The organism is Ensifer oleiphilus (genome assembly GCF_013371465.1).
Classification (GTDB): domain Bacteria; phylum Pseudomonadota; class Alphaproteobacteria; order Rhizobiales; family Rhizobiaceae; genus Ensifer; species Ensifer oleiphilus.
In genome coordinates, this window is record NZ_JABWDU010000001.1 from 622,479 (window position 1) to 673,694 (window position 51,216).

Annotated in this window: 40 protein-coding genes and 1 tRNA gene (1 of these 41 cut by a window edge); 24 read left to right on the forward strand and 17 right to left on the reverse strand. The window is 61.9% G+C overall.

Going from position 1 to position 51,216, the window contains the following annotated elements:
• The 3 genes in view from HT585_RS03030 to HT585_RS03040 are tightly spaced (each overlapping or abutting the next) and all read left to right on the forward strand, a layout consistent with a single transcriptional unit that may run on beyond the window.
• Window positions 1-396, forward strand: the 3' end of a protein-coding gene (locus tag HT585_RS03030) for a glycosyltransferase (protein ID WP_176351541.1). The gene continues 840 nt to the left of window position 1, outside the view; the window shows 396 of its 1,236 coding nt (coding positions 841-1,236); the start codon falls outside the window, past its left edge; its stop codon occupies window positions 394-396.
• Window positions 393-1,208 carry a WecB/TagA/CpsF family glycosyltransferase gene (locus HT585_RS03035; protein ID WP_176351542.1) on the forward strand — a complete coding sequence of 272 codons (816 nt, stop codon included), beginning with the start codon at window positions 393-395 and terminating at the stop codon, window positions 1,206-1,208. The genes HT585_RS03030 and HT585_RS03035 overlap by 4 nt, the downstream gene beginning before the upstream one ends.
• Entirely contained in the window at window positions 1,202-2,098 is an 897-nt protein-coding gene (locus HT585_RS03040; protein WP_246707559.1) for a DUF6492 family protein, read from the forward strand. Before HT585_RS03035 ends, HT585_RS03040 begins: the two co-directional genes overlap by 7 nt.
• A 12-nt stretch (window positions 2,099-2,110) precedes the next feature.
• On the opposite strand, the gene HT585_RS03045 is transcribed toward HT585_RS03040, so the two are convergent.
• Entirely contained in the window at window positions 2,111-3,406 is a 1,296-nt protein-coding gene (locus tag HT585_RS03045; protein WP_210270302.1) for a lipopolysaccharide biosynthesis protein, read from the reverse strand.
• A 140-nt stretch (window positions 3,407-3,546) separates the two neighbouring features.
• Here HT585_RS03045 and HT585_RS03050 point away from each other — a divergent pair, with 140 nt between their 5' ends.
• Window positions 3,547-5,592, forward strand: coding sequence for a GumC family protein (locus tag HT585_RS03050; protein ID WP_176351544.1), 2,046 nt, complete (start codon window positions 3,547-3,549; stop codon window positions 5,590-5,592).
• Between the two features lie 197 nt (window positions 5,593-5,789).
• Entirely contained in the window at window positions 5,790-6,689 is a 900-nt protein-coding gene (gene folD / locus HT585_RS03055; protein WP_176351545.1) for a bifunctional methylenetetrahydrofolate dehydrogenase/methenyltetrahydrofolate cyclohydrolase FolD, read from the forward strand.
• A gap of 48 nt (window positions 6,690-6,737) precedes the next feature.
• On the opposite strand, the gene HT585_RS03060 is transcribed toward folD, so the two are convergent.
• Together HT585_RS03060 and HT585_RS03065 are read right to left on the reverse strand one after the other, a co-directional pair.
• Entirely contained in the window at window positions 6,738-7,769 is a 1,032-nt protein-coding gene (locus HT585_RS03060; RefSeq protein WP_176351546.1) for a LacI family DNA-binding transcriptional regulator, read from the reverse strand.
• A 2-nt stretch (window positions 7,770-7,771) separates the two neighbouring features.
• Entirely contained in the window at window positions 7,772-8,011 is a 240-nt protein-coding gene (locus tag HT585_RS03065; RefSeq protein WP_176351547.1) for a hypothetical protein, read from the reverse strand.
• Between the two features lie 48 nt (window positions 8,012-8,059).
• Between HT585_RS03065 and HT585_RS03070 the strand changes: the two genes are divergently transcribed.
• The 7 genes from HT585_RS03070 to HT585_RS03100 all read left to right on the forward strand — a co-directional run bounded on the left by HT585_RS03070 (window position 8,060) and on the right by HT585_RS03100 (window position 15,595).
• Entirely contained in the window at window positions 8,060-9,418 is a 1,359-nt protein-coding gene (locus HT585_RS03070) for an extracellular solute-binding protein (protein ID WP_176351548.1), read from the forward strand.
• A 139-nt stretch (window positions 9,419-9,557) separates the two neighbouring features.
• The gene (locus HT585_RS03075; protein ID WP_176351549.1) at window positions 9,558-10,568 is read left to right on the forward strand and encodes a carbohydrate ABC transporter permease; all 1,011 of its coding nucleotides are present in this window, start codon (window positions 9,558-9,560) and stop codon (window positions 10,566-10,568) included.
• A gap of 1 nt (window position 10,569) precedes the next feature.
• The gene (locus HT585_RS03080; protein WP_176351550.1) at window positions 10,570-11,718 is read left to right on the forward strand and encodes a carbohydrate ABC transporter permease; all 1,149 of its coding nucleotides are present in this window, start codon (window positions 10,570-10,572) and stop codon (window positions 11,716-11,718) included.
• A gap of 23 nt (window positions 11,719-11,741) precedes the next feature.
• On the forward strand, window positions 11,742-13,400 hold the full coding sequence (gene bglA / locus HT585_RS03085) for a beta-galactosidase BglA (protein WP_176351551.1): 1,659 nt from the start codon (window positions 11,742-11,744) through the stop codon (window positions 13,398-13,400).
• A gap of 31 nt (window positions 13,401-13,431) precedes the next feature.
• Window positions 13,432-14,520, forward strand: coding sequence for an ABC transporter ATP-binding protein (locus tag HT585_RS03090; protein ID WP_176351552.1), 1,089 nt, complete (start codon window positions 13,432-13,434; stop codon window positions 14,518-14,520).
• A 135-nt stretch (window positions 14,521-14,655) separates the two neighbouring features.
• Window positions 14,656-15,066, forward strand: coding sequence for a hypothetical protein (locus HT585_RS03095; protein ID WP_176351553.1), 411 nt, complete (start codon window positions 14,656-14,658; stop codon window positions 15,064-15,066).
• Window positions 15,067-15,229: 163 nt separating this feature from the next.
• The gene (locus tag HT585_RS03100; RefSeq protein WP_176351554.1) at window positions 15,230-15,595 is read left to right on the forward strand and encodes a GFA family protein; all 366 of its coding nucleotides are present in this window, start codon (window positions 15,230-15,232) and stop codon (window positions 15,593-15,595) included.
• A 96-nt stretch (window positions 15,596-15,691) separates the two neighbouring features.
• On the opposite strand, the gene edd is transcribed toward HT585_RS03100, so the two are convergent.
• The 5 genes from edd to HT585_RS03125 all read right to left on the reverse strand — a co-directional run bounded on the left by edd (window position 15,692) and on the right by HT585_RS03125 (window position 22,811).
• Complete coding sequence (edd, locus tag HT585_RS03105) at window positions 15,692-17,512, reverse strand: phosphogluconate dehydratase (protein ID WP_176351555.1); 1,821 nt, start codon at window positions 17,510-17,512, stop codon at window positions 15,692-15,694.
• Between the two features lie 176 nt (window positions 17,513-17,688).
• Window positions 17,689-18,387, reverse strand: a complete 699-nt coding sequence (pgl, locus tag HT585_RS03110) for a 6-phosphogluconolactonase (RefSeq protein WP_176351556.1) — start codon at window positions 18,385-18,387, stop codon at window positions 17,689-17,691.
• Window positions 18,388-18,394: 7 nt separating this feature from the next.
• A complete protein-coding gene (zwf, locus tag HT585_RS03115) occupies window positions 18,395-19,870 on the reverse strand; it encodes a glucose-6-phosphate dehydrogenase (protein ID WP_173419034.1) in 1,476 nt (491 codons plus the stop codon).
• Window positions 19,871-20,071: 201 nt separating this feature from the next.
• Window positions 20,072-21,358, reverse strand: coding sequence for an NAD(P)/FAD-dependent oxidoreductase (locus HT585_RS03120; RefSeq protein ID WP_176351557.1), 1,287 nt, complete (start codon window positions 21,356-21,358; stop codon window positions 20,072-20,074).
• Window positions 21,359-21,374: 16 nt separating this feature from the next.
• Window positions 21,375-22,811 (reverse strand): glutamine synthetase family protein, encoded by a 1,437-nt coding sequence (locus HT585_RS03125; protein ID WP_176351558.1) that lies wholly within the window; start codon window positions 22,809-22,811, stop codon window positions 21,375-21,377.
• Between the two features lie 124 nt (window positions 22,812-22,935).
• Between HT585_RS03125 and HT585_RS03130 the strand changes: the two genes are divergently transcribed.
• The 3 genes from HT585_RS03130 to HT585_RS03140 all read left to right on the forward strand — a co-directional run bounded on the left by HT585_RS03130 (window position 22,936) and on the right by HT585_RS03140 (window position 27,376).
• Complete coding sequence (locus HT585_RS03130; protein WP_176351559.1) at window positions 22,936-24,120, forward strand: aminoacetone oxidase family FAD-binding enzyme; 1,185 nt, start codon at window positions 22,936-22,938, stop codon at window positions 24,118-24,120.
• Window positions 24,121-24,351: 231 nt separating this feature from the next.
• The gene (locus HT585_RS03135; protein ID WP_173419037.1) at window positions 24,352-24,498 is read left to right on the forward strand and encodes a hypothetical protein; all 147 of its coding nucleotides are present in this window, start codon (window positions 24,352-24,354) and stop codon (window positions 24,496-24,498) included.
• A 352-nt stretch (window positions 24,499-24,850) separates the two neighbouring features.
• Complete coding sequence (locus HT585_RS03140; RefSeq protein ID WP_176351560.1) at window positions 24,851-27,376, forward strand: methyl-accepting chemotaxis protein; 2,526 nt, start codon at window positions 24,851-24,853, stop codon at window positions 27,374-27,376.
• Between the two features lie 29 nt (window positions 27,377-27,405).
• Here the strand turns inward: HT585_RS03140 and HT585_RS03145 are convergent, their stop codons facing one another.
• Complete coding sequence (locus HT585_RS03145) at window positions 27,406-27,618, reverse strand: hypothetical protein (RefSeq protein ID WP_246707560.1); 213 nt, start codon at window positions 27,616-27,618, stop codon at window positions 27,406-27,408.
• An 88-nt stretch (window positions 27,619-27,706) separates the two neighbouring features.
• Between HT585_RS03145 and HT585_RS03150 the strand changes: the two genes are divergently transcribed.
• Entirely contained in the window at window positions 27,707-28,576 is an 870-nt protein-coding gene (locus tag HT585_RS03150) for a LysR family transcriptional regulator (protein ID WP_176351561.1), read from the forward strand.
• Window positions 28,577-28,581: 5 nt separating this feature from the next.
• Here the strand turns inward: HT585_RS03150 and HT585_RS03155 are convergent, their stop codons facing one another.
• From HT585_RS03155 to aceA, 3 genes are all read right to left on the reverse strand, one after another.
• Window positions 28,582-29,688: a helix-turn-helix transcriptional regulator gene (locus tag HT585_RS03155; RefSeq protein ID WP_176351562.1), complete on the reverse strand. Its 1,107-nt coding sequence runs from the start codon at window positions 29,686-29,688 to the stop codon at window positions 28,582-28,584.
• 237 nt (window positions 29,689-29,925) lie between these two features.
• Window positions 29,926-30,165: an SMc00767 family acetate metabolism repressor gene (locus HT585_RS03160; protein ID WP_025425977.1), complete on the reverse strand. Its 240-nt coding sequence runs from the start codon at window positions 30,163-30,165 to the stop codon at window positions 29,926-29,928.
• An 82-nt stretch (window positions 30,166-30,247) separates the two neighbouring features.
• Window positions 30,248-31,537: an isocitrate lyase gene (aceA, locus tag HT585_RS03165; protein ID WP_025425978.1), complete on the reverse strand. Its 1,290-nt coding sequence runs from the start codon at window positions 31,535-31,537 to the stop codon at window positions 30,248-30,250.
• A 228-nt stretch (window positions 31,538-31,765) separates the two neighbouring features.
• On the opposite strand from aceA, the gene HT585_RS03170 reads away from it, so the two are divergent.
• On the forward strand, window positions 31,766-33,175 hold the full coding sequence (locus HT585_RS03170; RefSeq protein WP_176351563.1) for a helix-turn-helix domain-containing protein: 1,410 nt from the start codon (window positions 31,766-31,768) through the stop codon (window positions 33,173-33,175).
• A gap of 12 nt (window positions 33,176-33,187) precedes the next feature.
• On the opposite strand, the gene HT585_RS03175 is transcribed toward HT585_RS03170, so the two are convergent.
• Entirely contained in the window at window positions 33,188-34,141 is a 954-nt protein-coding gene (locus HT585_RS03175) for a fatty acid desaturase family protein (protein ID WP_176351564.1), read from the reverse strand.
• 336 nt (window positions 34,142-34,477) lie between these two features.
• On the opposite strand from HT585_RS03175, the gene HT585_RS03180 reads away from it, so the two are divergent.
• The 4 genes from HT585_RS03180 (at window position 34,478) to HT585_RS03195 (ending at window position 38,553) form a co-directional block, all read left to right on the forward strand.
• Window positions 34,478-35,572, forward strand: coding sequence for a polyamine ABC transporter substrate-binding protein (locus tag HT585_RS03180; RefSeq protein ID WP_176351565.1), 1,095 nt, complete (start codon window positions 34,478-34,480; stop codon window positions 35,570-35,572).
• Window positions 35,573-35,675: 103 nt separating this feature from the next.
• A complete protein-coding gene (locus HT585_RS03185) occupies window positions 35,676-36,818 on the forward strand; it encodes an ABC transporter ATP-binding protein (RefSeq protein WP_176351566.1) in 1,143 nt (380 codons plus the stop codon).
• A gap of 4 nt (window positions 36,819-36,822) precedes the next feature.
• Window positions 36,823-37,734 carry an ABC transporter permease subunit gene (locus HT585_RS03190; RefSeq protein WP_176351567.1) on the forward strand — a complete coding sequence of 304 codons (912 nt, stop codon included), beginning with the start codon at window positions 36,823-36,825 and terminating at the stop codon, window positions 37,732-37,734.
• Window positions 37,735-37,737: 3 nt separating this feature from the next.
• A complete protein-coding gene (locus HT585_RS03195; protein WP_176351568.1) occupies window positions 37,738-38,553 on the forward strand; it encodes an ABC transporter permease subunit in 816 nt (271 codons plus the stop codon).
• A gap of 51 nt (window positions 38,554-38,604) precedes the next feature.
• Here the strand turns inward: HT585_RS03195 and HT585_RS03200 are convergent, their stop codons facing one another.
• A complete protein-coding gene (locus HT585_RS03200) occupies window positions 38,605-40,428 on the reverse strand; it encodes an AsmA family protein (RefSeq protein WP_176351569.1) in 1,824 nt (607 codons plus the stop codon).
• Window positions 40,429-40,604: 176 nt separating this feature from the next.
• On the opposite strand from HT585_RS03200, the gene HT585_RS03205 reads away from it, so the two are divergent.
• Window positions 40,605-42,557, forward strand: a complete 1,953-nt coding sequence (locus tag HT585_RS03205) for an acetoacetate--CoA ligase (RefSeq protein ID WP_176351570.1) — start codon at window positions 40,605-40,607, stop codon at window positions 42,555-42,557.
• A 323-nt stretch (window positions 42,558-42,880) separates the two neighbouring features.
• Here the strand turns inward: HT585_RS03205 and HT585_RS03210 are convergent, their stop codons facing one another.
• Window positions 42,881-44,563: an ABC transporter permease gene (locus HT585_RS03210; RefSeq protein ID WP_176351571.1), complete on the reverse strand. Its 1,683-nt coding sequence runs from the start codon at window positions 44,561-44,563 to the stop codon at window positions 42,881-42,883.
• A 188-nt stretch (window positions 44,564-44,751) separates the two neighbouring features.
• On the reverse strand, window positions 44,752-48,384 hold the full coding sequence (locus tag HT585_RS03215; RefSeq protein WP_176351572.1) for a PAS domain S-box protein: 3,633 nt from the start codon (window positions 48,382-48,384) through the stop codon (window positions 44,752-44,754).
• A 230-nt stretch (window positions 48,385-48,614) separates the two neighbouring features.
• Between HT585_RS03215 and HT585_RS03220 the strand changes: the two genes are divergently transcribed.
• Together HT585_RS03220 and HT585_RS03225 are read left to right on the forward strand one after the other, a co-directional pair.
• Entirely contained in the window at window positions 48,615-49,064 is a 450-nt protein-coding gene (locus HT585_RS03220) for a phasin (protein ID WP_077504281.1), read from the forward strand.
• Window positions 49,065-49,212: 148 nt separating this feature from the next.
• Window positions 49,213-49,289: transfer RNA gene (locus tag HT585_RS03225), tRNA-His, on the forward strand.
• 98 nt (window positions 49,290-49,387) lie between these two features.
• Here HT585_RS03225 and HT585_RS03230 read toward each other — a convergent pair.
• Window positions 49,388-50,722, reverse strand: a complete 1,335-nt coding sequence (locus tag HT585_RS03230) for a reverse transcriptase/maturase family protein (RefSeq protein ID WP_176351573.1) — start codon at window positions 50,720-50,722, stop codon at window positions 49,388-49,390.
• Window positions 50,723-51,216: the final 494 nt, after the last annotated feature.

Here is a 51,216-nt window from a genome sequence, read left to right on the forward strand (position 1 = left end):
GTCGGGCGTGTTCCCGACGCCCGCGCGTTCGTTGCAGCCGGTGCCGTCGTGCCACTGATCAGCCGTGGCGGGACGGGGGTGCAGCTGAAAAGTATCGAGACTTTCGAGCTCGGCATGCCGGCGGTTGCCACGCAGGCTTCTTTGCGCGGCATCGAGACCGTCCCGGCAAATTGTGCGCCGACTGACGATCCTCGCGAGTTTGCCCGTCTGCTGACTGAAAAAGTCGACCGCGCGCGCGACGGCCTCTCGCAGCGCCTGGACGGAGCAGTGTTTCACGAGGCCCAGAAGGCCCGGATGCTGCAGGTGATGCGGGCGGTGTTGCCCCGTTTTTCCGCAAGTGGCTCAACCGCGAAGGAGCGGCCACGATTGACGCTTCGCGACGGAGGTCGGTCATGACCAGATCTGCCGTCGCTGCGAACGCCTCGGTATCGCAGCGCATGATATTGGACATGCCGGTCGTCGATCTCGGCTGGGCGAATGCCTTTGCCTTTGCCAGCGAGGCGGTTTCTCATGGCAATGGTCAGGTCAGCCTTGCCTTCCTCAACGCGAACAATGCCAACCTGATGATGAAGGACGCGGAGTATCGCGATGTGCTGCGCCGTCAGGTTGTGTTCCCCGATGGGCACGGCGTCGATATCGCCTCTTACCTGTTCCATGGCAGCATGTTTCCGGCCAATCTCAACGGCACCGACTTCGTTCCAGCCCTGTTGACCTATATCGAGCGGCCGATGCGGGTCGCAATGATCGGCGCTCGGTCGGACGTGCTGGCGCGCGCGGCCGAGAACTTCCGCAGACACGCCCCTTGGCATGAATTCCTGCCGATTTCGGACGGTTTCTTCGACCGCAGCCGGTCGCGAGACGTACTCGCCGAGGTGCGGGCTTGCAATGCCGATATTCTGCTCGTGGCGATGGGGAGCCCGATGCAGGAGAAATGGGTCGATGCCCATGTCGGCCCACAGGACGCGCGGCTGGTCATCACCGTTGGCGCACTGTTCGATTTCGTGGCCCAGGCGTTTCCACGTGCGCCGAAGCTCTTGCGCAGGCTCCGTCTTGAGTGGCTGTATCGGCTGGCCATCGAGCCGAAACGCATGTGGCGCCGGTATATCCTGGGCAACCCTTTGTTCCTGTTGCATGTATTCCTGCACAAACTAACCGGGCGCGCTCGAAGAAGCGACGGAAACGAGAGCCTCGGAGCGCGAAAATGCTGACCGCACCCTCCATGCGAACCGCCATTGTCACGGCGTCCTACGCCAATGATTTCGAGCGCTGCCGACTGATGTGCGAAAGCATGGATCGTCGCCTGCAGGGTGACTGGATCCACTATCTGCTCGTCGCCGATTTCGACGTGGCGCTCTTCCGGCAGCTCGAAGGATCACGGCGGCAAGTGATCAGCGAGCGCGACCTTCTGCCCTGGTGGCTGCGACCCGTCACCGACCCGCTTTCTGCCGGGCGCCGCAAGATCTGGCTCAGCCCTTTTGGCCTGCCGCTTCGCGGCTGGCATGTGCAGCAGCTTCGGCGTCTCGCGCTAGCTCGCCACATCGAAGAACCGGCGATGTTCGCAGTCGATTCCGACGTCGTCTTCCTGCGCGATTTCGACCCCGCCACGCTCTGGCAGGGGGATCGGTTGACGCTTTATCGCAAGGATGCGGCAATTGATGCGAACATGCGTTCCAACCATCTGGCGTGGCTTGCGCATTCGGATCGGCTCCTGGGCATCGGCCCTTACGCGCTGCCGGCCAACGATTACATCAACACCTTGATCGCCTGGCGCAGCGACATATGCCGCAAGCTGGTCGACCATGTGGAAGCGCTGCACGGCCGCAACTGGGTTCGTGCGGTGACGAGGATGCGTGCCTTTTCCGAATGCACGATTTATGGCCGCTTCGTCGACGAGGTGCTGGGCGGGCAGGGACACAAGCCGTCGCCGGATGCGCTCTGCCATGTGCTCTGGTTCGACGACAGCTATCGGCAGGGCATCGCCGGCCTCAGGGATTTTCTGAGCGATCTGGCGCCGCATCAGATCGGCATCGGCGTACAGTCGTTCGTCGGTCACGATCTGGACGATATCCGCAAAGCGATCGTCGAGCTCGCGGCCTGAAAGGTGCGCGCGTCAGATGACCCGGCTCGCCGGCTTGCTCAGGGCCGTGTAGGTCAGGCCGAAGGATAGCAGATACAAAGCCAGGAAGATCAGGTTGAGCGATGGCGCCCACGCGGCGACATCGGTGGTCGTTCTTAGTAGCAGCGCAAGCAACCCCACTTTCACCACGCCTGCGACCAGCAGGTTCGCCATGCGCCGCACAGTGCGCCCGGTCGCATAAAGCAGTTCCGAGTGATACTCGATCAGATTGCGGAACGACGACACCAGCAGGATCATCGCCACGATCGGTGCTGCTGCCGAGACGTTACGTCCAAGGCCGTTCGGGAAAAGATGGAGATAGCCCGCCATTGCGGCGATGCCGACAAACGAGGCGGCAGCAACGGCAAACTCGATCGACAGGCGAACGGGCCAGCGGGCGATCGCATCGGGCGTGCGCATGATCCGCTGAACGAGCAAAGTGTTGAACGAGCGTACCGGCAGCGCGGTCAGATCGGCAAGCCGCATCAGGATCGCGTAGATACCGGAAACAGCCGGGCCGCCGATCGCCAGTACGGCGATCTTGTCGAACTCCGACTGGATGTAGAAGAGGATTTCGGCACCGGCGACCGAGACCGAATCGGCCCAGCGACGGAAATAGAGCCGGGGTTGCCAGCGGAGACGCACCCTTGGGTAAAAGACCGCGAGCGCAACGACGAGGCTGATGGCGTTGGCCGCCAGATAGAAGTGTGACCAGGCGCCAAGCGACTTGAATTGCAGCAGCGCAAACAGCAGCGCCGCCGCCGTGCGGATTGCCGTGGCGATGACGACAAGCAAGGCGCCGCGGCCGAACCGGCCGAGGCCGTTGAGGACGATGACCGCTGTCTCGAGCCCGCGCCAACAGACGATCTCCGCGGCCATGAAGGCCGCAAAGGTGCCCGCCGACATGTCGCGTGAGAAAAGCGCAAGGAAAGTGCCAATGCAGATCAACGCGATCATCGGCAGGGAAAGCAGCGCGCCGACGAGAAAACCGGCGCTGTAGGTGCCGACCAGCAGCGGCTTGACCGTCGCCACCCGATAGAGCGGGGACATGAAGCCGAAGGCGAGTGCCCGTGAGATCATGATGCCGGCGGCCGACGCCGTGGCAAAGAGCCCGAAGTCGGAAATGGAAAGCGTATTTGCGACGGCGATAAAATAGGCGAGCGACAACAGAAGCCGCCCCGCCGAGCCTCCCGTCATCGAGAGATAGGCGTGAATAAGCGCCCCGTGGCGACGATAAAGCGCTTTGATGCGGTGGAGCACGATCGAACTTCCAGTAGTCTCACCCGTCATAGACGGGAAAGCTTAATAAGGCGTGAGATTGCCCGATTTCGAGGTTGGTCTTTCTACAAAATTAACGATTTGTTTTCCCTGTTTCCTTAGGTTGAGTTCACTATTCGGAATTCGCCATCTCGGCCGCCGCGGGATAAGTCATGTTCAACGTCGACGACGAAAAACGCCTGGTTCCGCGTGCATCGTTGCTCGATATCGCAGCAGGGAGCCCGCGGGTCTCTGCGCGCGTGCAAAAGCCCGACGCCAAAGGTCGCGGATCCTCCGGCTCGTCGCTGCTCGACCGTTTTGTCGAGGCCGATGACGCGGCCGCTCATGCCGCGCCAAGACATGCATCTCGTCCGACACCGCAATCCAAAACAAAGCAACCCAAGACGCAGCAACCCAAGACGCCGGCATTGAGCGGCGCCGCCAGCCGGGGACCGCGCAAGCGCGGCCTTGGCAATACGCGCGGCAAGATTGCACAGTGGTTGGCTGGCCGGGGTGCGGATGACGCGTCCGGTGGTTCGGGTGGAGACGCACCGTTGCCGCCTGGCGATAGGCCGCTCGTCGACATCAAAGCGGTTCTTCGCTCCGTCTGGCAGGTTCGTTTCGTCATTGCCGCAACGACCATACTCGGCGCCATCGCCGGCGTCGCGATCGCCTTGTCGACCCCCAGCATCTACCTGTCAGAGAGCCGGCTCTATATCGATCCGCGCGAAGTGCGCTTGACGGATTCCGATCTTTCCAAACAGTCGCTGGCGACAGAGGGCATCCTTGCGCTTGTCGACAGCCAGCTCGAGGTTCTGCGCTCCCGCACGGTGATGGAGAAAGTTGCGCGCGATCTTGATCTGGAGAACGATGCCGAATTCTCGGGAACCGGTTCAGCGGAAGGTGAAGTCTCGCCGCGCACGCTCCAGAAATTGAGCGACGCCATCCGCGTGTGGCGCGACCCCAAGACCTTCATCGTTATCGTCGAGGCGCAAAGCAGAAGCCCGGAGCGGTCTGCACTCATCGTCAATCGGCTGGTCGAAACATTCCTCGGTGAGGAAACGGCGGCGCAATCGGGCTTTTTCCAGAAGACTACGGCGGCTCTCGATCAGCGCATCGTCGAACTCAAGGCCGAACTCGACACTGCCGAGAAGGCGATTGAGGAATACAAGGCGCGCAACGACATCGTCGGCGCGGGCGGCGAGTTGATTGCCGACAAGCAATTGCTCAGTCTGAGCGACCAGGTCGCCTCTGCGCGCAACCGGATTGCCGAAGCCAAGGCGAAAGCCGAGGTGTCTGGAAGGGTCCGGATCGATGATGTCCTGACCGGCGCTTTTCCCGAGGAGGTCGGTTCGATGGCGCTTGCCGAGCTGCGCAAGCAATATGCGGCGACCAGAGCGCAGCTGAGCTCGCTCGACGCCAGCCTTGGCCCCCGTCATCCGCAGCGCATTGCGGTGGTGCAATCGCTCGAATCGTCGCGCGCCGAAATTGCCAACGAGCTGCGGCGCATCGCCGCCGGCGCTCAGACCGAGCTCGATCGCGCCCAGCGGGCGGAACAGGATCTCGTGCGGCAGTTCGCGGCGCAGAAGGCCCGCCAGATCAATTCGTCCGGCGAAATGGTCGAGCTGCGTGAACTGGAGCGAAACGCCGCCGCGACCCGCGAGATCTATGAATCCTTCCTGAAGCGCGCCAGCGAAACGCGCGAGGAGGAGAAGCTGACGGCAAAGAACATCCGCGTCATTTCCCGGGCGGAGCCTGCCCTGCAGCCCAAAGGGCCGTCTCGCAAGATCATCGTCATTGGCGCAACGCTGGCGGGTCTTTTCGCCGGTATCGGCCTCGGTGTCCTGCTCGGGATCTATCGCAGCCTGAACGGCTTGTTTGTCAGGCCGAAGGGCGGGCCGACGGAAACCGTCGACCCGGAGCCGCCGGAGCCCGGCACGGACCCGGATCCCTTGCCCGGCACACGCAGCCAGCGGGAGGAGCAAGTGCGCGAGATGGACCTGCCGCCGCCGTTCTCGCCGGCGGCGCACCATGCCCAGTCGCTGACCGCCGCCTATCTCGCTTCCCGCGAACTGGTGAAGCAGGAGCCCCCCGGCAAGCGCTCGCCTCGCGGTTTCGAACCCGACGAGGATGTCGGTATCGCCCAGGTTCAGGACGATCTTCGTGCGCTCAGGTCCCGCGTCGAGAGCTACTCTCGCCAGAAAGTCGCGCGTCGCTGAACCTCGGGATTTGCGGGTGTCATCAAGGCGGCCCTTCAGTGATGAGAGGAAATGACGCTGCCTGCACTGTAAACGTGCGTCTGGCGATGCCTGCCCCTTGCATTTATGCGTTTGGGACAGCATAGGGCGCTTTGAGGCAATCGCCTTTCCCGAGGCGAATTAGAGTGTGCCGCGAACAGGAAGCCAGGAGGAATGCCGTGACGACTGTGATTGATGGCAAGCAGGTCGCCGCTTCGGTTATCGAGGCCGTAAAATCCGCGACGCAAGCGCTTGAAGCGGATGCGGGCGTGCGTCCCGGTCTCGCGGTGGTGATCGTCGGCAACGATCCGGCGAGCCATGCCTATGTCTCCTCCAAGAGCAAAATGGCCAAGGAATGCGGCTTCCAGTCAGTCCAGCACACCCTGCCTGAGGACACGAGCCAGGACGATCTGGCGGCCCTCGTTGCCAAGCTCAACGCGGACGCCAGTATTCACGGCATTCTCGTCCAGCTGCCGCTGCCCAAGCCTCTGAATTCCGAACCGATCATCCAGTCGATCCTGCCGGAAAAGGACGTGGACGGTCTGCATGTGGTCAACGCCGGCAAGTTGGCGACCGGCGATCTCGAAGGCGGTCTGGTTTCCTGTACGCCCGCCGGCGCGATGGTATTCGTGCGCCAGACCCACGGAGAGGACCTTTCGGGCCTGAACGCAGTTGTCATCGGCCGCTCGAACCTTTTCGGCAAGCCGATGGCGGCTTTGCTGCTTGCCGCCAACGCGACGGTGACGACGGCGCATTCGCGCACGAAGGATCTGCCGGCGGTCTGCCGCAATGCCGATATTCTGGTCGCGGCTGTCGGTCGCCCGGAGATGGTCAAGGCGGATTGGGTCAAGGCCGGCGCGACCGTCATCGATGTCGGCATCAACCGCGTCTCCGCACCGGAAAAGGGTGAAGGCAAATCCAAGCTCGTCGGCGACGTTGCTTTCGGTGAAGTGGAAAAGGTCGCAGGCGTGATCACGCCGGTACCGGGAGGCGTCGGTCCGATGACCATCGCCATGCTGATGGCAAACACGGTGATTGCCGCCTATCGCAAGGCGGGCCGCAAGCCGCCGCGCTTCTGATCGGCAAAAGCTCGCCCGACCCATGATGCGCCGCTTTCGCGGCGCATTTCATTTTTGCGGGGCTGGACCGGTGGAGGCGCGCACGATCAATTCGGCGCGCCAGAGTTCCTGCTCGGGATGATCGCCGCTCTTCAGGATGCCGGCGATCAGTCGGGTCGCGATGCGCCCACCGGCCGCCCGGAGCGACGAGCGCGTCGTCGTCAGTGGTACGCTGAAGTTTTCCGGCTTCAGCATCGGCAGCACATCGTCATGCGCGATCAACGAGATGTCGCGACCTATCATCAGTCCCGCCTGGTTGATGGCCCTGACGGCACCGAGCGCCAGCACCGTGCTCGAGCATAAGACCGCGGTCGGGGCGTCAGGCTGCTGCAGAAACCTCTGCATGCTCCGGTACCCGTGTTCGTCGGTCATCAGCGAGTGATGGACGAGCGCCTCGTCGAGGTTAAGGCCATGCTCGGCCAGCGCCCGGGCCATGCCTTTCCGGCGGCGAATGGAAAAGCTGAGATAGTCCGGCCCGTTGATCAGCGCGATCCGCTGGTGGCCAAGCTGGATCAGCAGCCGCGTCGCATCGTAAAAAGCGCCGGTATTGTCGATGTCGAGGAACGGATAGTCCCGTGTCTCGCCGATCGAACGTCCATGCACGACAAAGGGAATAGGCAGCGATTTCAGCATGGCGATGCGCGGATCGTTGGCGCGCATGTAGGCAAGGAACAGCGCATCGACATTGCCGCTGGCCGCCAGCCTCTGGAAGGTCGTCTCTTCATCTTCCGGCGCGCTGGGATTGAGCACGAAATGGAAGTCGTGTTTGACCGCTTCCTCGCCAAGCCCCGCCAGGAATTCCCCGAAATGCACGTCGGAATCGATGCCGGCTGCGATCGGCATGACCATGCCGATCGAATAGGCCTTACCGGTGGCAAGCCGCTGGGCCGCCCGGTTTGGCCGATAGCCGGTTTCGCGCACGGCCTGCAGCACGCGCTGGCGGGTCTCCGCATTGACTTCCGGGTAGCCGTTCAGCGCCCGGCTCACTGTCGTCTGCGACAGGCCGAGAAGCTCCGCGAGCTGCTTGAGATTGACCGCCATGGTCAATTTTCCTCCCAAAGCGCTTTGGATATCCCTTTGATTTTTGTGGTTTCATCCAGCGCCCTCAATTTCTGTAGCACTCGTTTTTTATCATACAAAGCAGAATTAGCCGGCTTCGCGCTGCAAAAAGTTGCCGCAAAGCAAAATAATGTCGGATAGGAGACGTTGAATCGAAAGCGCTTGACTCCTGGAGCGTCGCAATGGTTTGTTAGCAAACTCAAAGCGCTTTGAATTTTGCGCATTGATGATCTGCCCGGCGGGATCCGGGTTCATCTTGGGAGGAGAACAACGTGAAGAGATCATTTCTGTTGAGCGTGGCCGCGCTGGCGCTGTTTGCGGGCGCTGCCGGCGCTGCGGATCTGAAGTTCAAGCCTGGCGAAGACAGCAAATTCAACTGGGCGAGCTTCGAGGAATTCAAGAAGGGTCATGACCTCAAGGGCCAGACGCTGACGATCTTCGGCCCCTGGCGCGGCGAGGACGAGGCGCTCTTCAAGAGCGTCTATGCCTATTTCGTCGAGGCGACCGGCGTCGAGATCAAGTATTCGTCCTCTGAAAACTACGAGCAGCAGATCGTCATCGACACTCAGGCCGGCAGCCCGTCCGATATTTCCATTCTGCCGCAACCGGGCCTCATCGGCGACCTCGCGTCCAAGGGCTACCTGACGCCGCTCGGCGATGACACCCAGAAGTGGCTGCTCGACAATTATGCGGCCGGCCAGTCCTGGGTCGACCTTTCGACCTACAAGGGCAAGGACGGTAACGCCGCCCTTTATGCCTTCCCCTACAAGATCGACGTGAAGTCGCTGGTCTGGTATTCGCCGGAGAATTTCGAGGACGCCGGCTACGAAGTGCCGAAAACCATGGAAGAGCTGAAGGCGCTGACCGAGAAGATCGCTGCCGACGGCGGCAAGCCCTGGTGCATCGGCCTCGGCTCGGGTGGCGCCACCGGCTGGCCCGCCACCGACTGGGTGGAAGACATGATGCTGCGCACGCAGCCGGCCGATGTCTATGACAAGTGGGTCAAAAACGAGATCCCGTTCAACGATCCGGCCGTCGTTGGTGCGATCGACGAGTTCGGCTGGTTTGCCAAGAACGACAAGTTCGTCGATGGCGGCGCGGCTGCGGTTGCATCGACCGACTTCCGCGACAGCCCGAAGGGCCTCTTCGCGTCGCCGCCGAAGTGCTACCTGCATCACCAGGCCTCGTTCATCCCGTCCTTCTTCCCTGAAGGCACTGTGATCGGTGAGGATGCCGACTTCTTCTATATGCCGCCTTACGAAAGCAAGAAGGATCTCGGCAATCCGGTTCTGGGCGCCGGCACGCTGGCGATGATCACCAAGGACACGCCGGCCGCGCGCGCCTTCATCGAATTCCTGAAGACGCCGATCGCGCACGAAGTCTGGATGGCGCAGACGAGCTTCCTGACGCCTTACAAGAGCGTCAACGTCGACACCTACGGCAATCCGCCGCTGAAAAAGCAGGGTGAAATCCTGCTGAACGCGACGACGTTCCGCTTCGACGGCTCCGACCTGATGCCCGGCAAGATCGGCGCAGGCGCCTTCTGGACCGGCATGGTCGATTTCGTCGGCGGCAAGTCTGCCACCGACGTGGCCGACAGCGTTCAGAAGGCCTGGGACGCCATCAAGTAAAACCGGACGGCGGGCGGCGACTGCGTCGCCCGCCCAGTCCTCTGGGTCCGTCGAACGTTCGGTGCGGCGGGACCCCAACGAGAACGGCGACAATCGCCATGCCCTGCACGCAAAGTGCATTTGAGGGGAGGGACATGTCATGCAACAGCTCGTCTTTGCAGTAGCAACGATGGTGGCCGGGGTTCTCGGCTGTGCGGCCTATTTCTGGGGAACCAGTTTCCTCCTCGATTTGATCTTCCCGTCGAAGGGACGATCCGGCATCGAGGGGTCGCGCAACCTGCGCATCACCAATGCCATCCGGCCATGGCTGTTTCTTGCCCCGGCGCTGTTCGCCCTGACGATCTACCTCATCTACCCCGTGATCATGTCGGTCTGGTTCAGCGTGCATGACCGCGGCGGCCAGAATTTTGTCGGCGCCAGCAACTACGTCTGGATGCTGAACGACGGCGAATTTCGCCAGTCGATCTTCAACAACTTCCTCTGGCTCCTGGTGGTTCCGGCGCTTGCGACCTTCTTCGGGCTGGTGATCGCCGCTTTGACCGACCGCATCTGGTGGGGCAATATAGCGAAGACCCTGATCTTCATGCCGATGGCGATTTCCTTCGTCGGCGCGGCCGTTATCTGGAAGTTCATCTACGATTATCGTGCCGAAGGCACCGAGCAGATCGGCCTCTTGAACGCCATCGTCGTCGCCTTTGGCGGCGATCCGCAGGCCTGGATCACGCTGCCCTTCTGGAACAACTTTTTCCTGATGGCCATTCTGGTCTGGATCCAGACCGGTTTTGCCATGGTGATCCTCTCGGCAGCACTGCGCGGCATCCCGGAAGAAACGGTCGAGGCCGCCGTGATCGATGGCGCCAACGGCTGGCAGATCTTCTTCAAGATCATGGTGCCGCAGATCTGGGGCACGATCGCCGTGGTCTGGACGACCATCACCATCCTCGTCCTCAAGGTCTTCGACATCGTGCTGGCGATGACCAACGGGCAATGGCAGAGCCAGGTGCTCGCCAATCTCATGTTCGACTGGATGTTCCGTGGCGGCGGCGACTTCGGTCGCGGCGCGGCGATCGCCGTCGTCATTATGGTGCTGGTCATCCCGATCATGGTCTGGAACATCCGCAATGCGGCCAAAGAAATGAAGGGGCACTGAGATGAACCCGGCGACGCGCTCCCCTCTCACCTGGGCCGTACATCTCTCGGTCCTTCTCCTGGTCGCGCTTTGGACGCTGCCGACCGCCGGCCTTTTGATCTCGTCGCTGCGCGACAAGGATCAGCTTGCGGTCTCCGGCTGGTGGACGGCACTGTCGACCTCGACCCAGAACATCGTCGCCCGCGCGCCGGGCGCTGACACGCAGGTCGAGCGCGACGGCAAGTTCGTGATCTCGGGCGACGTGCTCGAAGGCACTGCCGCCGGCGAGGTCTCCGCCTTCGGTTTTTCGAGCCAAAAGCCGACGGCGTTCAAAGCCGGCGAAACGGCCGAGCTGAATGACGGCGAGAAACTGACGGTACAGGCAGATGGCAGCTTCGAGATCGTCTCCGACACCAAGATGGAAGGCTCGCGTGGCCAGCGTATCTTCTTCACCGCCGCCGTCCCGCCGCGCTTCACCTTCGACAATTATGTCGAGGTCCTGAGCGCCGAAGGCATCGGTGCTTCCTTCATCAATTCTCTGACGGTCGCCATTCCCTCGACAATCATCCCGATCCTGATCGCGGCCTTCGCGGCTTACGCGCTCGCATGGATGCCGTTTCCGGGACGCGCGATCCTGATCGCCGTCGTCGTCGGCCTGCTGGTCGTGCCGCTGCAGATGTCGCTGATCCCGCTTCTGAAACTCTATAACGGCGTCGGCGCCTTCTTCGGCGTACCGGCCAAGACCTATGTCGGCATCTGGCTTGCCCATACCGGCTTCGGCCTGCCGCTGGCGATCTATCTGCTGCGCAACTACATGGCCGGCCTGCCGCGCGAGATCATGGAATCCGCGCGCGTCGATGGCGCCAGCGACTTCGACATCTTCGTCAAGATCATCCTGCCGCTGTCGTTTCCGGCACTGGCGTCGTTTGCGATCTTCCAGTTCCTGTGGACCTGGAACGACCTGCTGGTAGCCATCGTCTTCCTCGGCGCCGGCCAGGACGAGCTGGTCCTGACCGGCCGGCTGGTCAATCTTCTCGGTTCTCGCGGCGGCAATTGGGAAATCCTGACTGCGTCGGCCTTCATCACCATCATCGTCCCCCTGATCGTTTTCTTCAGCCTGCAGCGCTACCTCGTGCGTGGTCTGCTGGCGGGATCGGTCAAGGGCGGTTGATCTCACAGGGACTTCTGAACGCAATGAGCATGACTGAAATGAGCGGATCCACATTAGAGGTCGACAAGGACTGGTGGCGCGGCGCGGTGATCTATCAGATCTATCCGCGCTCCTACCAGGACTCCAACGGCGACGGCATCGGCGATCTCAAGGGCATTACCGCCCGGCTGCCGCATGTCGCGTCGCTCGGTGCCGATGCGATATGGATCTCGCCCTTCTTCACCTCGCCGATGAAGGATTTCGGCTATGACGTCTCGAACTATACCGACGTCGACGGCATCTTCGGCAATCTCGCCGATTTCGATAAACTGATCGCCGAGGCGCACCGCCTCGGCATCCGGGTCATGATCGATCTCGTTCTGTCGCATACCTCGGACCAGCACCCCTGGTTCGTCGAAAGCCGCGGCAGCCGGACGAACGCCAAGGCAGACTGGTACGTCTGGGCGGACTCCAAGCCCGATGGAACGCCGCCCAACAACTGGTTGTCGATCTTCGGCGGCTCGGCCTGGGCCTGGGATCCGACGCGGCTGCAATACTACCTGCACAACTTCCTGACCTCGCAGCCTGACCTCAATCTGCACAATCCGGATGTGCAGGAGGCGCTTTTGGCCGTCGAGCGCTTCTGGCTGGAGCGCGGTGTCGATGGCTTCCGCCTCGACACCATCAACTTCTACTTCCACGACAAGCAACTGCGCGACAATCCGGCGCTGGCGCCCGAGCGCCGCAATGCTTCCACCGCGCCCACCGTCAATCCGTACAATTATCAGGAACATCTCTACGACAAGAACCAGCCGGAGAACCTGGCGTTTCTGAAGCGCTTCCGTGCGGTCATGGACGAGTTTCCCGCCATCGCCGCCGTCGGCGAGGTCGGCGACAGCCAGCGCGGCCTTGAGATCGCGGGTGAGTACACCTCGGGCGGCGACAAGATGCACATGTGCTACGCCTTCGAATTTCTGGCGCCAGAAGCGCCGACGCCGGAGCGCGTTGCCGAGGTGTTGCGTGATTTTCACAAGGCGGCACCCGAGGGTTGGGCCTGCTGGGCCTTTTCCAATCACGACGTCGTCCGCCATGTCAGCCGCTGGGGCGATGGCGTGGCCGATCAAGACGCTTACGCCAAGCTGCTCGCCAGTCTGCTGCTGTCGCTGCGCGGTTCCGTTTGCATCTATCAGGGTGAGGAGTTGGCACTTACGGAAGCCGAGCTTGCCTATGAAGACCTGAAGGATCCCTACGGCATTCAGTTCTGGCCCGATTTCAAGGGCCGCGATGGCTGCCGGACGCCGATGGTCTGGGACAGCGCTGCGGTCAACGGTGGCTTCGGCGATGCCAAACCTTGGCTGCCGGTGGCGGCCGAGCATCTGAAGCGGGCAGTCTCCGTGCAGAAGGGCAATGAGGCCTCTGTCATGGAGCACTATCGCCGCTTCCTGCAGTTCCGCAAAGCGCATCCGGCCTTTGCCAAGGGCGAGATCGAGTTTCGCGGCACGGATGGGCCGGTGCTGGCCTTCGTGCGCAGCCACGGCAACGAGAAGCTGTTCTGCGTCTTCAACATGAGCGGCGCGGCTGCTGCGGCCGATCTGCCGAAGGAGCCGGTGGAAGCGCTGGAAGGTCACGGCTTTGCCGCCGCGATCAAGGACAACAAGGTCAATCTTCCGGCCTGGAGCGCATTCTTCGCGCGCCTGGTTTGAGACAGACATAAGAGACGAAGGGGAGGGTGCGATGACAGGTCTGACGCTTAAAGATATCCGCAAGTCCTACGGTGCGGTCGATGTCATTCACGGCATCAATCTCGACATCAAGCAGGGCGAGTTCGTCGTGTTTGTCGGCCCGTCCGGCTGCGGCAAGTCGACTTTGCTGCGCATGATCGCCGGCCTGGAGGAGATCACCGGCGGCGACATGTTCATCGACGGCGAGCGCGTCAACGATGTGCCGCCGTCCAAGCGCGGCATTGCCATGGTATTCCAGTCCTATGCGCTCTATCCGCATATGACCGTCTACGACAACATGGCCTTCGGCATGCGCATTGCCAAGGAGAGCAAAGAGGAGATCGACAGGCGCGTGCGCGCCGCCGCCGATATCCTGCAGCTCACCAAATACCTCGATCGCTTGCCGAAGGCGCTTTCCGGCGGCCAGCGCCAGCGCGTGGCGATCGGTCGGGCGATCTGCCGCGATCCCAAGGTCTTCCTGTTCGACGAGCCGTTGTCGAACCTCGACGCTGCACTGCGCGTCGCCACCCGCATCGAAATCGCCAGGCTCAACGAGCAGATGGCCGACACGACGATGATCTACGTCACCCACGACCAGGTAGAGGCTATGACGCTCGCCGATCGTATCGTCGTGCTGTCGGCGGGGCATATCGAGCAGGTCGGCCCGCCGCTCGAGCTTTACGAACGCCCGGCGAACCTGTTCGTCGCTCGTTTCATCGGCTCACCGGCGATGAACGTCATTCCCGCGACGATCACCGCCACCGGCCCGCAGACGACGGTGAAGCTTGCCGGCGGCAAGTCGGTGACGCTCGATATCGCCACCAACGCTTCCGAGAACGGCAAGAACGCGAGCTTCGGCGTGCGTCCGGAAGACCTGCAGACGGCGAGCGGCGAGGACTTCCTTTTCGAAGGCACGGTGGCCATCGTCGAGGCGCTCGGCGAGGTGACGCTGCTCTACATTGAAGGGCTGGTCGAGAAGGAGCCGATCATCGCCAAGATCCCCGGCATTCTGCCGGTGCATCGCGGCGAGAAAGTCCGGTTCACCGCCGACAAGACCAAGCTGCATCTGTTCGACGACGGTGGCAAGAGCTACCGCGCCTGAGAAAAGGCACCGCCGCTTGCCTCATCGACCCGTCCGATTTTCGGACGGGTTTTTCTGTGCCAGGGCTCTCAATCTACCCTCTGTTAAATTTCTTCCTCTAGCCTGATGGACAGGGGATATTAAGAGGCCTGTTGAATGACGACCGCGGCACCGATGATGCAGCAGCACTTCCTGAACAGGGAAGAATCTTTCATGTACGATCGCGAAACGACGTTCCCGATGGAGGACACGCGGAACGAGGCGCGGATCGAATATACGGAAAAAGGCATGACGCAGCTGAGCTCCCGCCGCTGCGAAATCATCAAGCTGTCGAAAAGCGGTGCCGTCCTTGGCATCCTGACGAAGTACCAGCTGCCGCAGAATTTCTACCTCGACATTCCAAGCGCCCGCATCCAGATGGTCGGCTGCCTGCTCAAGCGCGTGCACGCCAACAACATCGTCGAAGCGCGCTTCCTGCGACTGCTAACCGACCGCGATCTCAATCGCATTTTCGTCTACAGCACGCATCCGAACCACCGGAACCGCACGCTCGACATCTATCGCTGAGCGGCGGAAATCCGTATGGCGCGCCGGCCCAAACCAAGCGGGCTGGCGGTTGATGCATCGTTGCGGGACGGGCAGTCATCACCTGGTGGCGGCCGCATGCACTTGACTTCGTGCTTCAGTTTGGAACTGTTTTCGTCTTCACCGGAAGCGAGGCAATCCATCGATGGCGCCACCCTACCGTCTTTCCTGCCATTGCGGCGACATCGCCATTGAAGTCGATGCGGAGCTTTCGGGGCTGATCGAGTGCAATTGCTCGACTTGCCGGCGCACCGGTTTCCTTCACTGGAAGGTCGATGCCGGCGAGATCCGGCTGATCACGGAGAAACGGCGCCTCTCTACCTATGTCTGGCGCGGTGTGACCGAGGGGCATCATTTCTGCCCCACCTGCAGCGTCGCCATCATGCGCAGCGGCTATCCGAACGATCGCGTCTCGCTCAATGCGCGCTGCATCGAGGATATCGACATCTTCACCCTCGACGCCCAGGTCTATGACGGTCGAAACGGCATGCATCAGGGACCACTGAAGTGACGCGCGCCTTCGCGCGCCGGCGCACTGCCGACGGCGATTGTCGGCAGTGAGGGCTCGGTGGAAGTGAACGCCTCGGCGGTGCCGCCGAGGCTCCGTTCAGTTGAACAGCACACTTGCACCGTGGTCGGCTGAGCCGGCAATGGCCCGGAACGGCGCGAACAGTTCGCGCCCCATGCCGAATTCGTTGTCGGAGAGATCGGCATGGGCGGGAATGCGCGTCTTCAGCGCGATATCCTCGACCAGCACCTCGATCGTGCCGGTGACGGCATCGATGCGCACGATGTCGCCTTCCTGGATGCGGGCGATCGGCCCGCCGTCCTTGGCCTCCGGCGTCACGTGGATGGCGGCTGGCACCTTGCCCGAGGCGCCCGACATGCGGCCGTCGGTAAGGATCGCCACGCGCTGGCCGCGATCCTGCAGGATGCCGAGCACGGTCGTCAGCTTGTGCAGCTCCGGCATGCCGTTCGCCTTCGGGCCCTGGAAGCGCACCACGGCGACGAAATCGCCTTCGAGCTTGCCGGCCTTGAAGGCGGCGTTCAATTCGCCCTGGTCGTGGAAGATCTTCGCCGGCGCCTCGATGACGTGGCGGTCCGGCTTGACGGCGGAGATCTTGATGACCGCCTTGCCGAGATTGCCGGTCAGCATCTTCAGGCCGCCCGAATGCTGGAACGGGTGGTCGATGGTGGAAAGGACCTTCGGGTCACCGCTTTCGGCTGGTGTCGGCACGCGCTCGACGCCGCCATCCGCGCCAAGCCGGACGTCGATCTTGTAGGCGTCGAGGCCCTGGCCAACGACGGTGCGCACGTCGTCATGCAGCAGGCCGCCGCGAAGCAGCTGGCTGATCAGGAAGCCCATGCCGCCGGCCGCATGGAAGTGGTTCACGTCGGCAAGGCCGTTCGGGTAGACGCGCGCAAGCAGCGGCACGATGTCCGAAAGCTCAGAAATATCCTGCCAGGTCAAAAGGATGCCGGCCGCACGGGCCATGGCGACGAGGTGCATGGTGTGGTTGGTGGAGCCGCCCGTCGCATGCAGGCCGACGACGCCGTTGACGATCGAACGCTCGTCGATCATTTCGCCGGCCGGCGTAAACTCGTTGCCCATGGCGGTGATCGCCAGCGCCCGCTTCGTCGCTTCCTTCGTCAGCGCGTCGCGCAGCGGCGTGCCGGGATTGATGAAGGAGGCGCCGGGCAGGTGGAAGCCCATGATCTCCATCAGCATCTGGTTGGAATTGGCCGTGCCGTAGAAGGTGCAGGTGCCCGGGCCGTGATAGGATTTGGACTCCGCTTCGAGCAACTCCTCGCGGCCGACCTTGCCTTCGGCAAAGAGCTGCCGCACGCGCGCCTTCTCGTCGTTCGGCAGGCCCGTCGTCATCGGTCCGGCCGGAACGAACACGGCCGGCAGATGGCCGAAGGTCAGGGCGGCGATGACGAGGCCCGGCACGATCTTGTCGCAGACGCCGAGATAGACGGTGGAATCGAACATGTTGTGCGACAGGCCGACACCGGCGGCCATGGCGATCAGGTCGCGGGAAAACAGTGACAGTTCCATGCCCGGCTGGCCCTGGGTGACACCGTCGCACATGGCCGGTACGCCGCCGGCAACCTGGGCAACCCCGCCCGCCTCGCGCGCCGCCTCGCGGATCATCGCTGGATAGGTCTCGAACGGCTGATGGGCCGAAAGCATGTCGTTATAGGAGGTGATGATGCCGAGGTTGGGGACGCGGTCGCCCGCGAGCGCCACCTTCTCGGCGGGGGAACAGACGGCAAACCCGTGGGCGAGGTTGCCACAGCCGAGAACGCTCCGATGCGGTCCGCTGGAGGCGGCGCGGCGCACGCGATCGAGATAGGGCTCTCGGTGCGGCTTTGAACGCTCGACGATGCGGGCGGTGATTGCGGCAATGCGGGAATCGGCGGACATGGCAAATCCTGTTCCGGAGCGCTCACGCTCCTCATCTTCATCCTGTCATCGATCCGGAGCGTTGCCTGCCTGGGAGAACGTGCAGGCCACGCCCCGGTATGAACTCTTTCAACACCTTCGCATTCCGGTGGGGCGCCACCGGTTGAAAGTGTCCTGATCAACCGGTGATCCGGCCGTTATGGCGCCCAGTATATCTGCAGCGGCGAGGCTGCACGGCGCAGCATGGTGCGGATCGGCATCTCGGCCTCGTCGCCGGGGCCTTCCGCCTTGGCAAGCACCACCTTCTTGCCTTCGCCCTCGATGTGCAGGATCAACAACCTGGCGTCGTGAAGGCTGGAGAAGGTGAACGTCAGGCGCGGCTCGCCGGCGCCTTCTGCTTCCATGGTGATGACGCCGCGTGGCGTCGTCGCGTCGATCGCCCTTGAAAGTTGCGTGCCGCCTGGGAAGAACGACGCGGTGTGGCCATCCGTTCCCATGCCGAGCACGACGACGTCGAAGGGCGCGCCGATCTTTGCCGTATCGTTGCTTGCGAGCACGGCCGCATCTTCCGCCGAAGCGGCTGCGTGGTAAAGCGGCAGGAAATGCGCTTTCGCCGCAGGGCCCTGCAGCAGGTTGGCCGTCACCAGCGCGTGGTTGGAGCGATCGCTTTCCGGCGGAACGAAGCGTTCGTCCACCAGCGTGACCGTGACCTTGTCCCAGGCGATGTCCTTCTTGGCGAGCGCCTGGAAGAAGGCCTTCGGGGTAGACCCGCCGGAAACGGCAATGCTGGCGGTTCCGCGCGCGGCAATACCGGATGCAAGAGCCGCGCTAACGGTGTTCGCCAACCCTTCAGCGAGGACAGCGCCAGTGTCGAATGTGTGAAGCGTCGTGCTCATTTCTAACCTATATCGCATCGTGCCAAGTGCGGCCGTCGCGCTCGATCAGCGCGATCGACTGGCTCGGACCCCAGGTGCCGGCGGTATAACCCTGCACCTGCTGTCCGGTTTCTTCCCAGGCCTTCAGGATCGGATCGACCCACTTCCATGCCGCCTCGACCTCGTCACGGCGCACGAACAGCGTCTGGTTGTTGCGCACGACGTCGAACAGCAGCCGCTCGTAGGCATCCGCATTGCGCACGTCGAAGGCCTCGGCAAAGCTCATGTCGAGCGAGACGTTGCGAAGACGCATGCCGCCCGGGCCCGGATCCTTGATCATCAGCGACTGCTTGACGCCTTCGTTCGGCTGCAGGCGGATGACCAGCTGGTTGGCGGAAATGCGACCGGCACTGTTGTCGAAGATCGAGTGCGGGATCTGCTTGAAGGTGATGACGATTTCCGACATGCGACCGGCAAGCCGCTTGCCGGTGCGGATGTAGAACGGCACGCCGGCCCAACGCCAGTTGCTGACCTCGGCCTTGATCGCGACGAAGGTTTCTGTGTTGGAAACGCCGCCTTCGAGCTCTTCGAGGTACCCTTTGACCGGGCCGCCGGCGGAGGCGCCTGCACGGTACTGACCGCGCACGGTCACCTGCTCGACATTGGAGGCGTTGACCGGCTTCAGCGCGCGCAGAACTTTGAGCTTTTCGTCGCGCACGGCTTCCGCGTCCATCGATGTCGGCGCTTCCATGGCAACGAAGCAGACGAGCTGCAGGATATGGTTCTGGACCATGTCGCGCAGCGCGCCGGCCTTGTCGTAGTAGCCAGCCCGATTTTCAAGGCCGACCGCTTCCGAAACGGTGATCTGCACGTGGTCGATATGGGCGGAGTTCCACAGCGGCTCGTAGAGCGCGTTGGCGAAACGCAGCGCCATCAGGTTCTGCACCGTCTCCTTGCCGAGATAGTGGTCGATGCGAAAAATCTGCTCTTCGCGGAAGACCTTGCCGATCGTGTCGTTGAGCTCGGTCGCAGACGCCAGGTCTCGCCCGATCGGCTTTTCAACGACGATGCGGGTTGTCTTGGTGATCAGCTTGTGGTCGCGGATCTTTTCGGAGATATCGCCGAAGATCGCGGGCCCGACGGCGAGGTAAAAGGCGCGGATGCGCTCCTTGCCCTCTTCCAGGATCTTCTTCAGCTGATCCCAGCCCTGGTCCGACTTGGCGTCGACCGAGACGTAGAAGAGACGGGCGGTGAATTTCGCCACTTCCTCTTCATTGTATTCGGCCGGCTTCAGATGTTCCTTCAGCGCATCGGCGGCAAATTTGCGATATTCCTCATGCGTCAACGCGGCGCGCGAGGCGCCGATGACGCGGGTCGGCTCAGTGATCTGGCCTTCCATCTGGCGGTGGTAGAGCGCTGGCAGCAGCTTGCGCTCGGCGAGATCGCCGGTGCCCCCGAACACGACGTAGTCAAACGGTTCGACGGGAATGATCTGGCTGCTCATAGGATAATCTCGATCTTGTTCAGGTCAGGGACACATATAATCTAATCGATTTAAAGGCGCTAGGGTGCGACGCAATAAAATGGCCTTCAATGCTCGTTCTAATGCATGTCGCCCGAAAGTGTCCTGCGGTTTCGGGGCCACGACATGCATAAAAGCAAAAGCCTAAGGCACGTGCGTGACGCTATTTTCACGCAACGCGCCTTAGAGCTTGTCGCGAAGCGCGTACCAGCTGAGCGCGAGGAACAGAAGCGGCGACCGGAAGCGTGACCCGCCGGGAAAAGCCGGTATTTTCAAGGCTTTCAACAGGTCGAGTTCCGTCTCTTTGCCAAGCGCCAGGTCAGCGTAGAGCTTGCCGCAATAGTTGGAAAGCATGACGCCGTGGCCGGAATAACCGCCGATCGAGGTGACGCCCGGCATGACCTCGCGACAGAAGGGCGTGCGTGGCATGGTGATGCCGACGGAGCCGCCCCAGCCATGGGTGATCTTGATGTTGCCGAGTTCCGGATAGATCTCGCTGATCTGTCGGCGGATATGGGTGGAAATGTCGCGTGGGTTGTCGGCGGTGTAGGCTTCGCGCCCGCCGAACAACAACCGTCCGTCTTTCGATTTGCGGAAATAGCGCACGACGAAGCGCGAATCGTCGACCGATTCGCCGCCGGGCAGCACATTCGGATGAGCGGAAAGAACCTCGGTCGCGCCGATGAAGGAGCGGATCGGCATCACATGGCTGGCGCTGACGGGCTCGAGATTGCCGATATAGGCGTTGCAGGCGACAAGCACCCGGTCTGCGGTGATCGTGCCGCGATCGGTGGTGATGACAACGGCTGATCCCTTGCGTTCGATCTTCTGAGCCTTCGTCCGCTCGAACAGGTTGGCGCCGGCAAACCCTGCCTGCTTTGCGAGCCCCACCAGCAGCTTCATCGGATGGATATGCCCGGTGCCAGCGTCGCGGATCCCGAAGTGATAACGGGATGATCCGAGGCGACTTGCCGTCTCCTCCCGTTCCATGAACGAGAGATGCGGATAACCAAAACGTGTCGCCATCGCCTCGACGTGGTCGCGGTAGTCCTTCTCCAGGCTCTTCTTGTGACCGACCGAGAGCTGCCCCGGCATGAACTCGATGTCGATTGCATGTTCGGCGGCAAAGTCGAGCACGTGCCGCTTGGCGTTCTCGGCCATGTCGAAGAGCGCCTGCGCCTGTTCATGGCCAAGCGTTTCCTCGGTTTCGTCAGCCCAGGCGCGCTGGCCGGTGCCGAACTGGCCGCCATTGCGCCCCGACGCGCCGTCGCCGAAGCGGCAGGCGTCGATGAGGGTGACATCGACGCCCTGCCTGGCAAGATTGTAGGCCGCCTGAAGCCCGGTGTAGCCGCCGCCGATGACGGCGATATCGGCCTTGCGCGTTCCCGGCATCTGCGGGAATTCCGGTCGATCCGGAACGGTTGCCTCATACCAGGAGTAACCGGGCGAGATCGGGCTTTGCCAAGGCATCGGACAGCCTTTCAGGTCAGACGTTCAGCAGCAGGAACTCGCGTTCCCACGGGCTGATGACCTGCATGAAGGTTTCGAACTCGCCACGTTTCACGCCGGCATAGATGGCGATGAATTCGGGGCTCAGCACCTCGGCAAGCGAGGGCGCCGATTCCAGCAGCGAAACGGCCTCGAGCAGCCCGCGCGGCAGATCGATTTCGCCTTCGTTGGCGGTGTCTTCCGTCGGTGCCGAGGGCTCGCGACCCTCGATGATGCCCAGATAGCCGCAGGCAAGCGAGGCGGCGAGCGCCAGATAGGGGTTGGCATCCGAACTCGGCAGCCGGTTCTCGATCCGCCGCGCAACCGGTTCGGACACCGGAATGCGGAAGGCGGTCGTGCGGTTGTCGTAACCCCAGGCGGTGTTCACCGGAGCCGACATGTCGGGCGTAAGCCGGCGGAAGGAGTTCACATAAGGTGCCATCATCACCAGCGTGCGCGGCACATAGTGCTGCATGCCGCCGATGAAATTGAAGAACTCCTTGGAGGCCGAACCATCCGGATTGGAAAACAGGTTGCGGCCGGTGTTGATCTCGATCACCGACTGGTGAATGTGCATGGCCGAACCCGGCTGGCCCTGCATCGGCTTGGCCATGAAGGTCGCGTAGATACCGTGCTTCAGCGCCGCCTCGCGGATGGTGCGCTTGAACAGGAACACCTGGTCGGCAAGCTCGATCGGATCGCCGTGGCGAAGGTTGATCTCGAGCTGCGCGGGACCTTCCTCGTGGATCAGCGTGTCGATCTCCAGGCCCTGCTTCTCCGAGAAGTGATAGATGTCGTCGATCAGTTCGTCGAACTCGTTGATGCCGGCGATCGAGTAGCCCTGGCCGCCGAGGATCGAGCGGCCGGAGCGGCCTTTCGGCGGATGCAGCGGATAGTCGGGATCGTCATTGGTGGCGACGAGGTAGAACTCGATCTCGGGGGCGACGACCGGCTTCCAGCCCTTCTGGCGGTAGAGATCGACCACGCGCTTCAGGACGTTGCGCGGCGTGTAGCTGATCTGCTCACCTTCGGAGCCGACGATGTCGCAGATCACCTGCGCTGTCGGATCGGTTTCCCAAGGCACCACCGAAAGCGTCGAAAGGTCGGGCACGAGCTTGATGTCGCTGTCGCGCGAATCGTAGCGGAACTGTCCGGTCTCGTCGGGATATTCGCCTGATATCGTGTGGCGGTAGACGGCTGATGGCAGCGCCAGCGAGGTGTTGGATGTGAACTTGGAAGTCGGCATCATCTTGCCGCGGGGAACGCCGGCAAGGTCGGGCGTGATGCATTCGATGTCTTCGATCCCGCGGATCTTCAGCCAGTCCGTTGCTTCCTTCCAGGTCTTGACGCCTCGGAGGGAATGCAGGGCGGCGGGTATTTTCGAGGTCTTGCTGATTTTCGTTGATTGTTGGGCAGCACTTCTCTTGGAGGGCATAAATCACCGGTTTTGGCTTCGGATGGCGCATCATAACCGGAGATTGGCAATTGGCTAGAGCGGGACGATTGACTTTCGCCTCCTTCACCGGAAAGGAATGCGCTGAAGAGCTCAAAGGTGTTTCGTGGCGGAAAAAAGGGATGTGGTGATCATTGGCGCAGGTGCCGCCGGCATGATGTGCGCCATCGAAGCCGGCAAGCGCGGCCGGCGCGTGCTCGTCATCGACCACGCCAAGGCGCCAGGCGAAAAGATCCGCATCTCCGGCGGCGGCCGCTGCAACTTCACCAACATTCATGCCGGGCCGAAGAACTTCCTGTCGGCCAATCCGCATTTCTGCAAATCTGCGCTCGCGCGCTACGGTGCACGCGATTTCCTGGCGCTTGTCGAAAAGCACGGCATCGCCTGGCACGAAAAGACGCTTGGACAATTGTTCTGCGACCACTCGGCCAAGGACATTATCAGGATGTTGCTCACCGAGATGCGCGAGGTCGGCGCCGAGCTCCGGCTGGAGACGACGATCGAGAGCGTCGAGCGCCATGGCGGCGGTTTTCGGGTGGTGACGGGCGACGGCGCAATTGACGCTCCGTCCGTGGTGGTCGCCAGCGGCGGCAAGTCCATCCCGAAGATGGGCGCGACCGGGCTTGCCTATAAGATTGCCGAGCAGTTCGGATTGGCGCTGGTGGAGACCCGTCCCGGCCTTGTGCCGCTGACGCTCGACCCGGTGCAGCTCGAAACCATCGGCGAACTGGCGGGCGTCGCCGCCGACGCCGAGGCGCGCTCCGGCAAGACGGCTTTCCGCGAGGCGGTGCTCATCACCCATCGGGGCCTCAGCGGCCCGGCTATCCTGCAGATATCGTCCTATTGGCGCGAGGGGCAGGATATCGTTCTGAGGCTGATGCCCGATATCGATATCGCCTCGATCCTGAAAGGCTCGCGCCGCAGCAACGGCAAGCAGGCGGTTCAGACGGCGCTTGCCGACATCCTGCCGCGTCGATTGGCGCAGTTCTTTGCTGACACCGCCAAGCTGACGGGCAAGCAACTCGCCGACCTCTCCGACAAGACCATCGATGCGCTGTCGGCCTCGATCCAGGCCTGGACGATCAAGCCTGCCGGTTCCGAAGGCTATCGCACGGCCGAGGTGACGCTCGGCGGCGTCGATACCAGCGGTCTCGATTCAAAGACGATGCAGGCGAAGTCAGTTCCCGGCCTCTATTTCGTCGGCGAATGCGTCGATGTGACCGGTTGGCTCGGCGGCTACAATTTTCAATGGGCCTGGGCTTCGGGTTTTGCGGCCGGCCAGGAGGCCTGATCCCCGCTTTTGTGGCGCGCCGCTTCAGCCATTGTTAACGGATATGTCTGAACCTCTTTGAATGTCGGCACAGCCGGCGGTTGGCGAGATAGAACTGTTCCGCAAACGGAAATCACACTGTTTCCATTTTTAGGGCTTTTCTCCGCCACAGCATGGCTGCAATATGATGACGACTGGCAAGCCGGTTTATCCGGGCCGAACGTTGCCGGTCAGTGAGAAGGACAGGATGTCATGAACCAGCCACGCCGTCGTCCCCGCGCCATCGCGATCGCTCGCACCGACGAGAGCCGCGCCCAGAGAGTGATGCTCACCCGCATCGCTCTGCTCGCCTTCTTTGCCGTCGCTGCCTTCGCAACGCTTCCGGCCCTTTGGCATTGACGCCGCCGGTCGGCCGCCTGACGGCCGAGTCTCTGGCGCGCCTTGAGCGCGCGAGCGCCTTCGGAAATTCGTTGGCGAGTGTTGCGCGCTTATACAATTTTTAATCGTTCAAAATGATTATTGCGACGAAGTGAGTTCCGTCAGGACTTCGCTACCGGGGAGGTGGCGTAGTCCCGCAATGATTGCTGACGGACTGGCGGTGTGCGCCGCATGATTTTCCAGAAAAACATCAGCCTGTTTGCGCATCGGGTGGCTCTCGATCGTTTCGTCCTTTTCGCGGTGACGTGAAAGGCGAGACATGCTTCGAGCCGCCGGGGGAGGCGAATGCGAGCTGCGAGCCAAGGTGTTTTGCATGTTCATCGATAGAATTCTTGCCCGTTTCAAGATCCAGACGAAGGTCCTTTTCTTCATTCTGCCTTTCGTCGTCAGCATCTGTGCCGTCGGCATTACCGGCCTTTATGCGTCCGGCCTGCTTCAGGGCCGGATGGAGATTTCAAACAGTGTTCTGCAGACGCTGAGCGGGTTCAAGGACGTCTATGCGGGGATGAACAATTTCCTGCACTCGACCACCGAAGAAACGCGCGATGCCTTGCAGGGCAAGATTTCCGCGCAGAAGGAAATCCTTGCCGACACCGCCGCGCAGGTGGCCGGCCAGAACGGCCAGGACGAATTGACGGCCGCGATCGCCGCAACCAACGACATCGAAGCCCGCATCGACGGGCTGTGGAAGCTGCATGTCGGCGAGCAGGAAATGCGCGCCGCGATGATGGCGAACCTCGATGCCCTGCTGGTCGAGCGCGCCAAGATCAACGATGAATCGAACCGGCTGCAATATGCCGTGCGCAAGAACGAGAACGCCGCCAAGACCATGCTGCGCGAAGCCGAAAAGCTGATGCGCGCCAGCCGCTTCTTCAATGAGTTCGGCACCGAAGTCAGCAAGGCGACTACGATCGAGGACAAGCTCAAGGCGGTCAAGGAACGGTTCCCTATGATCGGTCGCACCGAGCGCGACATCTTCCGGCTGCTGCCGAAGGACGAGAAGTCGCTGACCGAGACGATCACCTCCGCATCGAGCGAGATCGGCGCACTTCTGAAGGCGCCCGCCGGTCCGGAAACGCTTGCCGGCATCTCGAAATACGTCGACCGCTTCCGCACTGCGAGCTTCCGTCTTGAAGCCGCGTCGGTCGGCAAGATGCGCGATGCGACACGGATCTTCGCCGAGCTTGACCAGTTGATCGTCAGCACAGAATCCGTTCTGACAGCCACACGCCGGCTTTCAAGCTCGATCACCGATATCCAGATCTCCGCGGCGACCTTCATGGGCACGACGACGGAAAGCAACCGACAGAAGCTGCTCGACAAGTTCCTGGCGGTTCAGCAGAACATGGCGACCCTGCGTGGTGTCGCCAGCGAAGGCGCGTCTTTCGACGCGATTGCCGATACGCTGATGCCGATCATCACGGTGATGAAGAAGGACGCGGCATCGCTGGTCGAAATCACCGTGAAGCGGACGGCCGATTTCGATGCTGCCGGCCAGTCGATCAACCAGATCTGGAGCGATCTGACCGGTTTTGCCGAACAGCAGAAGGTTGCCGCAGGCACCGAGCGCCAGGAAGCAAACCAGATCTCCGTTGCCGCAACCGTTGCAGGCGTCGTCATTGCGCTGCTTGCCGGCATTGCCTTGACGCTGACGCTGAAGAAGCCGATCGGCCAGATCACTGCCGCCATGCGTCGCCTGGCGGACGGTCGCCTGGATACGTCGATTGACGGCGATGCCCGTCAGGACGAGATCGGCGACATGGCTCGCGCCCTCGGCGTCTTCAAGGAAAATGCGCTCTCGAAGGTGCGCATCGAGGCCGAAAGCGAAGAACAGCGCGCCCGCGCCGAAGTTGAGCGGACCCGCAACGATGCCGAAAAGCGCGAACTCGACCGTCAGATCGACCTTGCCGTCAGCGAACTGGCCGCCGGCCTTGGCCGTCTGGCACAGGGCGACCTGTCGCGCCAGATCGACGTCCCGTTCCATGGCCGTCTCGAGCAGTTGCGCACCGACTTCAACGGCTCGCTGATCCGCCTGCAGGACACGTTGGCGCAGATCCGCGGCAATGCACAGGCGATCCAGCAGAGTGGCGCCGACATGCACCACGCTGCCGATTCGCTGTCGAAGCGGACGGAAGCCCAAGCTGCCTCGCTCGAAGAGACGGCGGCTGCGGTCGACCAGATCACCGTGACGGTTCGCTCTTCCGCAGAGCGTGCGAACGAAGCCAACGTTGCCGTGACGCAGACCAAGAAGAGCGCCGACAGCTCGGCAACCGTCGTCACCAATGCGATCGCCGCCATGGGCCGCATCGAAGAGGCGTCACGCCAGATCGAGCAGATCATCGAGGTCATCGACGACATCGCCTTCCAGACCAACCTCCTGGCACTAAACGCGGGCATCGAGGCAGCGCGCGCTGGCGAAGCCGGCAAGGGCTTCGCGGTGGTGGCGCAGGAAGTGCGCGAACTGGCGCAACGCTCGGCCGAGGCGGCCCGCGAAATCAAGGGCCTCATTAACAAATCGACCGACGAGGTCAATTCCGGTTCGCTGCTGGTCAAGGAGACCGGCGCGGTGCTGGCCTCGATCAGCGCCCAGATCGTCACCGTCAGCCAGCATGTCGAAATGATCGCGACCGCGAGCCGCGACCAGGCGGTGGCGCTCAACGAGGTCAACGGATCGGTCAATCAGATGGACCAGATGACCCAGCAGAACGCCTCTATGGTCGAAGAGGCAACGGCAACGAGCCTGGCGCTATCCAACCAGGCCGACACGCTGATGATGCTGGTCGAGCAGTTCCGGCTGGAGCCGGAAACAGCCGATATCCACGCTTACCGCGCGGCCTGATCGCTCAGCACCGCAACGGCTTTGTCATCCTAGCACTGCACCGCGCAACACACCGGTTGCGCGGTGCATTTCGTTTGAACAGTCTCCTCGGTGCGTTCAACCTTTCTGCTAGCCGCAAACGCGGCCATGCAGCTGCGAAGCATCCTCCGCAACAAGCCGGGCGGCTTTGGGTCGAAATGTTCGTCCCATCGGCGGCTCTTCATCGTCATATCGGCCAGATAGGCCATTGCCAGTGTGTCCATGGTGATGCTCCTCATCGAGTGGCATCCTCTCTTTTATGCAGCAAAAGCTGTTTTACATACGCAAGATATCGGCCTATGTTTTTCATCTATGAAAGACATGGATTGGGATATCTATCGCTGTTTCATGAGCGTGGCGCGGACCGGCGGCCTGACCGGTGCCGCGCAGGCACTGGGCTTCAGCCCGGCAACCGTCGGCCGGCGCATGCTCGAGATCGAGGAGCGTACCGGGCGCAGCCTGTTCGTGCGCAGCCAGACCGGCTATCAGCTGACCGGCGACGGGCAATTGCTGTTCGAACAGCTTGAGGAGATGGAGACTGCCGCCCGCCGCGTAGAGAGCTGGCGACGGGAAGGTGAGGGGGCGGTCGTTCGCATTACCGCGGGAACCTGGGTATCCTGGCTGCTTGCCGAAAATTTTCCGGCGCTCTGTACCGAGCGTGACGGTTTCAGCCTGGCGATCAATGTTGGAGAGACGCGCGCAAACCTTGCCTATCGCGAGAGCGATATCGGCATCCGCGCCTTCGAGCCGGAGGAAAGCTATCTGGCCGCCCGCCCGGTGGGCGACGTCGCCTACGCGGCCTATCGGCAGAAGAATGCATTGCCGGCGTCGAATGGCCGATGGGTCGCCGTCGGCGAGGAGGACGCGATCTCGTCCTATCTGCGTTGGCCGCATGAGCACGCGACCGGTCGCATTGTGGCGACGGTGACGCGGCCTCGCTCCCTGCTCGACCTTGCGCGCGCGGGTGCCGGCTGCGCAGTGCTGCCCTGTTTCGTCGGCGACCTCGATCCGCTGCTGGAGCGGACGGGCGAGGAGATCCCAGCGCTTCGGCATCGTCAGTGGATCGTCATGAACAACGAGGATCGCCACCGCCAGGAGATCCGCACCGTCGTCGATCGAATGACAAAGCTGCTGAAAAGTCACGCCGACATCTTCGCCGGGAAACGCCCGCGCCGCAGTTGACGCGGTCAGCGCATCAACAGGCTGACGAGCGCTGCCTGCGAGTTCACTTCGGTCTTGGTATAGATGCTCTTCAGCTGCGTGCGGATGGTCTCGTAGCTGACGCCATTGGCCTGGGCCATCTCGCGGAGCGACAGGCCGGCCGCGAGGCCCGACGCGATGCGAACTTCCGCGGGCGTCAGACCGTGAATGTCCCTGAGATGCTCCCTTCGTTCCGCAGGCAGAAGCGATGTCGCCGGCTCGATCAGAACCGCGACTGTTGGTCCGCTCAGAAGTTCAACGAAGATATCGGAGCGCAGTCGCACCAGTGTGATGCGATAGGCCGCGCCATCTGTGGCCCTGACGAGGGAGACATGCGGCTCCGCATGCGTATTGACCCGCAAGGACAACAATTCGAGAGCGGCTGCCGATCCCGCGCTCGGCAGCGTCACACGCCCACCGGGCGAAATCCGAAGAGGTGCATTGTTGGAGATCATCCGCTCGGCGCTCTCGTTCATAGAGCGGATCCGGAGATTTTCGGTGACATAGATCACGCCGACGCCGACGCTATCGAGCAAATCCCGGCCCTCGCCATGCCCTGATGCCATCATGTCGCGCTTGCGCAGGAGGTCGAAGGCCCGTTTCAAATGCGGCGCCAGGTACGTATATTGCTCAGCGGCCCGCTGGTTGAGGTCTGCGTCTGTGGAGGAGGTGCAGGTCGAGAGCATGAAGGTTCGGGTCGCGCTTCTGATGATCGTCACGCCGACGCTGGTCTCGCATCCGGTCTGTCGCTTCAGCCAGTCGTTATAGAATTCGGATTTGATTAGCTCGCCGCGCGCGACGATCTGCTCCCCGCAGATGCCCTGGCCTGCAGGCACGAGCATCGCCTTTGGGATCCAGGGATTGACCGCGGCAAAGTGCTGGTTGAACTGCTCGATATCCTTGGCGTCGAACCCGGAGACGGAAGGCACATAGCTGCGGGGTGTTGCCAGATCGTGATAGTGCAGCGCTGATCGGCCGTTGGGCAGCGTATTGGCCAGCCGATCGAGAAAGTCCTGCCAGCTGCATTCGCCGAAGGCGGCGCCGTAGATCAGGTCAGTCAGCTCTTCCGTTCCGGAATGTCCCGGCTGCAACATGCGTGCCCCCGCTCGCAATAGTCGAAGCTAATATAGGCGAGGCTCGCATTGGAAGCAACTTGAAATGGTATTTTGCGGGGCAGACCGGAGGGTGAGAAGCGAACAGCCGACATTACTGCCGGCTTGTTCCCGTTAAAGGTGTATTCGTTGGGCGTGCTACGCGTATGGCCGGCCCTACGCCCGGACCGGCCGTGCACAGAGACGCGATGAACGCGATCGTTGCCGCAAGCGCCATCATCACGCCCGTCCCTGGGTGACGATGACGGGGATCAGCAGGTCGCCCCAGTTGCCTTCGCCGCCGTGGTGGCGGGCGGAGCGCACGAGCTCGACCGAGACGCCGGCGTCGACGGCTTTCATGACCGCCTGGTTGAGGCGGTGCAGGTCGTTGGCGACCATGCGGATCGCGGCTTGCTGGTCCGGGGTCATGGCCGAAGACTGTTCCTCGGCCCGTTCCTTGACGCGTGTCTGAACTGTCATTGGAGTTCTCCTTGGTGTCGGCGGTTTCTGTAGGGTTGCGCGGGGAGCGCGGCGGGCAGGGATTGCCACGCTCCCCGGTCCTTCACTCTGCGGCCGGGCGGAACTGGTCGTGCTCGGTCGATTCCTTCATGGCGGTCGTCGACGACTGACCGCCGGTAATGGCGAGCGACACCGCGTCGAAATAGCCGGTGCCGACTTCGCGCTGGTGCTTGGTCGCGGTGTAGCCGTTGACCTCGGCGGCGAACTCCGCCTCCTGCAGCTCCGAATAGGCGGCCATCTGCCGGGCCTTGTAGCCGCGGGCGAGCTCGAACATGCCGAAGTTCAGCTGGTGGAAGCCGGCGAGCGTGATGAACTGGAACTTGTAGCCCATCGCACCGAGTTCGCGCTGGAACTTGGCGATCGTCGCGTCGTCGAGGTTCTTTTTCCAGTTGAACGACGGCGAGCAGTTGTAGGCGAGCAGCTTGCCCGGATGCGCCTTGTGCACGCCCTCGGCGAACTTGCGGGCCTGTTCCAGATCGGGCTTTGAGGTCTCGCACCAGATCAGGTCGCAATGCGGCGCATAGGCGATGGCGCGCGCAATGCACGGCTCGATGCCGTTCTTCACCTGGTAGAAGCCTTCGACCGTGCGCCCGGCGTCATAGTCGACGAAGGGCCGATCGCGCTCGTCGATATCCGAGGTCAAAAGCTTGGCGGCTTCCGCATCGGTGCGGGCGATGACTAGCGTCGGCGTGCCCATGACGTCGGCTGCAAGCCGTGCCGCGTTGAGGTTGCGGATATGGGCTGCTGTGGGGATCAGAACCTTGCCGCCGAGATGGCCGCACTTCTTTTCAGACGCGAGCTGGTCTTCGTAATGAACACCTGCGGCACCCGCCTCGATGAAGGCCTTCATGATCTCGAAGGCATTGAGCGGACCACCGAACCCGGCTTCTGCGTCTGCAACGATCGGGGCGAACCAGGTGTCGACCGAAAGGCCTTTGCCCTCCGAGGTCTCGATCTGGTCGGCGCGCTGGAGGGTGCGGTTGATGCGCTTGGCCAGTTCCGGCGCGGCGTTTGCCGGATAGAGCGACTGGTCCGGATACATCGCCGACGCTGTATTGGCGTCGGCCGCGACCTGCCAGCCGGAGAGGTAGATTGCCTTCAGGCCGGCGCGAACCATCTGCATGGCCTGGTTGCCCGAGAGTGCGCCGAGCGCGTTGACGAAGTCTTCCTCGTGAATGAGCTTCCACAAGCGGTTGGCACCCATTTCCGCCAGCGAATAACGGATCTCGACCGAGCCGCGCAGCCGCTTCACGGTTTCGGCGGTGTAGGGGCGTTCGATGCCATCGAAGCGGCCCTGCTGGGCACTGGGAACGAGCTTGTAAAAATCAGTCATTACTTCCTCCTGCTGGAACTCATTCACCATTCGACTTTTGTCGTATGGCTCTTCTATCTCCGAGTTGATGTGACAGTTTTTACATTGCGTTGCGCAATAGAGCCATCAGAATTGCGATAGTCGCTGTTTCAAAAGGGTTATCTTGTCTTGTGTTTGACAATCGCCTGCAGTAAATTTGTAAATTATGTAAAGCTTCAACCGGCGTCAGGATTGTAAAGGTAGTGACAAATGGCTGAGAACAAGATCTTTGCCGGGCCACGCGTCCGCCGCATCCGCAACGGATTGTCGCTGACGCAGACGGCCATGGCGGAAGCGCTTGGCATCTCGCCGTCCTACCTCAATCTGATCGAGCGCAATCAACGGCCTCTCACCGTCCAACTGCTGCTGAAGCTCGCGTCCGTCTACAAGGTTGATCTCGAGGAGTTGCAGGGCGAAACGGGTGGCGGACTGGCGCAATTGCGCGAGGTTTTTGCCGATCCTCTGTTGGCGGCAGAGTTGCCGGGCGATCAGGAGTTGATCGAAGTTGCCGAGGCGGCGCCTAATGCGGCCGGCGGCGTCGTCAAGCTCTACCGCGCCTACCGCGAGCAGGCGGCGCGGTTGAAAGACCTTGCTGATCTCCTTGCAGGCCAAGGGCACATGGAGGCGCTGTCGGGCGCGCGCCTGCCGATGGACGAGGTGCGCGAGACGCTCGAAGCCAGACCCAATCATTTCGCGAGGATCGAGGAGGTGGCCGAGGCGTTTCATGCGGCGCTTTCACCCGGCGACGACCTGATCGGTGCGCTCAAGGCCTGGCTGAAGAAGGAGCATGGCCTTGTCGTGCGCAATCTGCCGGTTCACGCCATGCCCAATCTGCGCCGCCGCTTCGACCGCCATTCGATGCGACTGTTCATCTCCGAGCGCCTGTCGCCCCATGACCAACTGCGCGAGATCGCCATGGAGGTCGCCTCGATCGCCTGTCACGAGGCGATCGTTCAGGAGCTTGAGACGCTGCGTCTGGCGACCGCCGAGGCGCGCCGCATCGGCCGCTTCGAACTCGCCCGCTATGCCGCCCATGCCCTGATGATGCCCTACGGGGCGTTTCATGCCGCAGCCCTCAGGGCACGATACGATATCGACGTGCTGCGCGCGCGTTTTCAGGTTTCGTTCGAACAGGCCGCAAACCGACTGACGATGCTGCAACGGCCGGGGGCTGCCGCTGTTCCTTTTTTCCTGATGGAGATCGACAATGCCGGCCATCGACTGCGTCGTTCCGGCGCATCGGGTTTTCCGCAGGCAAGGTTCGGCGGCGGCTGTCCGAAGCTCAATATCCATGCGGCTTTCTCGGTGCCGGGGCAGATCCTTGTCGATCGTGTGGAGACGACCGAAGGGCTGGCATTCCTCACCATGTCGCGCACGCTCGACGGTCCGCAGGCGGGTTTTGAAGAACGGGTTCGCCGCACGGCGCTGTTGATCGGCTGCGAGGCGTCCTTTGCCGATGACGTCGTCTATGGGGCGGTACGTTCGCCGGCGATCGCCATCGGAGCGGCCTGTCGCCTCTGCGAGCGGCAGGGTTGTCTTGCGCGCGCCGAGCCGCCCGTGACGCGCCCGCTCGGGCTCGACGAGATGGCGACCGGCCTCAGCGTCTTTGATTTTCAATAGGGAGCTGGATTTTCAGTAGCTGACCGGGTGGTGGCTCGGTAGCAGTGGTGCGCTGGGCGAAAAGCATTCGGCCGGCAGGCCGGTCGTGTAGCCGTGGGTAATGTGCGCCTTGCCCGCATAGGCCTTGTCGCGCATCAGGATCGCATGCAGTTCGGGCAGGTTGTAGAACGGCACCCCGGGATAGAGGTGATGCTCCAGATGGTAGTTGATGTTGTGCGGAGCGAAGAACAGCTTTTCCCAGGCATGCGGATAAACGGTGCGTGAACTCGTCAGCTCGTCCGAATAGTCCATGTTGCCGAAATGCTCCGCGACGCTGCGCACATAGAGAAACAGGCAGAAGACGGTGAAGAATGGCACCAGCCAGTAGAGTGCGAATTCGCGCCAGATGCCGAGAAGGCTGAACAGGGCCGCGGCGGCGACATAGAAGCCGAGGCGCAACAACTTGTACCCCCGCGTCGAGCGATCGTTCTTCGACATGCGCTTGGCCATATGCACCATGTCGCGGATCGAGTTGATGGCGACGAGGTAGCCGACGAGCTGCAGCACGCCGCGCGCGACCTTCTGCGGGAAGGTGAACTGCGCCATGCCGAGCTTGGCCGTCCAGTCCGGATCGTCGTCGGTGTTGGCATGCTGGTGGTGGGCAATGTGGTTCTGCCTGTAGCCGTCGACGGTTGCCAGCATCGGCCAGGCGAGCAGCAGATCGCTCATCCAGTCGCTGCGCTTGCGGTTTTTGATGATGCGGTAGTGCGCCGCCTCGTGAACGAGGCAACCGAACGCGTGCATGCGGCCGGCAATCACGACCACGGCCAGAAGGTAGACGAGGATATTGCCGGAGATTTCGCTGGCGGCGATGGCCGCGGCGATGATCGCCCAATCGACCGCTATCGCCCCGATCGATTTCTGCGGCTCAAGGATCGAAAGGCGCTTCAACTCTCTCGGATCGATCCTGCGGTTCCGTCCACTCATGACACTACCCAGACGCTGATACACAACCTGAGGAAAAATCGCATGCCCGTTATGGTTAATCAATCGTAAACACGCGCCTGTTCCAGCTGGTTGCCGCCATGGTTAACGTCGGTCGCCGGGCCCCGTCGATGGCGGGGATCGCCCTCTTCGCCATAAGTGCCCGATTTTCCTTGGCTTGCTAAAATGGCAACGGCGAAGAGGTCCGCCTGTTTCCGGCACGAAACCGCTTGAGGTTGTCGAGAAACATGCCTAACTTCGCCCGGGAGCGATCCAGAATGGGCCTGGATCCGTGTCACGGGGCGGCCTTGTCCGGACCGATAATAACGAGGGAACTGCATGTCCAAATTCATCGTTACAACCATGGCGACGGTCATGCTGGCCGGGTCGACCATGCTCGCTTCCGCGCAGGAGCGGGTGGTCAACGTCTACAACTGGTCGGATTATATCGACAGCAGCATTCTGGAAGACTTCACTAAGGAAACCGGCATCAAGGTCGTCTACGACGTCTTCGATTCCAACGAGATTCTTGAAACCAAGCTGCTCGCAGGCGGCTCGGGCTATGACGTCGTCGTGCCGACGGCGACCTTCCTGCAGCGCCAGATCGCGGCCGGCGTATTCCAGAAGCTCGACAAATCCAAGCTTCCGAACCTCACCAATATGTGGGACGTGATCATGGACCGTACGGCCAAGTACGATCCGGGCAACGAATACGCCATCGACTACATGTGGGGCACCACCGGCATCGGCTATAACGTTGACAAGATGAAGGAAATTCTCGGCAGCGACGAGAAGCCCAACTGGGACGTCATCTTCAAGCCGGAGCTGGCCGCCAAGTTCAAGGATTGCGGCATCCATGTTCTCGATTCCCCGACGGACGTCATGCCGTCGGCGCTCGCCTATCTCGGTCTCAATCCGGATAGCCATGAAGCGGCGGATCTTGAAAAGGCGGCCGAACTGCTTGCCAGCGTTCGCCCCAATATCCGCAAGTTCCATTCGTCGGAATATATCAACGCGCTCGCCAATGGCGACATCTGCCTGGCCGTCGGCTTTTCCGGCGACGTCTTCCAGGCACGGGACCGTGCCGCCGAAGCCAAGGCCGGCGTGACCGTCGACTATGCGATCCCTTCGCAGGGGGCGCAGATGTGGTTCGACATGCTCGCCATTCCAGCAGACGCTCCGCACGTCGCCGAAGCCCATGAATTCCTCAATTACATGATGAAACCGGAGGTCGTCGCCAAGGCATCGAACTATGTCTTCTACGCCAACGGCAACAAGGCGTCGCAGCAGTTCCTGGACAAGGCGGTTCTCGAAGACACCGCCATCTATCCGACTGACGCTGTGATGCAAAAACTGTTCACGGTGACGCCGTTCGAGGCGAAGCAGCAGCGGGTCTTGACCCGGCTCTGGACAAAGGTCGTCACCGGCCAGTAAGAGCGAAACGAATTGCCCGGACCTCAAAATCCGGGCAATTTTCTTTAAGGGGGCACCGGGGAAAACGAGAGTGCCCATCGGCTATATCATTCGGGGATAGATGATGAAGTCACTCGGCAGTATCAGGCGCTCTTTCGCCCCCTGGGCGGATCCCGCTTCCAAGCCATTCATTTCCGTCAAGAACGTCACCAAGAAGTTCGGCGATTTCACCGCCGTCGACGATCTGTCGCTCAACATCTACACGCGGGAATTCTTCGCGCTGCTCGGTGCGTCCGGCTGCGGAAAGTCGACGCTTCTGCGCATGCTCGCCGGTTTCGAGCAGCCGACCTCGGGCGAGATCATTCTCGACGGCCAGAGCCTTGCCGGCATCCCGCCCTATAGGCGGCCCGTCAACATGATGTTCCAGTCCTATGCGCTGTTTCCGCATATGACCGTCGAGACCAACATCGCCTTCGGCCTGAAACAGGACGGCATGCCGAAAGCCGATATCGCCGAGCGCGTCGGCCAGATGCTTAAGCTGGTGAAGCTCGAGAAGTTTGCCAAGCGCAAGCCGCACCAGCTCTCCGGTGGCCAGCGCCAGCGCGTCGCACTCGCGCGTTCGCTTGCCAAGCGGCCGAAGGTGCTTTTGCTCGACGAGCCACTCGGTGCGCTCGACAAGAAGCTGCGCGAGGAAACCCAGTTCGAACTGATGGACCTGCAGCAGGAGCTCGGCCTGACCTTCGTCGTCGTTACGCACGACCAGGAAGAGGCTATGACCATGGCAGACCGCATCGCGGTCATGAGCCACGGCAAGGTCGTGCAAGTGGCAACACCGGCAGAAATCTACGAAGCGCCCAATTCGCGCTTCGTCGCAGACTTTATCGGCGATGTGAACATTTTTGACGGAGCGGTCTCGGCCGCCGAAAACGGCTATCTCCGGATCGAAACCGGCGACGGCTTTCCGATCCGCATGGCGTCGCCGGAAAAGCCTGCCGTCGGCGCCAAGGCGGCCGTCGCCATTCGTCCTGAAAAGATCCGTGTCACCCGCCAGCCTCCCGCGCACGCGCCGGTCAACGCCGTCGAAGGTGAGATCTGGGACATCGGCTATCTCGGCGATATGACCGTCTTCCACATCAGGCTGAAGGACGGCAGGGTGGTGAAGGCATCGTCCTTGAATGCGGTGCGCGCCGTAGAAGACCCCTTCGGTTACGACCAGCAGGTGTGGATCTCGTTCGGCGAAGACGCCGGCGTCGTCTTGAAGGATTGAAGCCATGGCGCGCGTTGCATCAGCCCTCTTCAGCCGCCTGGTCATCATCATCCCCTATGCCTGGCTGCTGTTCTTCTTCCTCATTCCCTTCTTCATCGTCTTCCGGATTTCGCTGTCGCAGACTGCGGTGGCGATGCCACCCTACACGCCGGTTTTCGACCTCTTCGGTGGCCTTTCCGGCATCATGGAAAAGGCGCGGGAGTTCTCGCTCGACAACTATGTCTGGCTGACCGAGGACGTTCTCTATTTCAACGCCTATGTCTCGAGCGTCATCATCGCCGGCATTTCGACGATCCTGACATTGATGATCGCCTATCCCGTCGCCTATGGCATGGCGAAGGCGCCGAAATCGATCCGCCCGACGCTGTTGATGCTGGTGATCCTGCCGTTCTGGACCAGCTTCCTGATCCGCGTTTACGCCTGGATCGCCATCCTGAAGCCGGAAGGGCTGCTCAACCAGTTCCTGATGAGCATCAACGTCATCGACCAGCCGCTGATCATCCTCAACACCAATTGGGCGATCTATATCGGTATCGTCTATTCCTACCTGCCGTTCATGGTACTGCCGATCTACTCGTCACTGGAGAAGATGGACCACACGCTCACGGAAGCGGCACTGGACCTCGGTTGCACGCCTTTCGCGGCCTTCTGGCAGGTGACGTTCCCGTTGTCGCTGGCAGGCGTGGTTGCCGGCTGCCTGCTCGTCTTCATTCCGGCCGTCGGCGAATTCGTCATCCCCGATCTGCTCGGCGGATCGGAAACGCTGATGATCGGCAAGACGCTCTGGAACGAGTTCAACGCCAACCGCGACTGGCCGGTCTCTTCGGCGGTTGCCACGATCCTGCTCTTGATCCTGGTGATACCGATCGTGTTCTTCCAGAACGCGCAGGCCAAAGCCGACGGCGAGGGGAGATAGGTCATGGGCAACTGGTCACGCTTCAACATCGCGTCTATCGTGCTCGGCTTCGGCTTTCTCTATCTGCCGATCGTACTTCTGGTGATCTTCTCGTTCAACGAATCGAAGCTCGTCACCGTCTGGGCTGGGTTCTCGACCAAATGGTACGCGCAGCTCTGGCACAATCAGGCGCTCCTCGACGCAGCCTGGGTCACCATCCGCGTCGCGCTGATTTCGGCCACCTGCGCCACGGTGCTTGGAACGCTCGCGGCGCTCGCGCTGGTGCGCTACACGCGCTTTCGCGGCCGTATGCTGTTTTCGGGCATGGTCTACGCGCCGCTCGTCATGCCGGAGGTCATCACCGGCCTGTCGCTGCTCCTGCTGTTCGTCGCCATCGGGCTCGACCGCGGTTTCTGGACGATTACGCTCGCGCACATCACCTTCACCATGTGCTTTGTTGCCGTCGTCGTGCAGTCGCGGCTGCTCAGCTTCGATCAGTCGATCGAAGAGGCAGCGCTCGATCTGGGCGCGACCCCGGTCAGGACCTTCTTTGCGATCACCCTGCCGGTGATCGCGCCGGCGGTGTTTTCCGGCTGGGTCCTGGCTTTCACGCTGTCGCTCGACGATCTCGTGATCTCGAGCTTCACCACGGGACCTGGGGCGACCACGCTGCCGATGAAGATCTACAGTCAGGTTCGCCTTGGAGTGACGCCCGAAATCAACGCGATCTGCACGATCCTGATCGGCATCGTCGCCATCGGCGTCATCGTCGCATCCGTTGTCACCAAGCAGCGCGAAGCACAGCGAGAGAGGGACGAGCGCGCCGCTTTCGCGCAATAATGCTTATTCTGTTTTTCGAGGCAGCGGCCGGTGCGTCAAGCGCCGGCCGCTTCAGTTGGGCTCGCCGAGAACAGAAAGCGGCGAGATCACCGCATTCGGCCAGGAACCGCCGACGAAGAACCGCAAGCGCTGTTCCGCGTTGGCTGTGTCGGTAAAGGTCCCGGCGAGAGCCAGGCTGCCGCTGCGATAGGGAATGACGCCGTTGATAGACAGGCTGCCGGCCGGCCCGGTAAAGGTTGCGCGGTTCAACCGGGCAGACCCGTCGCTGAAGCGCGCCTCGATGTCGGCGCGCTGAAAATCGAACGTGCCGCTGCTCGCCTGCAAGAGCGAGAAGAACTCTCCCTTGCGCACCAGGTCCGAAAAGGCGTTGGCGTCGAACTCCGAGAGCTTGCCGTTGGCGAGCGACAAGGTCAGGCGCCCGGATGCGTCGGCCGCCTGCCGCGTCCAGAATGGATGGTCGGTGGCAAGGTCGAGATTGACGCTGCCTCGTCCCGTGGGCACGGGGCCGACAAAGCCGAAGTCGGCGGCCGCCGCCGCAAGATCAGCGTCCTTCAGAACCAGCGCCAACTTACCGCCACGCGCAAGGCCCGCTTCAGACAGTACGAGCCGGCCGCTGAGCCTGCCATTGGCATAGGTGCTGTCGCCGATATCGAGCGATGCACGCCCGTGATCGACCATGACGCCGGCGGCCACGTCGGTCAGCCGCAGCGGACCGATCGCCGCCTCCTGCGTCGACAGGCGAACGTCGACGCGCCAGGTGCGGGCGAAGGCGTCCGTCATATGTCTGGCGAGTTCCTCGGGATCGACGGGAAGCTCGGCGAACAACGGTTGCAGCCCGTTGAGATCGATCCTGTCGAAGGCGAGCGTGCCCTCGACGCGCGGCGTGTCGTCGGCAGGGATGGCAACGTCGAGCACACCGGTTGCCGTCGCCCCGCCAAGAGACAATTGCAGGTCGTCCAGCTTCAGCGTCGCGTCGCCGGTGGTGACATTGGCATTGAGGTTGAAGCTGCTTTCAGGCAGCCCTTCGTGCGAAGCACCCTCGAACCAGGCCGCAAGTGCGGGCAGCGACGCTGTGGAAACCTGGAGCCGGCCCGAGGCGAAGGGTTTCATCGACAGGTTGCCGACGCCGTCGAAGGAAAAATTGAGCGGGGCCGAGGTCAGCGACGTCTTGAGCGTGGTGTTCCGGCCGGCAAGCAAGGTCAGCGGCTCGTCGCAGGCGAGCGACCAGCTCACGGTCTGCCCGCCGATGACGCTCGACAGTTGCGCGTTCAGCCGCCCGGCAAAGGCGGGCCACTTCACGGTGCCGGATATGCCGGGGAATTCGCGCGCATAATTGGTCGTCCGGTCGAACACCTGCAAGCGGCCATTTTCGATCGTGATGTCGCCGAACGGGGTTTCGTCGCCGACTGCGGTGGGTTCGCGCGGTGCAAGCCAGCGCGGCCGGTCCCAGTTGAGTGTGCCGTCCGCGCCGCGCTCCAACGTCACCACCGGCTCGATCAGGCGGATATCTTCAAGTGCCGGTTCGCCGCGAAGTGCGGAGAGCAAGCTGAAGGCTGCGGTGATGCTGCCGATCCGCGCGAGTGTACGCGGGGTGCCGTCGGTCGTCTCGATCGTGGCTCCGTATAGTGTCAGCGTCGGGTTCGGCCAGAAACGGATGTCCGGCTCGCCGGTGATCCTGCTCTTGCCACCCGACCAGGCGTCGAGCATGCGCTCCATCGTCGGCCGCACGTCCGTGGTCGAGATCACCAGCGGCAAGGCTGCGTTATACCCGACGGCAAGCGCGATGCCGATCGCCGCGGGCCAGAGGAAATGGCGACGGCGAAGCCGCGACCAAAGGCGTGGTCGACCCAACATATGCAGGATTTTTCTTGTCATTTCCGCCTGGTTGCCCATCGCTTGGGATCACGCAGATTGGATAGGCTTTCGGCTTGCATAAATCAAATGCAGCGGACATGGAAATGTCGCCAATGCGATGCCCGCGGAGGTTCTCCTGCTGTTTATTTTGCGTTGCAGCATGATATAGAAGGCGTGGAGTAGGAGTGGAGGAAAGCATGCAGTCTGAGCAACCTTTGTGGGTTCCCGGTCCAGAAATTCGCGAGCACGGCCCGATGGCGCAGTTCATCGCCTGGTGCAGCGAGCGCTTCGGCAAGGACTTTGCCGATTATGACGCGTTTCACGCCTGGTCGGTTGCCGAACGCGGCGATTTCTGGACGGCGGTCTGGGAGCATTGCGAGGTGATCGGCCATCGTGGCGCGACGGCTCTCGTCAATGGCGACCGCATGCTCGACGCACGGTTTTTTCCTGAGGCCAAGCTGAATTTCGCCGAGAACCTGTTGCGCCGCGTCGGCAGCGACGATGCGCTGATTTTCCGTGGTGAAGACAAGGTCAGCTACCGGCTTTCCTGGGACGATCTGCGCGCGCTGGTTTCGCGACTGCAGCAGGCGCTGGAAGCACGCGGCATCAGTAAGGGCGACCGCGTCGCCGCCATGATGCCCAATATGCCCGAAACGATTGCGCTGATGCTGGCGACGGCGTCGATCGGTGCGATCTGGTCGTCCTGTTCTCCCGATTTCGGCGAGCAGGGGGTTCTCGACCGCTTCGGCCAGATCGGCCCGAAGCTTTTCATTGCCTGCGATGGCTATTGGTACAACGGCAAGCGCCAGGACGTTGACGCGAAAGTTCGCGCGGTTTCCGCGGCTCTCGGCGTTCCGGCGCTTATCGTTCCCTATGCGGGCGAGGCGCGGTCGCTGGCCGCCTCTATTGCCGAAGGTGTGACGCTTGAGGACTTCATTGCCCCATTCGAAGCCCGGCCACTCACTTTCGAGCGCCTGCCGTTCAGCCATCCGCTCTATGTGCTGTTCTCCTCCGGCACCACGGGCGTTCCCAAGTGTATCGTACATTCCGCGGGCGGCACGCTGCTGCAGCATCTGAAGGAACACCGCTTCCATTGCGGACTCGGCGATGGCGAGAAGCTCTTCTATTTCACCACCTGCGGCTGGATGATGTGGAACTGGCTCGCCTCGGGTCTGGCGGTCGGCGCGACGCTCTGCCTGTTCGACGGCTCGCCGTTCTACCCGGATGGAAACGTGCTCTTCGATTATGCGGCGGAAGAAGCGTTCGCCGTCTTCGGGACCTCGGCCAAATATATCGATGCGGTTCGCAAGGGTGGTTTCGAGCCGGCAAAGACCCACGATCTTTCCCACTTGCGCCTGCTCACCTCGACCGGTTCCCCGCTGTCGCCCGAAGGCTTTACCTTCGTCTATGAAGGCATCAAGTCGGATCTCCAGCTTGCCTCGATCTCCGGCGGCACCGACATCGTCTCCTGCTTCGTGCTCGGCAATCCGCTGAAGCCCGTCTGGCGTGGCGAAATCCAGGGCCCGGGCCTCGGGCTGGCGATGGACGTATGGGACGACGAGGGGCGCTCCGTGCGCGGCGAGAAGGGCGAACTGGTCTGCACCAAGGCATTCCCGTCGATGCCGGTCATGTTCTGGAACGATCCCGAAGGCGTCAAATACCGCGCCGCCTATTTCGAGCGCTTCGACAACGTCTGGTGCCATGGCGATTTTGCCGAATGGACGTCGCATGGCGGCATCGTCATCCATGGCCGCTCCGACGCGACGCTCAATCCCGGGGGCGTGCGCATCGGCACGGCCGAGATCTACAATCAGGTCGAGCAGATGGAAGAGGTCGCGGAAGCCCTCTGCATCGGCCAGGATTTCGAGGATGACGTGCGCGTCGTGCTGTTCGTGCGCCTGGCGTCCGGCGTGTCGCTCGATGAGCGGCTTGAGAAGGCGATCAGGACCCGCATCCGCACGGGTGCATCGCCACGCCACGTGCCGGCGAAGATCATTGCCGTCGCCGATATTCCCCGCACGAAATCCGGCAAGATCGTCGAATTGGCTGTCCGCGACGTCGTGCACGGGCGCCCGGTCAAGAACAAGGAGGCGCTTGCCAACCCGGAGGCGCTCGATCTTTTCGCCGGGCTCGATGCCCTTAAAAATTGAAGGGCGTTAACCTGTTCGCGCTTTCGGAATTAACCAAGGCTTCAGACTTGCTGATAAATCCCTAAAATTGTCGGATCGGCTGGTAAGGTCTTGTTAAGGATTGGGGGCGCATGGTCATCCCAACTTGAGGCCGGCCGATGAGTGGTCGGCGTCTGGCAGCGATGCCGCCGCAGACATGATGTCATTACTTCTCGAGCATTTGTTGGTTTAGCATTCGATTAACGAGGTGGCCTCCCAGCCGCCTCTTTTTTTGCCTTGAGCGTGGCCGGGTTTTGCCGCGCTTCAGGCGGAGAGAACCGCTCCGCACTTCTCCTGGAATGGCATCAGGGCCGACGTTCCATCGATCGCGACACCAGGATAACGGGGATCATGCCGGCGATGACGATGATCATCGCGGCCACCGACGCATCCTCGACCTTCGCCCGCGACGCGTCCTCATAGACCAGGGTTGCAAGCGTGTTGAAGTTGAATGGGCGCAGCATGATCGTCGCCGACAGTTCCTTCATGGTCTCGATGAAGACGAGCAGTGCTGCGGTCAGCACGGCGGGGCGCATCATCGGCAGAAGCACGGTGCGCAGCGTCTGTCCGCCGGTGCGGCCGAGCGCGCGCGCGGCCATGTCGAGATGCGGCGACAGTTTCTGGAAGCCCGCCTCCAGCGTGCCTTCTGCCATGGTGAGGAACCGCACGGTGCAGGCATAGATGATGGCAAAGCCCGTTCCGGTCATCAACAGGCCGGTGGAGATGCCGAAGGTGCTGCGAAAGCCGGCGTCCACCCAATTGTCGAGCGCTGCCAGCGGAAAGAGCACGCCGATGGCAAGGACCGTGCCGGGCACGCCGTAGCCGAAGGAGGCGAGGCGGCCGGCCGTGTCGGTGAAGCGCGAACGTCCGGTGCGGGCCGCATAGGCAAGCACGAAGCCGAGCAGCACGGTTACCAATGCGGTGGCACCGGACACCAGGATGCTGTGGAAGAGCGCGTTCAAGAGCCGTGGCTCGATGAATTGATCGAGGCGCTTCAGAGCGTAATTGCCGAGAATCAAAAACGGTACCGCAAATCCGGAGAGAACCGGGAGCAGGCAGGCTGATGTCGCGGCCCACTTCTTCCAGCCGGAAAGCGAAAGCCTGGAGGCGTCATGCACCGCCGACGTCGTCTTCTGGCTGGAGAAACGCTGCCGGCGCCTGGCCGCCCGCTCGATCATCATCAGGCCGATCACGAAGACGAGCATGATGCAGGCGATCTGGGCAGCACCGGCAAGGCTGCCGCGGTTGAGCCAGGTGTCGAAGATCGAGAAGGTCAGCGTTTGCACGCCGAGGAATTCGACGGCGCCGATATCGTTGAGCGTCTCCATTGCCACCAGCGTCAGGCCGATCATGATCGCCGGCCGCGCCATCGGGATCTGGATGCGGAAGAACACCTTTAGCGGCCCCGCTCCAAGCGTGCGGGCAACGTCGGCGGCCGCGCGCCCCTGCATCAGGAACATCGAGCGGCAGGCGAGATAGATATAGGGGTAGAGCACGGAGCTCAGCACCATAACGGCGCCGCCGAGCGAGCGGATATCGGGAAACCAGTAGTCACGGCTGGTCTTGAAGCCGAAAACGGCGCGGATCAGTCCCTGCACCGGGCCGGTAAAGGTAAACAGCTCGCCGAAGGCATAGGCCGCGAGATAGGCGGGAATGGCAAGCGGCAGCACGAGTGCTGCAGACAGGAACCGGCGCAGCGGAAACTCGCAGCTTGCCACAAGCCACGCGGTCAGGATGCCGACGATGGCAGTCGTCGCCCCTGTCAGCCCGATCAGCAGCAGCGTGCGGATGGTGGCACGCGGGATGACGTTTTGCATGAGATGCGGCCAGTCGGCCGCGCCGCCCGAGATCGCCAGCCACGCTATGGCGAGGATCGGCATCAGCACGATCAGCGAGGCACCTCCGGCCCACACGGCGAGCAGCGGATGGGAAAGACCGGTTCTCGCGCCGGTGCGGCGCCGCTTGAGGCTTTGTGACGTTGACTGCAATCGATCGAACCCGGAGCGGTACGGCTACAGCACCACCCGTCGGATAGGACGCGTTAAGGACACTGCAACGCTTGAAACTCGCTGCACAACCGGCTCCGCTTCTTGGAGAAGACCGTGCAGTAGGAATGGCCGTGAGGACGCCAGCAAACTGGCTTCCCCAAGTCAACATTTCCTTACAGCATCTGTCCTCAGTTCGCCAAGACGCGTTGTGACGGGAAGGAGATTTCCACCAGCGTGCCCTCGTTCGGTGCCGAGGTGATGGCGAACTGCGCGCGGTTGGCTTCAGCCATGGCCTTGGTCAGTGGAAGGCCGAGGCCGGTGCCGTCGCCGCGCTTGCGGCCGCCTGTCGTCACCTGCCGGAACGGCTTCATCGCCTGATCGAGTTCGACGCGCGTCATGCCGACGCCGGTGTCGCGGATGCGAAGGATGACGCTGCCGTTCGCTTCATAGGAGGTGGATACGACGATCTGACCGCCCGATGGCGTGAAGCGGATGGCGTTTGCCAGGATGTTGAGCGCGATCTGCTTGATCGAACGGCTATCGGCGACCACGCTCGGCACCGTTGCCGAAAGCGACGTGCGGATGATGACGCGCTGGCTGTTGGCCTGCGGCTGCACCAGCGAGACCGCCTCGGAAACCGCATCGTTGATTTCGACCGAGCCGAAGTCGAGATCCATCTCGCCCGCCTCGATCTTGGAAATATCCAGGAGGTCGTTGACGATGTCGAGCACGTGGCGGCCGGAACGGCCGATGTCGCCGGCGTATTCGATGTAGCGGGGATGGCCGACCGGGCCAAAATGCTCGCTGGCCATCATGTCGGAAAAGCCGATGATCGCGTTGAGCGGCGTGCGGATTTCATGGCTGACGCGCGCCAGGAACTCGGTCTTGTGGGCGTTTGCGGTCTCGGCCGCGCGCTTGGCGTTGCGCAACTCTTCTTCGGTGCGCTTCCACTGGGTGATGTCGCGGATGACGGCGCAATAGCCGTTGGAGGCGGACAGGCGGCCGATGGTCATGAACAGCGGCAGGAAACCGCCCGCTGCCTCGCGGCCGATCACCTCGCGGCCGTCGTTGAGTACGCTGGCAACGCCGTGACCGGACAGGCCCTGCAGGTAGTCGATAACAGCCTTCTGGCTCTCATGGGCAAAGAGCGCCGCGAACGGCTTGCCGCGGATTTCGCTCTCATCGTAGTTGAAGAGAGCGCTCGCCGAGCGGTTGACCGAGCGGATATCGCCGTCATGCCCGAGAATGACGACGCCGTCGGTCGCCGTCTCCAGGATAGAGCGCAGCTCATCAATTTCGGTCTTGAGCTTGCCGACCTGTTCGTCGGGGACGACGGCAGCAGGCAGAACGGTTTCAGTCGGGCCGCCTTCGCTCTCGTGGGCTTGCGCGGCTTCGGTCGAGGCGAGCGCCAGCATCAGCGCGCTCTTGCCGTCCCAGCGGATCGAATGCAGGTGCGCGGTGACCGGTACGAGTTGCCCGGTCTTGCGGATCAGCGTCATCGTACCATCGGGCTCCGCGTCGCCCACCTCTTCGTCATTGGCAAACAGCGCGTCGATGCCGCCTTCCTCTTGAAAGTCGTCGAGCGTGTCGTAGCCGGTCAGACGCAGGAATTCCGGATTGGCGTGCAACAGTTCGTCGCCACGATGCACCAGCAGGCCGACAGGCAGGCTGTCGAGGATCTCGCCGCTGAAGCCGACGGTTGCGATTGCCGCCGGATCGATGCCCGCTTCGGCGAGTTCGTCGGAGCGGGGTTCGGCCGCAGCCACTTCGCTCGATGTCGGCGTCGCAAGCGACGGTTCGGGCTCGCTGGTTGTGGCAGGCGCCGCCTCGAAATCTGCTTCGTGGTCAAGCTCTGATACCGGCTGCTCGATTTCGCCGTGGGTCGCGGCGGCCGAAGCCTCATTCGACGTCGTGTCCTCCGCCTCCGGTTGCGCCACGAAATTCTCGCCCAGCTGCCGCGCGATTTCGCGAAACGCCGCCTGCTCGCCGCGGGTAAGGGCGCTCGACCCGGCCGGGCGATGCTGCTCGAGCTCGATGATTTTATCGGAAGCCCGTCGCCCTGGCGTCTCGACGATGCGAAGCGCCGGCCGTTCGCCAAGGAACGGATCGGTCGACAGCTGAGGCTGGTCGGTTGTTGCCGTCTCGCTCGCCTGCGGCTCGTCTGCAAAAAGCGAGGGCTCGTCCGTTTCGCTGTCGCCGCCCCTCTGGACCTCGGTGATCGCCTCTTCGGCGAGAGGCAGGTCATCCGCGGCAGCTGGGGCGGCCATATGGTCGGCCTCCGGCACATCGTCGTCCCGGTCGAGCGAAAGGCCGTTGGCGTTTTCGTCTTCGATCGCGTCTGCAACGCGCACGATGCCGAAGCCGCGGAAGCCGTCGAATTCCCGCGAGCGCGAATAGGTCGGCAGGGCGGCGAGATCGACGGGCACCTTGAGGCTCGTGCCTTCGACCGGCCAGAAGATCGTCTTGCCGGACCAGGTGTCGCGGCGATGCAGAAGTTCGTTGATCTTGTTGTCAGGGTCGAGGCCGTAGCGGGCGGCAAGCGAGGCGAAGCTGACGCCGATCACATCGGCAGCCTTGGGCCCGACGGCCGAGGCAAATTCCTCCGAGATTTCGCTGAACTGTCCTGCTGCGTCGATCTTCCAGACAAACCGCACCGCCCGTCCGCCGGTGGCAAAGGCGAAGTGCGGCGGAGCGCTGTCGGCGTCCATTTGCTCAGCGGGTTCCGTCGGCAGCGCATCGGCAGCAGGTGCCGTGTCGGTGATCGGCGGTTGGGCCGGCGCTTCCTCGACAGCATCGGTCTGTTCGCGAGCATCATCCGCTGTTACCGCGGGCGCCGTTTCCACGGGCGTCTCGCCAGTTCCGTCGACTTCTGGAATGGGGGAGGGGGCGTCAGCTTCAGTCGCACCGACGGTATCGTCGGCTTCCGCAAGCGGCGGCTCGATTTCGTCCTCGGCGATGACCTGCTCATCCGCCGACATCGCATCGTCGGGAACCGGCGGCTCGTCGACCGCTTCCACCACGTTGGCAGCCCCGGCTGCGTCCGTTTCGGCGGCAACAGGCGCGATATCGCTGACACCGTCGGCCTCGACGACACCAACGACAGCTGCCGAAGTCAGCGCCGCCTCGGCCGGTGCCTCATCCGGATCAAGGTTGCCGAGGATGGTTTCCACCGCGAAGAGAAGATGCAGCGCCGGCTCGTCGGCGATCTTGCCGATGGCAGCGGGCAGGTGTCCCTTTGCCGTGGCGACCGGGCGCTTGATCAGCCAGTCGTGGTCGCGGGCGACTGCCATGACGAGTTGGCGGCGCGTCTCGCCGGACATGCCGAGATTGGCAAAGCCCGGTGACTGCGCGACAATCGCGCCGTCGGCATCGAGCACCGCCATGTGGGTGTCCGGGCCGTCGAGCCCGGCAATCATGCGCGCCGCGCGATCTTCCGTCGAAAGCGGCTTGCCGGAATGGGGGGCTGTGAACAGCACGCCGAGTTCGTCCGGCCGGACTCGGATCAGCTCGACAGCCGTATTGAGCGGCACGCTTCGAAAGCCCGCGGCAATGCGCATCAAGAGCTGTCGACGGTCGCCGACCGAAACGAGCTGCGTCGCTGCCGCCTTCAGCTGGCGCGCCGACAGGTCGTTCGGGTTGGGCCCCGTTTCGATGAAGTCGTAGATCGAGTCGGCGCCGAAGAAGGCCGCACCCTGATCGTTCGCCCATAGAACCCGGCTGAGATCTCGCGAAAACAGGATCGCCGCATCGCCGCGCGCAAAATGTTCGCGCACCCGCTCGTGCACGGCAATGTCGATGAAGGGGTACTGTCTTGCGGGCATGGACGGGCCTATTGACGGGTCGCGGGTACGTTAACACTCTATTAATACCCGCCGAGCGGCTGAGGGTCCAGCAATCCGGGCCTCTCGCTCACCCCTTTCGCCGCGAAGGGTTAACGTAGGTGAATTTGTGCACTGCACAATTTTATTGCAATGCACAAGAATATCGATTATATAAGGTGCATCAATCAACGGCGCCTCAAATGAGGGCCCTGACACCAAGGAGCGCTTTCATGGCTACCAAGAAGATCGACGACGCATTTTCCTTCTCCTCTTTCGACCCGGCAAAGGTTGCCGACAGCTTCCGCGACTTCGCGGAAAAGGGCGCCGCCCAGTCGAAGGACGCCTATTCCAAGATGAAGACCGCTGCCGAGGAAGCAAGCAAGACCGTCGAAGCGACGCTTGAAAGCGCCCAGACCGGCAGCGTCGAGCTCGGCCTGAAGGCCATCGACGCCCTGCGCACCAATGCCGAAAACTCGCTTTCGCACATGGAAGCGCTGCTCGGCGTGAAGTCGCTGTCCGAATTCGTCGAACTGCAGACCTCGTTCTTCCGCAAGCAGGCCGAACTTGCCGTCGAGCAGACCAAGTCGATGCAGGAAGCAACCAAGAAGGTTGCAGAGAATGTTGTAAAGCCGGGCAAGGACGCCGCTGAAAAGGCGATCTCGTCTTTCAAGAAGGCCTGATCCGCGCCGGCCCCTGGCCGCGCTGGGTTTGAATGGGACCGGGTGGCTTGCCATCCGGTCTTTTTGCAGGATAATCTCAAGTTTAGGCTTGCAATGCGACGGAAGTCTCCGTATGTGAGCCGCCAAGCGACTGATGTCGCTTGTTTGTGCGGTTGTAGCTCAGTTGGTTAGAGCGCAGGTTTGTGGCACCTGAGGTCGGAGGTTCGAGACCCCCCAACCGTACCATTCTTCTCTTAGAATAGCTTTCCTTGCTCGGCCGGTTTGCGGCTTTGAGCCTCAGGTCGGTACGATCCTGCGCCGGGTCTGCGTGATTTACGCGGTGCCTACTTTGCCGGGATAGGCGTCAACAGCGAGGCGGTGGGTGTCCTCGGATACTCGAACGGGCTGCGGTCCTGCTCTTCGAGTGTTGGAAGCCCTAGCAGCGACCGTCGTCGCGAAGCGGAGGTCTTTTCGCGGGTGCTACGATAAGCTCCTAAATAATCGCGGACCAGAGTATCCACCTTACGGTCGATCTCTCGGAAGAGCGGAATGTCGTTGCAAAACCAGTAGTGCTTGCCCCAACCATCAATTATCCCCTCGACCCTTTTCAGGGTTCCGATGACGCTATTGGCCTTTTTGAGGCATTTGCCGTCCTGAACTGCGAAGAGCGCTTTCTTGCTCTCCGTGAACGTGCTCTCCAATGACGTTAGGAAGCGCCTTTGGGCGGCTGTGCTGGGACGAATAATCCCTGGTTGTACCTCTACGCCCAAGAAAACAAATCCGTTCTTTAACGGTATCGCGCCTTTTGAAGATTTTTCAGGTGAAAGCTCCATCCCGAGGTTATCGAGGATTGCTGTTGCCTTTTTTAGCCTGGCATTCGCTGCTTTTGCGGTCGGCGCCAAGACAAGGAAGTCATCGATGTACCGGATGCAACGGCAGTCCCCATTGTTCATCTGCTGATCAAAATCAGCAAGAATGATGTTGCCCAGGAGCGGTGACAGGGAATTCCCTTGTGCGACGCCAATGTCGTAAATTGGGAAGTCGTTAATCTTCTCGCTAAGCTTTGCCATGTTCGACAATTCAGTAGTGATCGCCTTCTCGACGAAGTCCACGAACAAATCGTCATTCACCGCGGACCTGATTATCGCCAGAACATCGGGCTTCGATATTTTCGTAAAGAATGCTCTTATGTCAGCCGCCACATAGAATTGTGCGCCGCCTTTTACAGATTTGAGGGCTTCTTTGATGGCGGCGGGTACCGCTGTGGGATTGTCACGCTTGTTCTGGTCCGCAACGATCTTACGCCTGAGGCCGCCGAAACTATGAGGTGTCTCTACGTAGTTCTTAATTGCTGGGACGGTTAGAAGAACATTGAGGACCGCGCGCTGAACAATTCTGGCTTCGACATTTGCGAGCACTAGGGGGCGGAACTTACCCGTTTTTTGCCCTCGAGAATCCAGCTTGAGGAGGGGGATTCCTGTCGATTGACCAAACTCGAATTTCCCTCGTGCTAGCCGATTGCAAAGAGAACGTATTCTTGCGCCGGAATCATCCGCAAAGTCGGCTATTTCCTTGCGTACAGATTCCGATTGTGACGTCCGTGCGTTTTCCTGGATGACACGCCACGCACTTTCGATGTTATCGTGTTTCCAAACGGCTTTAAGAAGTGGTGACTTCAAGGGCGTCCTTAGGGTCCTGTTGGTAAGCCTGACCCGTCCGACGGTTTCTGTTCCCCGCAGCGTGACCTTTCGGCCCGTTCCGCGCGACGCGTACGGCAACTCTCGTTGTCGCATCGCCGTGGCATTGCCCCTCGGTCCCGACGCAAATGACGCCCGCCGCGAGTCCTGCCAGAGACAGTCCGATCAGAGTCAGAAGCTTGCGCCTCTGCCGACCGGCCCGCGCCGAGTTGGCACGTTTTTGCTTGTCATGATCGTCATCCTCTCTTTCCGGCAAGGCTACGGTTTTTCGCCCGCCTGGCAAGGTCGAAGACGGATCCGGCTCCGGCCCGCCCGTGAAATAAATGCTACCAGCCGCCCAACAGGTACCCTTGATGGTAAAGGTTACAGCTAGCGATATTGTCTCGGACGTGTCGGGACTGTTCCCCGCAGCGTGACCTTTCGGCCCGTTCCGCGCGACGCGTACGGCAACTCTCGTTGTCGCATCGCCGTGGCAT

Coding starts and splice junctions, on each gene's coding strand:
- HT585_RS03035 (WP_176351542.1), top strand. CDS start 393: ATGACCAGATCTGCCGTCGCTGCGAACGCCTCGGTATCGCAGCGCATG.
- HT585_RS03040 (WP_246707559.1), top strand. CDS start 1,202: ATGCTGACCGCACCCTCCATGCGAACCGCCATTGTCACGGCGTCCTAC.
- HT585_RS03045 (WP_210270302.1), bottom strand. CDS start 3,406: ATGACGGGTGAGACTACTGGAAGTTCGATCGTGCTCCACCGCATCAAA.
- HT585_RS03050 (WP_176351544.1), top strand. CDS start 3,547: ATGTTCAACGTCGACGACGAAAAACGCCTGGTTCCGCGTGCATCGTTG.
- HT585_RS03060 (WP_176351546.1), bottom strand. CDS start 7,769: ATGGCGGTCAATCTCAAGCAGCTCGCGGAGCTTCTCGGCCTGTCGCAG.
- HT585_RS03065 (WP_176351547.1), bottom strand. CDS start 8,011: ATGCGCAAAATTCAAAGCGCTTTGAGTTTGCTAACAAACCATTGCGAC.
- HT585_RS03075 (WP_176351549.1), top strand. CDS start 9,558: ATGCAACAGCTCGTCTTTGCAGTAGCAACGATGGTGGCCGGGGTTCTC.
- HT585_RS03080 (WP_176351550.1), top strand. CDS start 10,570: ATGAACCCGGCGACGCGCTCCCCTCTCACCTGGGCCGTACATCTCTCG.
- bglA (WP_176351551.1), top strand. CDS start 11,742: ATGAGCATGACTGAAATGAGCGGATCCACATTAGAGGTCGACAAGGAC.
- HT585_RS03090 (WP_176351552.1), top strand. CDS start 13,432: ATGACAGGTCTGACGCTTAAAGATATCCGCAAGTCCTACGGTGCGGTC.
- HT585_RS03095 (WP_176351553.1), top strand. CDS start 14,656: ATGACGACCGCGGCACCGATGATGCAGCAGCACTTCCTGAACAGGGAA.
- HT585_RS03100 (WP_176351554.1), top strand. CDS start 15,230: ATGGCGCCACCCTACCGTCTTTCCTGCCATTGCGGCGACATCGCCATT.
- edd (WP_176351555.1), bottom strand. CDS start 17,512: ATGTCCGCCGATTCCCGCATTGCCGCAATCACCGCCCGCATCGTCGAG.
- pgl (WP_176351556.1), bottom strand. CDS start 18,387: ATGAGCACGACGCTTCACACATTCGACACTGGCGCTGTCCTCGCTGAA.
- zwf (WP_173419034.1), bottom strand. CDS start 19,870: ATGAGCAGCCAGATCATTCCCGTCGAACCGTTTGACTACGTCGTGTTC.
- HT585_RS03120 (WP_176351557.1), bottom strand. CDS start 21,358: ATGCCTTGGCAAAGCCCGATCTCGCCCGGTTACTCCTGGTATGAGGCA.
- HT585_RS03125 (WP_176351558.1), bottom strand. CDS start 22,811: ATGCCCTCCAAGAGAAGTGCTGCCCAACAATCAACGAAAATCAGCAAG.
- HT585_RS03135 (WP_173419037.1), top strand. CDS start 24,352: ATGAACCAGCCACGCCGTCGTCCCCGCGCCATCGCGATCGCTCGCACC.
- HT585_RS03140 (WP_176351560.1), top strand. CDS start 24,851: ATGTTCATCGATAGAATTCTTGCCCGTTTCAAGATCCAGACGAAGGTC.
- HT585_RS03145 (WP_246707560.1), bottom strand. CDS start 27,618: ATGGACACACTGGCAATGGCCTATCTGGCCGATATGACGATGAAGAGC.
- HT585_RS03150 (WP_176351561.1), top strand. CDS start 27,707: ATGAAAGACATGGATTGGGATATCTATCGCTGTTTCATGAGCGTGGCG.
- HT585_RS03155 (WP_176351562.1), bottom strand. CDS start 29,688: ATGTTGCAGCCGGGACATTCCGGAACGGAAGAGCTGACTGACCTGATC.
- HT585_RS03160 (WP_025425977.1), bottom strand. CDS start 30,165: ATGACAGTTCAGACACGCGTCAAGGAACGGGCCGAGGAACAGTCTTCG.
- aceA (WP_025425978.1), bottom strand. CDS start 31,537: ATGACTGATTTTTACAAGCTCGTTCCCAGTGCCCAGCAGGGCCGCTTC.
- HT585_RS03170 (WP_176351563.1), top strand. CDS start 31,766: ATGGCTGAGAACAAGATCTTTGCCGGGCCACGCGTCCGCCGCATCCGC.
- HT585_RS03175 (WP_176351564.1), bottom strand. CDS start 34,141: ATGAGTGGACGGAACCGCAGGATCGATCCGAGAGAGTTGAAGCGCCTT.
- HT585_RS03180 (WP_176351565.1), top strand. CDS start 34,478: ATGTCCAAATTCATCGTTACAACCATGGCGACGGTCATGCTGGCCGGG.
- HT585_RS03185 (WP_176351566.1), top strand. CDS start 35,676: ATGAAGTCACTCGGCAGTATCAGGCGCTCTTTCGCCCCCTGGGCGGAT.
- HT585_RS03190 (WP_176351567.1), top strand. CDS start 36,823: ATGGCGCGCGTTGCATCAGCCCTCTTCAGCCGCCTGGTCATCATCATC.
- HT585_RS03195 (WP_176351568.1), top strand. CDS start 37,738: ATGGGCAACTGGTCACGCTTCAACATCGCGTCTATCGTGCTCGGCTTC.
- HT585_RS03200 (WP_176351569.1), bottom strand. CDS start 40,428: ATGACAAGAAAAATCCTGCATATGTTGGGTCGACCACGCCTTTGGTCG.
- HT585_RS03205 (WP_176351570.1), top strand. CDS start 40,605: ATGCAGTCTGAGCAACCTTTGTGGGTTCCCGGTCCAGAAATTCGCGAG.
- HT585_RS03215 (WP_176351572.1), bottom strand. CDS start 48,384: ATGCCCGCAAGACAGTACCCCTTCATCGACATTGCCGTGCACGAGCGG.
- HT585_RS03220 (WP_077504281.1), top strand. CDS start 48,615: ATGGCTACCAAGAAGATCGACGACGCATTTTCCTTCTCCTCTTTCGAC.